General features: G+C 71.6%; 52 protein-coding genes, 1 pseudogene and 3 riboswitches (2 of these 56 running past the window's edge). Of the genes and pseudogenes, 35 read left to right on the forward strand and 18 right to left on the reverse strand.

The window, feature by feature from the left end:
* Window positions 1-488: the 5' portion of a DNA gyrase/topoisomerase IV subunit A gene (locus MQN93_RS00220; RefSeq protein ID WP_016432197.1), read on the reverse strand. Its footprint begins 1,969 nt before the window's first position; the window shows 488 of its 2,457 coding nt (coding positions 1-488); it begins with the start codon at window positions 486-488; its stop codon lies beyond the left edge, outside the window.
* A gap of 316 nt (window positions 489-804) precedes the next feature.
* On the opposite strand from MQN93_RS00220, the gene MQN93_RS00225 reads away from it, so the two are divergent.
* The 4 genes from MQN93_RS00225 (at window position 805) to MQN93_RS00240 (ending at window position 5,668) form a co-directional block, all read left to right on the forward strand.
* Window positions 805-2,199, forward strand: a complete 1,395-nt coding sequence (locus MQN93_RS00225) for a M16 family metallopeptidase (RefSeq protein WP_242707777.1) — start codon at window positions 805-807, stop codon at window positions 2,197-2,199.
* The gene (locus MQN93_RS00230; RefSeq protein WP_242707778.1) at window positions 2,196-3,584 is read left to right on the forward strand and encodes a M16 family metallopeptidase; all 1,389 of its coding nucleotides are present in this window, start codon (window positions 2,196-2,198) and stop codon (window positions 3,582-3,584) included. The genes MQN93_RS00225 and MQN93_RS00230 overlap by 4 nt, the downstream gene beginning before the upstream one ends.
* 189 nt (window positions 3,585-3,773) lie before the next feature.
* Window positions 3,774-3,936: riboswitch (cyclic di-AMP (ydaO/yuaA leader) on the forward strand.
* 12 nt (window positions 3,937-3,948) lie between these two features.
* Window positions 3,949-4,737: a M23 family metallopeptidase gene (locus tag MQN93_RS00235; RefSeq protein ID WP_016432194.1), complete on the forward strand. Its 789-nt coding sequence runs from the start codon at window positions 3,949-3,951 to the stop codon at window positions 4,735-4,737.
* A gap of 235 nt (window positions 4,738-4,972) precedes the next feature.
* Window positions 4,973-5,668 (forward strand): GntR family transcriptional regulator, encoded by a 696-nt coding sequence (locus MQN93_RS00240; RefSeq protein ID WP_016432193.1) that lies wholly within the window; start codon window positions 4,973-4,975, stop codon window positions 5,666-5,668.
* Between the two features lie 161 nt (window positions 5,669-5,829).
* Here the strand turns inward: MQN93_RS00240 and MQN93_RS00245 are convergent, their stop codons facing one another.
* On the reverse strand, window positions 5,830-6,111 hold the full coding sequence (locus MQN93_RS00245; RefSeq protein ID WP_016432192.1) for an HPr family phosphocarrier protein: 282 nt from the start codon (window positions 6,109-6,111) through the stop codon (window positions 5,830-5,832).
* Window positions 6,112-6,347: 236 nt separating this feature from the next.
* Between MQN93_RS00245 and MQN93_RS00250 the strand changes: the two genes are divergently transcribed.
* The 4 genes from MQN93_RS00250 to MQN93_RS00265 all read left to right on the forward strand — a co-directional run bounded on the left by MQN93_RS00250 (window position 6,348) and on the right by MQN93_RS00265 (window position 11,725).
* A complete protein-coding gene (locus MQN93_RS00250) occupies window positions 6,348-9,176 on the forward strand; it encodes a bifunctional acetate--CoA ligase family protein/GNAT family N-acetyltransferase (RefSeq protein ID WP_242707779.1) in 2,829 nt (942 codons plus the stop codon).
* A 77-nt stretch (window positions 9,177-9,253) separates the two neighbouring features.
* Complete coding sequence (locus MQN93_RS00255; protein WP_108007236.1) at window positions 9,254-9,841, forward strand: DUF5998 family protein; 588 nt, start codon at window positions 9,254-9,256, stop codon at window positions 9,839-9,841.
* Complete coding sequence (locus MQN93_RS00260; protein WP_242707780.1) at window positions 9,841-11,034, forward strand: alkaline phosphatase family protein; 1,194 nt, start codon at window positions 9,841-9,843, stop codon at window positions 11,032-11,034. The genes MQN93_RS00255 and MQN93_RS00260 overlap by 1 nt, the downstream gene beginning before the upstream one ends.
* 43 nt (window positions 11,035-11,077) lie before the next feature.
* Window positions 11,078-11,725, forward strand: coding sequence for a thymidine kinase (locus MQN93_RS00265; RefSeq protein ID WP_242707781.1), 648 nt, complete (start codon window positions 11,078-11,080; stop codon window positions 11,723-11,725).
* Between the two features lie 26 nt (window positions 11,726-11,751).
* Here MQN93_RS00265 and MQN93_RS00270 read toward each other — a convergent pair whose 3' ends face one another.
* A complete protein-coding gene (locus MQN93_RS00270; protein WP_016432187.1) occupies window positions 11,752-12,552 on the reverse strand; it encodes a VOC family protein in 801 nt (266 codons plus the stop codon).
* A 285-nt stretch (window positions 12,553-12,837) separates the two neighbouring features.
* On the opposite strand from MQN93_RS00270, the gene MQN93_RS00275 reads away from it, so the two are divergent.
* Entirely contained in the window at window positions 12,838-13,689 is an 852-nt protein-coding gene (locus MQN93_RS00275; RefSeq protein WP_242707782.1) for a sulfurtransferase, read from the forward strand.
* Between the two features lie 126 nt (window positions 13,690-13,815).
* Here MQN93_RS00275 and sepH read toward each other — a convergent pair whose 3' ends face one another.
* From sepH to MQN93_RS00290, 3 genes are all read right to left on the reverse strand, one after another.
* The gene (sepH, locus tag MQN93_RS00280) at window positions 13,816-14,862 is read right to left on the reverse strand and encodes a septation protein SepH (protein ID WP_242707783.1); all 1,047 of its coding nucleotides are present in this window, start codon (window positions 14,860-14,862) and stop codon (window positions 13,816-13,818) included.
* Window positions 14,863-15,264: 402 nt separating this feature from the next.
* Window positions 15,265-16,584, reverse strand: a complete 1,320-nt coding sequence (locus MQN93_RS00285) for a D-arabinono-1,4-lactone oxidase (protein WP_242707784.1) — start codon at window positions 16,582-16,584, stop codon at window positions 15,265-15,267.
* On the reverse strand, window positions 16,544-17,782 hold the full coding sequence (locus MQN93_RS00290; RefSeq protein ID WP_242707785.1) for an MFS transporter: 1,239 nt from the start codon (window positions 17,780-17,782) through the stop codon (window positions 16,544-16,546). Before MQN93_RS00290 ends, MQN93_RS00285 begins: the two co-directional genes overlap by 41 nt.
* Before the next feature lie 158 nt (window positions 17,783-17,940).
* Between MQN93_RS00290 and MQN93_RS00295 the strand changes: the two genes are divergently transcribed.
* Both MQN93_RS00295 and MQN93_RS00300 read left to right on the forward strand, forming a co-directional pair.
* Window positions 17,941-19,068, forward strand: coding sequence for a ferrochelatase (locus tag MQN93_RS00295; RefSeq protein WP_242707786.1), 1,128 nt, complete (start codon window positions 17,941-17,943; stop codon window positions 19,066-19,068).
* 8 nt (window positions 19,069-19,076) lie between these two features.
* The gene (locus MQN93_RS00300; RefSeq protein WP_242707787.1) at window positions 19,077-19,901 is read left to right on the forward strand and encodes an inositol monophosphatase family protein; all 825 of its coding nucleotides are present in this window, start codon (window positions 19,077-19,079) and stop codon (window positions 19,899-19,901) included.
* Between the two features lie 122 nt (window positions 19,902-20,023).
* Here MQN93_RS00300 and MQN93_RS00305 read toward each other — a convergent pair whose 3' ends face one another.
* Window positions 20,024-20,188: a hypothetical protein gene (locus MQN93_RS00305; protein WP_016432180.1), complete on the reverse strand. Its 165-nt coding sequence runs from the start codon at window positions 20,186-20,188 to the stop codon at window positions 20,024-20,026.
* Between the two features lie 322 nt (window positions 20,189-20,510).
* Between MQN93_RS00305 and MQN93_RS00310 the strand changes: the two genes are divergently transcribed.
* The 4 genes from MQN93_RS00310 (at window position 20,511) to MQN93_RS00325 (ending at window position 24,042) form a co-directional block, all read left to right on the forward strand.
* A complete protein-coding gene (locus MQN93_RS00310) occupies window positions 20,511-21,164 on the forward strand; it encodes a response regulator transcription factor (RefSeq protein WP_016432179.1) in 654 nt (217 codons plus the stop codon).
* Window positions 21,165-21,170: 6 nt separating this feature from the next.
* Window positions 21,171-22,412 carry a sensor histidine kinase gene (locus MQN93_RS00315; RefSeq protein WP_016432178.1) on the forward strand — a complete coding sequence of 414 codons (1,242 nt, stop codon included), beginning with the start codon at window positions 21,171-21,173 and terminating at the stop codon, window positions 22,410-22,412.
* A gap of 393 nt (window positions 22,413-22,805) precedes the next feature.
* A complete protein-coding gene (locus tag MQN93_RS00320; protein ID WP_005481602.1) occupies window positions 22,806-23,102 on the forward strand; it encodes a DUF4193 domain-containing protein in 297 nt (98 codons plus the stop codon).
* Between the two features lie 13 nt (window positions 23,103-23,115).
* Window positions 23,116-24,042 carry a hypothetical protein gene (locus MQN93_RS00325; RefSeq protein WP_242707788.1) on the forward strand — a complete coding sequence of 309 codons (927 nt, stop codon included), beginning with the start codon at window positions 23,116-23,118 and terminating at the stop codon, window positions 24,040-24,042.
* A 4-nt stretch (window positions 24,043-24,046) separates the two neighbouring features.
* Here MQN93_RS00325 and MQN93_RS00330 read toward each other — a convergent pair whose 3' ends face one another.
* Window positions 24,047-24,511, reverse strand: a complete 465-nt coding sequence (locus MQN93_RS00330; protein WP_242707789.1) for a DUF3093 domain-containing protein — start codon at window positions 24,509-24,511, stop codon at window positions 24,047-24,049.
* Between the two features lie 58 nt (window positions 24,512-24,569).
* Between MQN93_RS00330 and MQN93_RS00335 the strand changes: the two genes are divergently transcribed.
* The 9 genes from MQN93_RS00335 (at window position 24,570) to MQN93_RS00375 (ending at window position 33,173) form a co-directional block, all read left to right on the forward strand.
* Window positions 24,570-25,154 (forward strand): PaaI family thioesterase, encoded by a 585-nt coding sequence (locus tag MQN93_RS00335; protein WP_037780275.1) that lies wholly within the window; start codon window positions 24,570-24,572, stop codon window positions 25,152-25,154.
* On the forward strand, window positions 25,151-25,711 hold the full coding sequence (dut, locus tag MQN93_RS00340; RefSeq protein ID WP_016432174.1) for a dUTP diphosphatase: 561 nt from the start codon (window positions 25,151-25,153) through the stop codon (window positions 25,709-25,711). Before MQN93_RS00335 ends, dut begins: the two co-directional genes overlap by 4 nt.
* A 1-nt stretch (window position 25,712) precedes the next feature.
* Entirely contained in the window at window positions 25,713-26,465 is a 753-nt protein-coding gene (locus tag MQN93_RS00345; protein WP_016432173.1) for a DUF3710 domain-containing protein, read from the forward strand.
* A 160-nt stretch (window positions 26,466-26,625) separates the two neighbouring features.
* Entirely contained in the window at window positions 26,626-27,804 is a 1,179-nt protein-coding gene (locus MQN93_RS00350) for an alginate lyase family protein (protein WP_242707790.1), read from the forward strand.
* A gap of 71 nt (window positions 27,805-27,875) precedes the next feature.
* On the forward strand, window positions 27,876-28,568 hold the full coding sequence (locus tag MQN93_RS00355) for an ABC transporter ATP-binding protein (RefSeq protein ID WP_242707791.1): 693 nt from the start codon (window positions 27,876-27,878) through the stop codon (window positions 28,566-28,568).
* Window positions 28,569-28,694: 126 nt separating this feature from the next.
* Window positions 28,695-31,244: an ATP-binding protein gene (locus MQN93_RS00360; RefSeq protein ID WP_242707792.1), complete on the forward strand. Its 2,550-nt coding sequence runs from the start codon at window positions 28,695-28,697 to the stop codon at window positions 31,242-31,244.
* Entirely contained in the window at window positions 31,238-31,957 is a 720-nt protein-coding gene (locus MQN93_RS00365; protein ID WP_016432169.1) for a response regulator, read from the forward strand. Before MQN93_RS00360 ends, MQN93_RS00365 begins: the two co-directional genes overlap by 7 nt.
* A 46-nt stretch (window positions 31,958-32,003) precedes the next feature.
* Window positions 32,004-32,402: an OB-fold nucleic acid binding domain-containing protein gene (locus MQN93_RS00370; RefSeq protein WP_037780270.1), complete on the forward strand. Its 399-nt coding sequence runs from the start codon at window positions 32,004-32,006 to the stop codon at window positions 32,400-32,402.
* 3 nt (window positions 32,403-32,405) lie between these two features.
* A complete protein-coding gene (locus tag MQN93_RS00375; protein ID WP_016432167.1) occupies window positions 32,406-33,173 on the forward strand; it encodes a DUF3159 domain-containing protein in 768 nt (255 codons plus the stop codon).
* Between the two features lie 75 nt (window positions 33,174-33,248).
* On the opposite strand, the gene MQN93_RS00380 is transcribed toward MQN93_RS00375, so the two are convergent.
* Together MQN93_RS00380 and MQN93_RS00385 are read right to left on the reverse strand one after the other, a co-directional pair.
* Window positions 33,249-33,926, reverse strand: a complete 678-nt coding sequence (locus MQN93_RS00380) for a potassium channel family protein (protein WP_242707793.1) — start codon at window positions 33,924-33,926, stop codon at window positions 33,249-33,251.
* Window positions 33,926-34,597 carry a potassium channel family protein gene (locus tag MQN93_RS00385; RefSeq protein ID WP_016432165.1) on the reverse strand — a complete coding sequence of 224 codons (672 nt, stop codon included), beginning with the start codon at window positions 34,595-34,597 and terminating at the stop codon, window positions 33,926-33,928. Before MQN93_RS00385 ends, MQN93_RS00380 begins: the two co-directional genes overlap by 1 nt.
* A gap of 435 nt (window positions 34,598-35,032) precedes the next feature.
* Between MQN93_RS00385 and MQN93_RS00390 the strand changes: the two genes are divergently transcribed.
* From MQN93_RS00390 to MQN93_RS00410, 5 genes are all read left to right on the forward strand, one after another.
* Window positions 35,033-37,087: an APC family permease gene (locus MQN93_RS00390; RefSeq protein WP_242707794.1), complete on the forward strand. Its 2,055-nt coding sequence runs from the start codon at window positions 35,033-35,035 to the stop codon at window positions 37,085-37,087.
* Between the two features lie 124 nt (window positions 37,088-37,211).
* The gene (locus MQN93_RS00395) at window positions 37,212-38,540 is read left to right on the forward strand and encodes a class I SAM-dependent RNA methyltransferase (RefSeq protein WP_242707795.1); all 1,329 of its coding nucleotides are present in this window, start codon (window positions 37,212-37,214) and stop codon (window positions 38,538-38,540) included.
* A gap of 112 nt (window positions 38,541-38,652) precedes the next feature.
* Window positions 38,653-39,198, forward strand: a complete 546-nt coding sequence (locus MQN93_RS00400; RefSeq protein WP_242707796.1) for a hypothetical protein — start codon at window positions 38,653-38,655, stop codon at window positions 39,196-39,198.
* Window positions 39,199-39,292: 94 nt separating this feature from the next.
* Window positions 39,293-39,439: riboswitch (cobalamin riboswitch) on the forward strand.
* Between the two features lie 34 nt (window positions 39,440-39,473).
* Window positions 39,474-39,695 carry a CbtB domain-containing protein gene (locus MQN93_RS00405; protein WP_016432160.1) on the forward strand — a complete coding sequence of 74 codons (222 nt, stop codon included), beginning with the start codon at window positions 39,474-39,476 and terminating at the stop codon, window positions 39,693-39,695.
* Between the two features lie 21 nt (window positions 39,696-39,716).
* The gene (locus MQN93_RS00410) at window positions 39,717-40,478 is read left to right on the forward strand and encodes a CbtA family protein (protein WP_016432159.1); all 762 of its coding nucleotides are present in this window, start codon (window positions 39,717-39,719) and stop codon (window positions 40,476-40,478) included.
* A gap of 71 nt (window positions 40,479-40,549) precedes the next feature.
* Here MQN93_RS00410 and MQN93_RS00415 read toward each other — a convergent pair whose 3' ends face one another.
* From MQN93_RS00415 to MQN93_RS00435, 5 genes and pseudogenes are all read right to left on the reverse strand, one after another.
* Window positions 40,550-41,140 carry a histidine phosphatase family protein gene (locus MQN93_RS00415; RefSeq protein ID WP_242707797.1) on the reverse strand — a complete coding sequence of 197 codons (591 nt, stop codon included), beginning with the start codon at window positions 41,138-41,140 and terminating at the stop codon, window positions 40,550-40,552.
* 32 nt (window positions 41,141-41,172) lie between these two features.
* Window positions 41,173-43,492, reverse strand: a pseudogene (gene metE, locus MQN93_RS00420) (5-methyltetrahydropteroyltriglutamate--homocysteine S-methyltransferase).
* Between the two features lie 151 nt (window positions 43,493-43,643).
* Window positions 43,644-43,867: riboswitch (cobalamin riboswitch) on the reverse strand.
* Window positions 43,868-43,936: 69 nt separating this feature from the next.
* Window positions 43,937-46,150, reverse strand: coding sequence for a catalase/peroxidase HPI (gene katG, locus MQN93_RS00425; RefSeq protein WP_016432156.1), 2,214 nt, complete (start codon window positions 46,148-46,150; stop codon window positions 43,937-43,939).
* 21 nt (window positions 46,151-46,171) lie between these two features.
* The gene (locus MQN93_RS00430) at window positions 46,172-46,618 is read right to left on the reverse strand and encodes a Fur family transcriptional regulator (RefSeq protein WP_242707798.1); all 447 of its coding nucleotides are present in this window, start codon (window positions 46,616-46,618) and stop codon (window positions 46,172-46,174) included.
* Between the two features lie 151 nt (window positions 46,619-46,769).
* Window positions 46,770-47,438: a helix-turn-helix transcriptional regulator gene (locus MQN93_RS00435; RefSeq protein WP_242707799.1), complete on the reverse strand. Its 669-nt coding sequence runs from the start codon at window positions 47,436-47,438 to the stop codon at window positions 46,770-46,772.
* A 91-nt stretch (window positions 47,439-47,529) separates the two neighbouring features.
* On the opposite strand from MQN93_RS00435, the gene MQN93_RS00440 reads away from it, so the two are divergent.
* The 4 genes from MQN93_RS00440 to MQN93_RS00455 all read left to right on the forward strand — a co-directional run bounded on the left by MQN93_RS00440 (window position 47,530) and on the right by MQN93_RS00455 (window position 50,218).
* Window positions 47,530-48,066, forward strand: a complete 537-nt coding sequence (locus MQN93_RS00440) for a DUF2231 domain-containing protein (RefSeq protein WP_242707800.1) — start codon at window positions 47,530-47,532, stop codon at window positions 48,064-48,066.
* Window positions 48,067-48,200: 134 nt separating this feature from the next.
* Window positions 48,201-48,620, forward strand: coding sequence for a hypothetical protein (locus MQN93_RS00445; protein ID WP_242707801.1), 420 nt, complete (start codon window positions 48,201-48,203; stop codon window positions 48,618-48,620).
* Window positions 48,621-48,675: 55 nt separating this feature from the next.
* Window positions 48,676-49,632, forward strand: a complete 957-nt coding sequence (locus MQN93_RS00450; RefSeq protein WP_242707802.1) for an XdhC family protein — start codon at window positions 48,676-48,678, stop codon at window positions 49,630-49,632.
* A gap of 124 nt (window positions 49,633-49,756) precedes the next feature.
* Complete coding sequence (locus tag MQN93_RS00455; RefSeq protein WP_242707803.1) at window positions 49,757-50,218, forward strand: molybdopterin-dependent oxidoreductase; 462 nt, start codon at window positions 49,757-49,759, stop codon at window positions 50,216-50,218.
* Here the strand turns inward: MQN93_RS00455 and MQN93_RS00460 are convergent.
* A complete protein-coding gene (locus tag MQN93_RS00460; protein ID WP_242707804.1) occupies window positions 50,169-50,741 on the reverse strand; it encodes a class I SAM-dependent methyltransferase in 573 nt (190 codons plus the stop codon). The two genes, MQN93_RS00455 and MQN93_RS00460, sit on opposite strands and share 50 nt — an antisense overlap.
* A gap of 141 nt (window positions 50,742-50,882) precedes the next feature.
* On the reverse strand, window positions 50,883-51,350 hold the full coding sequence (locus tag MQN93_RS00465) for a DUF5990 family protein (protein ID WP_242707805.1): 468 nt from the start codon (window positions 51,348-51,350) through the stop codon (window positions 50,883-50,885).
* A 105-nt stretch (window positions 51,351-51,455) separates the two neighbouring features.
* On the opposite strand from MQN93_RS00465, the gene MQN93_RS00470 reads away from it, so the two are divergent.
* Window positions 51,456-52,208: a hypothetical protein gene (locus MQN93_RS00470; protein WP_242707806.1), complete on the forward strand. Its 753-nt coding sequence runs from the start codon at window positions 51,456-51,458 to the stop codon at window positions 52,206-52,208.
* Window positions 52,209-52,245: 37 nt separating this feature from the next.
* Window positions 52,246-52,980, forward strand: a complete 735-nt coding sequence (locus MQN93_RS00475) for a YcnI family protein (RefSeq protein ID WP_242707807.1) — start codon at window positions 52,246-52,248, stop codon at window positions 52,978-52,980.
* A gap of 153 nt (window positions 52,981-53,133) precedes the next feature.
* Here MQN93_RS00475 and MQN93_RS00480 read toward each other — a convergent pair whose 3' ends face one another.
* Window positions 53,134-56,211, reverse strand: the 3' portion of a protein-coding gene (locus tag MQN93_RS00480; protein WP_242707808.1) for an FAD-binding and (Fe-S)-binding domain-containing protein. The gene runs 42 nt beyond the window's last position; 3,078 of the gene's 3,120 nt are visible here — the last part of the coding sequence; its start codon lies beyond the right edge, outside the window — the gene reads right to left on this strand; it ends in the stop codon at window positions 53,134-53,136.

Below are 56,211 nucleotides of genomic sequence, written 5' to 3' on the forward strand. Positions count from 1 at the left end.
CCGTCGTAGTTGGGCGCGAAGTCGACCGTGTCCTCGTCGATCGACTCCGTCATCAGGCTGGTCGCCGCGGCCTGCCGGCACTCGGTGTACCGCATGGCGGCCGGCGGGTCGTCGTTGCCCAGCGAGCCGAAGTTGCCGTGCCCGTCGACGAGCGGCACGCGCATGGAGAAGGGCTGGGCCATGCGCACCAGGGCGTCGTAGATCGACGCGTCGCCGTGCGGGTGCAACTTACCCATGACCTCGCCGACGACGCGCGCGCACTTCACATAGCCGCGGTCGGGGCGCAGTCCCATCTCGTTCATCTGGTAGACGATGCGGCGGTGCACCGGCTTGAGGCCGTCCCGGGCGTCGGGCAGGGCTCGGGAGTAGATGACCGAGTACGCGTACTCGAGGAAGGAGCCCTGCATCTCGTCTACGACGTCGATGTCGAGGATCCGCTCCTCGTACGAGTCGTCGGGCGGCGGGGTCTTCGTGCTGCGGCGGGCCATCGCTGCCGGCTCCTCTTTTCTGGTCGCTCGCCTTCGGGTCGCGCCCCTTCGGCTCACTCTTGCCTGAAGCGTGAACGAGATCTGACGCGGACCATTGTGGACCGCGGCACTGACAACGCGGGCCGGGCCCCGGTTCGGGCGGCCCCGCCCGGCGCTCGGAAGGTCACCGGGCCGCGGCTGTCCGCAGGTTACGCGATCCGCTGTGGGCGTACGTCGTCCGGGAACTTCGCCCGCCCTCCGCACGCTTGCATACAGTGGCAGGACCGGCAGGAAAAGCGCGGTTCGAAGCACCGCATCCGCGATCGAAGGGACGTACATGCCCATGGGTCACACGGCCACAGACCAGGCAGGCACCGGGGGCCTGACAGCGACCGAGCACCGCCTGGCCAACGGCCTGCGCGTGGTGCTCTCCGAGGACCATCTGACCCCGGTCGCGGCGGTGTGCCTCTGGTACGACGTCGGCTCGCGCCACGAAGTCAAGGGGCGTACGGGCCTGGCTCACCTTTTCGAGCACCTGATGTTCCAGGGTTCGGGACAGGTCAAGGGCAACGGCCACTTCGAGCTGGTGCAGGGCGCGGGCGGCTCGCTCAACGGCACCACCAGCTTCGAGCGCACCAACTACTTCGAGACCATGCCCGCCCACCAGCTGGAGCTCGCCCTCTGGCTGGAGGCCGACCGCATGGGCTCCCTGCTCGCCGCCCTGGACGAGGAGTCCATGGAGAACCAGCGGGACGTCGTCAAGAACGAGCGCCGGCAGCGCTACGACAACGTCCCGTACGGCACGGCGTTCGAGAAGCTCACCGCCCTCACCTACCCCGAGGGCCACCCCTACCACCACACCCCCATCGGCTCGATGGCCGACCTGGACGCGGCGACCCTGGAGGACGCGCGCGCGTTCTTCCGCACGTACTACGCGCCGAACAACGCGGTCCTGTCGATCGTCGGCGACATCGACCCGGAGCAGACGCTCGCCTGGGTGGAGAAGTACTTCGGCTCCATCGCCTCGCACGACGGCAAGCCCGCGCCGCGCGACGGCTCCCTGCCGGACGTGATCGGCGAGCAGCTGCGCGAGGTCGTCGAGGAGGAGGTCCCGGCGCGCGCCCTGATGGCCGCCTACCGGCTGCCGCACGACGGCACGCGCGCGTGCGACGCGGCCGACCTCGCGCTCACCGTCCTCGGCGGCGGCGAGTCCTCCCGCCTCTACAACCGCCTCGTACGCCGCGACCGTACGGCCGTCGCGGCCGGCTTCGGACTGCTGCGGCTGGCCGGGGCGCCCTCCCTGGGCTGGCTGGACGTGAAGACCTCCGGTGACGTCGAGGTGCCGGTCATCGAGGCCGCCATCGACGAGGAGCTCGCCCGGTTCGCCGAGGAGGGCCCGACGGCGGAGGAAATGGAGCGCGCCCAGGCCCAGTTGGAGCGCGAGTGGCTGGACCGGCTCGGCACGGTCGCGGGCCGCGCCGACGAACTGTGCCGGTTCGCCGTCCTGTTCGGCGACCCGCAGCTCGCCCTGACCGCCGTCCAGCGCGTCCTTCAGGTGACGCCCGAGGAGGTCCAGGAGGTCGCCAAGGCGCGCCTGCGCCCCGACAACCGCGCGGTGCTCGTCTACGAGCCGGTCTCGCCGGAGGCCACCGAGGACGCGAACCCCCCAGAGGACCCCGAGGCCGAGGCCACGGTCGAAGCCGGCGACGACAACGAGGAGGCGGCCAAGTGACCGAGCTCGCCACGATGGAGTTCCACCCGCAGCCCCAGGCGGGCGAGGCCAGGCCCTGGGCCTTCCCGGCCCCGGAGCGCGGCGCGCTCGACAACGGCCTGACCGTTCTGCGCTGCCACCGCCCCGGCCAGCAGGTCGTCGCGGTCGAGGTGTTCCTGAACGCCCCCCTGGAGGCCGAGCCGGCCGCCGTCGAGGGCGTCGCCACGATCATGGCGCGGGCCTTCTCGGAGGGCACCGACAAGCACTCCGCCGAGGAGTTCGCCGCCGAGCTGGAGCGTTGCGGCGCCACCCTGGACGCGCACGCCGACCACCCCGGCGTACGGCTGAGCCTCGAAGTCCCCGCCTCCCGCCTCGCCAAGGCGCTCGGTCTGCTCTCCGACGCCCTCAGGGCGCCCGCCTTCGCCGACAGCGAGGTCGAGCGGCTGGTCCGCAACCGCCTGGACGAGATCCCGCACGAGCTGGCCAACCCCTCGCGGCGCGCCGCGAAGGAGCTCTCCAAGGAGCTCTTCCCGGCGACCTCGCGCATGTCGCGCCCCCGCCAGGGCACCGAGGAGACGGTCGAGAAGATCGACGCCGCGGCCGTACGCGCCTTCTACGACCGGCACGTCAGGCCCGCCACGTCCACCGCGGTCGTCGTCGGCGACCTCACCGACATCGACCTGGACGCGCTGCTCGCCGAGACCCTCGGCTCCTGGACGGGCTCCTCGGCCGAGCCCCGCCCGGTGCCGCCGGTGACCGCCGACGACACCGGACGCGTGGTGATCGTGGACCGCCCCGGCGCCGTCCAGACGCAGCTGCTGATCGGCCGTATCGGCGCCGACCGGCACGACCGTGTGTGGCCCGCGCAGGTGCTCGGCACCTACTGCCTGGGCGGCACCCTCACCTCGCGCCTGGACCGCGTCCTGCGCGAGGAGAAGGGCTACACCTACGGGGTGCGCGCGTTCGGCCAGGTCCTCAGGTCCGCCCCGGACGGCACCGGTGCCGCGATGCTCGCGATCAGCGGCTCGGTCGACACCCCCAACACGGGACCGGCGCTCGAGGACCTGTGGACGGTGCTGCGCACGCTCGCCGAGGGCGGCCTGACCGACGCCGAGCGCGACGTCGCCGTGCAGAACCTCGTCGGGGTGGCGCCGCTCAAGTACGAGACCGCGGCGGCCGTGGCGAGCACGCTGGCCGACCAGGTCGAGCAGCACCTCCCGGACGACTACCAGGCGACGCTGTACCGCCAGCTCGCCGAGACCGGCACCGTGGAGGCCACCGCGGCCGCCGTGAACGCCTTCCCGGTGGACCGCCTGGTGACGATCCTGGTCGGCGACGCCGCGCAGATCAAGGAGCCCGTGGAGGCGCTGGGCATCGGCGAAGTCACCGTGGTGTCCGCGGAGTAGGGCACGCGCGCGTAGGGGCCCTGGTGACTGATGCGTCACCAGGGCTCCCGTATGTCCGAATTGAGGGAGAGTTGCCTGTCTGCCCTGTGGCATGCGCTACAAAAGCCCTGATCCGTTTGGGAATTGAAGGCGGCCCTGCTTAGCGTCGTCCGGGCTGTTCGTCAGGCAGTGCGCCGCATCCGCGGCACCGGACAGTCATCGCCGAGTCCCCGTACGGCGCGAGCCAGGGGAGCCGGGGACCCACGCAGTCCCTGGGGTGAATCGGACGCCCGCGCGCGAGCGAGGGGGTCCGTAGGAGACCTTCCTGCTCCGAACCCGTCAGCTAACCCGGTAGGCGAGAGGGAAGGAAAGGACCAGCCAGTACATGGCGTTCATGTGCGCCACGGGGAAGCACCGTCGTCCCGGCAGGATGAAGCGCGGCACCGTCCAGGCGGCCGGCGTGGCGGCCATCGCCACCACCGGCATCGTCGGAGGCCTCGCGGCCCCCTCGTTCGCCGCTGAGAACTCCGTCGGGAACTCTGTCGAGAACTCGTTCGAGCAGACCGGACTCAACCCCGTCATCACCATCGGCAACACGATCGCCGACAAGATCGACGCCCAGGCCGAGGCCCAGAAGAAGGCAGCCGAGGAGACCGCCCGCAAAAAGGCGGCCGAGGAGGCCGCCCGGCTGAAGGCCGCCGCGAAGGCCAAGGCGGAGCGCGAGGCCAAGGAGCGCGCCGCGCGCGCGGCCGAGCGCAGGCGCCTGAACAGCTTCGTCGCACCGATCTCCGGATCGTACGTCTCGACGGGTTACAAGACCGGTGGCTCCCTGTGGTCCTCCGGCAGCCATACCGGCGTCGACTTCCACGCCGCGAGCGGCACGAGCGTCCACGCGGTCGGCGCCGGCACCGTCGTCAGCACCGGCTGGGGCGGCGCCTATGGCAACGAGATCGTCATCAAGATGCACGACGGCACGTACACCCAGTACGGCCACCTGTCGTCCATCGGCGTCTCGGTGGGCCAGACGGTCACCCCGGGGCAGCAGATAGGCCTGTCCGGCGCCACCGGCAACACCACCGGACCGCATCTGCACTTCGAGGCCCGTACGACGCCCGAGTACGGCTCGGACATCGACCCCGTCGCCTACCTGCGCTCGCACGGCGTGAACGTCTGACGCACCCGAAGCGATCTCCGCGAGGCCCCGGCTCCCGAGCCGGGGCCTTTCGATGTTTCGCCGACCCGCCGACCCGCCGACCCGCCGACCCGCTGCCCCGCCGTCCCGCCGTCTTACTGTCCAAAAAATATCCATGGATTCCGGCCCGCCGTCGGAAATTCCCGCGCCGTGCAATAGAGTCACGGAACACGCGTCAATCATCGACGTTTCGCGGGGATTAAGTCGGAGGTCGGTCATGCGTATTCCGGCGCACTCGGTGTGCACGGCGATCCGGGACGACATCGTCGCCGGTGTCCACGAGCGCGGCGGCCGGCTCACCGAGGAACTCCTCGCGCGCCGCTACGGCGTCTCGCGTGTCCCCGTGCGCGAGGCGCTGCGCACCCTGGAGGCGGAGGGGTTCGTGGTGACGCGGCGGCACGCGGGCGCGTGCGTGGCGGAACCGACCGAGCAGGAGGCCGCCGACCTGCTGGAGATGCGCATGCTGCTGGAGCCGCTCGCCGCCTCCAGGGCCGCGCAGCGGCGCACCGAGGCGCACCTGAAGGTGCTGCGCGGTCTGGTCAGACTGGGCCAGGAGCGCGCCAGAGGGGGCAGCAGCGAGGATCTGCGCTCCCTGGGCGGCTGGTTCCACGAGACGCTCACCCAGGCCTCCGGCAGCCCCGCGCTGACCTCGATGCTGACCCAGCTGCGACACAAGATCGCCTGGATGTACGCCGTGGAGGTGCCCGCCAACCCCACGGAGTCCTGGACGGAGCACGGTGCGATCGTCGACGCGGTGGCGCGCGGGGACAGCGAGCGCGCGCGGTCGGTGACGGCACTGCACACCGAGCGCTCCAGCGCGGCCCACCGGCTGCGCTTCGCCCCCGGCGCGGTCCGCGCCGACCGTGTGAGGACCTCGCAACATGCCGTAAACGTGACGGGTCTTCAGCATTAACATACGCGCCGTATACAAAGAGCAGTAATTTCGCGGGGGATTATTCTTGCTGCCCTCGATCGGAAATTCGACCGCCGTCGGCCGGGAATGCCGACGGTCCGGCACATGAAATGCGAAGGGCCCGCCCGGTAATTCGGACGAGCCCTTCAGGGGTGCCGCGGTCAGACGGTCTCGGGGAGTTCCTCCAGGCCCTCGGAGACCAGCTTGGCCAGCCGGTCCAGGGCGGCGTCCGCGCCCTCGGCGTCGGAGGCGAGGACGATCTCCTCGCCGCCCTGGGCGCCGAGGCCGAGGACGGCCAGCATGGAGGCCGCGTTGACGGGGTTGCCGTCGGCCTTGGCGATCGTCACCGGGATGCCTGCGGCCGTGGCGGCCCGGACGAAGATGGAGGCGGGGCGGGCGTGGAGACCCTCGGCCCAGCCGACGTTGACGCGGCGCTCAGCCATGTGATGCTGCCCTTCGGTGTTCAGGGTTGTCTAGACCAGTTTCCCACAACGTGAAGCATGCCCGGAGCGGGCCTGCGTCCGTCCGGGGGTGGGGTGTCGGGCCGCGGCCTCGGCCCGACGTGCGTCCTTGCCGAAGTTCCCGGCGGGCCGCTCACGGCGGACCGCCGTTTCTGCATGGACGTTTCTCCACAGACTGCCTCGCGCCGTTGCCGGACGCGAGCCGTACTCTGGGGCCCATGCAGACCTCGTCGGACCGGCACGAGTATCCCGCCCACTGGGAGGCCGACGTGGTGCTGCGCGACGGCGGCACCGCACGCATCCGCCCCATCACCGTCGATGACGCAGAGCGCCTGGTCAGCTTCTACGAGCAGGTGTCGGACGAGTCGAAGTACTACCGCTTCTTCGCGCCCTACCCGCGACTGTCCGCAAAGGACGTCCACCGCTTCACGCACCACGACTTTGTGGACCGGGTGGGACTCGCGGCCACGATCGGCGGCGAGTTCATCGCCACCGTACGCTACGACCGCGTCGGCGCCGACGGAATGCCCGCGTCCGCACCCTCCGACGAGGCCGAGGTGGCCTTCCTGGTCCAGGACGCCCACCAGGGGCGCGGCGTCGCCTCCGCCCTCCTCGAACACATCGCGGCGGTCGCCCGCGAGCGGGGCATCCGCCGCTTCACCGCCGAGGTGCTCCCCGCCAACGTCAAGATGATCAAGGTGTTCACGGACGCCGGGTACACGCAGAAGCGCAGCTTCGAGGACGGCGTCGTACGCCTGGAGTTCGACATCGAACCCACCGACCGCTCGCTCGCCGTGCAGCACGCGCGCGAACAGCGCGCCGAGGCGCGGTCCGTGCGGCGGCTGCTGATGCCCGGTTCCGTCGCCGTCGTCGGCACCGGCCGCACCCCCGGCGGCGTGGGCCGCAGCATCCTCGACAACATCCGGGACGCCGGCTTCACCGGATCGCTCCACGCCGTGAACAAGGCGCTCCCCGAGGACGTCAAGGAACTCGACGGAGTGCCCGCCTTCCGCTCGGTGCAGGACATCGACGGACCCGTCGACCTCGCGGTGGTCGCCGTGCCCGCCGAGCAGGTGCCCGAGGTCGTCACCGAGTGCGGCGAGCACGGAGTGCAGGGGCTCGTCGTCGTCTCCGCCGGGTACGCCGAGAGCGGCCCCGAAGGACGCGAGCGCCAGCGCGAACTGGTGCGGCACGCGCGCACGTACGGCATGCGGATCATCGGGCCGAACGCCTTCGGCATCATCAACAACTCGCCCGACGTCCGGCTGAACGCCTCCCTCGCCCCCGAGCTGCCCCGCCCCGGCCGCATCGGCCTGTTCGCCCAGTCCGGCGCCATCGGCATCGCGCTGCTGTCCCGGCTGCAGCGCCGCGGCGGCGGAGTCACCGGCGTCACGGGCGTCTCCACCTTCGTGTCGTCCGGCAACCGCGCGGACGTGTCCGGCAACGACGTGCTCCAGTACTGGTACGACGACCCGGACACCGACGTCGTCCTCATGTACCTGGAGTCCATCGGCAACCCGCGCAAGTTCACCCGCCTCGCCCGGCGCACCGCCGCCGCCAAGCCGCTGGTCGTGGTGCAGGGCTCCGGCTCCGCTCCGCAGGGTCACGCCGTACGGGCCACACGGCTGCCGCACGCCACGGTGTCCGCGCTGCTCAGACAGGCCGGCGTGATCCGCGTGGACACCATCACCGAACTGGTCGACGCCGGTCTGCTGCTCGCACGCCAGCCGCTGCCGACCGGCCCGCGGGTGGCGATCCTCGGGAACTCCGAGTCGCTCGGCCTGCTGACCTACGACGCCTGCCTCTCCGAGGGGCTCAGGCCGCTCAGGCCGCTGGACCTGACCACCGAGGCCTCGGCGGGCGACTTCCACGCCGCCCTGTCGCGGGCGCTCGCGGACGACTCGTGCGACGCGGTCGTGGTGACGGCGATCCCGGCCATCGGCGAGGGCTCGCCGGGCGACGCGGAGCTCGCGAAGGCGCTGCGGTCCGCGGCCGAGCAGGTGCCGGGCAAGCCGGTGCTCGTGGTCCATGTGGAGCTCGGCGGACTCGCCGAGGCGCTGTCGGCCGCGGCCGGCACCGCGCCGAAGCCGGACGCCCGGGCCTCCGGCGCCCGCCGGCTGCGCCCCTCGCAGCAGCTGCCCCCACCGGTGCAGAGCCAGGAACCCACCGCCTCCGAGGCCGCCCCCCGCCTCATCCCCGCCTACCCCGCCGCCGAGCGCGCCGTCCGCGCCCTCGCCGAGGCCGTGCACTACGCCCAGTGGCGCCGCGAGGCCGCCGAGCCCGGCAAGGTGCCCGAGTACGAGGACATCGACGAGAAGGGCGCGGCCCGCCTCATCGACGGCATGCTCGCGCGCGGTCAGGGGCTCACCCTCGGGACCGAGGAGACGCACGAACTCCTCGGGCGGTACGGCATCGCCGTGCGCAAGGCGGTCCCCGCGTTCACCCCGGACGACGCCGCGCGGGCCGCCGCGGACGTCGGCTACCCGGTCGCCCTCAAGGCCACCGCCCCGCACCTGCGCCACCGCGCCGACCTGGGCGGCGTACGGCTGGATCTCGCCGACGAGGAGCAACTGCGGCGGGCGTACACCGAGTTGACCGAGCTGTTCGGCAAGCCGGAGGAGCTGCGGCCGGTGGTGCAGCAGATGGCGCCGCGCGGTGTGGACACGGTCGTGCGCGCCGTGATCGACCCGGCGGCCGGAGCCGTGCTGTCCTTCGGGCTCGCCGGAGCCGCCTCCCAGCTGCTCGGCGACATGGCGCACCGGCTGGTTCCGGTCACCGACCGGGAGGCCGGCTCCCTCGTCCGGTCGATACGGACGGCTCCGCTGCTGTTCGGCTGGCGCGGCTCGACGCCCGTGGACACACCCGCGCTGGAGGAGCTGCTGCTGCGGGTGTCACGGCTGGTCGACGACCACCCGGAAGTGGTGGCGGTGACCCTGGAGCCGGTCGTCGTGGCGCCGCACGGCCTGACCGTCCTCGGCGCCTCCGTCCGCCTGGCGCCGCCGCCCGCCCGCGACGACCTCGGCCCGCGTACGCTTCCCGTCTACTGAGCCCTGTGGCAGGCCGTGTACACGGACAACACCTGACCGGTGCCTTACGGCCACCGCACCCCCGTAGGATGGGCGTCATGGCCAAGACCAGTACGACGACCCAGGGGCTGCGAGCGGCGATCGAGCGCAGCGGCTACTACCCGGCCCTCGTGGCCGAGGCGGTGGAGGCCGCCGTGGGCGGCGAGCCCATCCGGTCGTATCTGGTCCACCAGGAGACGACGTTCGACCAGAACGAGGTGCGGCGGCATGTGACCGTGCTCGTCCTCACCGGCAACCGCTTCATCGTCAGCCACACCGACGAGCAGGCGGCGGACGACACGTCCCCGACGCCGTACGCCACGACCTCGACGGAGTCCGTGAAGATCGGCCGGATCTCGTCGGTCGTGCTCAGCCGCGTGGTCGCCAACCCCGAGCAGTACCAGCCGGGCACGCTGCCCCGCGAGGTCGTCCTGACCATCGGCTGGGGCGCCGTCTCCCGGATCGACCTGGAGCCCGCCGCCTGCGGCGACCCCAACTGCGAGGCCGACCACGGCTACACGGGCAGCTCGACCGCGGACGACCTCAGCCTGCGCGTCAGCGAGGCCGGGGACGGCCCGGAGACGGTGCGCCAGGCGCTCGCCTTCGCCCAGTCACTCTCCGAGGCGACCGCGGACGCGACCCGCTGATGGTGCACGCCACCTCCTGGGACGCCGACCCCGAACCCCTCGCCGTCGACTCGGCGCCGCTGCCCGAGTACGGCAGCGGCTCCCTCGCCGACCTGCTGCCCACGCTGGCCGCGGGCATGGCGGTGCCGGGCATGACGGCCGCGATCACCGAGCTGACCCCCGCCGACCGCAACTGCGTCTTCCTGATCGACGGGCTCGGCTGGGAGCAGCTCAGGGCGCACCCGGACGAGGCCCCGTATCTGACCTCGCTCCTGGGCAGCTCGCGCGGCGGCACCGGGCGCCCGCTGACCACCGGCTACCCCGCGACCACCGCGACCTCCCTCGCCTCCGTCGGCACCGGCCTGCCGCCCGGCGTGCACGGCCTGCCCGGCTACACCGCGCGCAACCCCGAGACCGGCGAGCTGATGAACCAGCTGCGCTGGCAGCCGTGGACCCCGCCCGCCAAGTGGCAGCCGTACCCCACCGTCTTCCAGCTGGCCCACGACGCGGGTGTGCACGCGGCCCAGGTGTCCTCGCCCACCTTCGAGACCACGCCGCTGACCAAGGTCGCGCTCAGTGGCGGAACGTTCCACGGGCGGCTGTCCGGCGAGGAACGCATGGATCTGGCGGCCGAGCAACTGGCCGCCGCGGACCGCTCCCTGGTCTACACGTACTACTCCGAACTCGACGGCGCCGGCCATCGCCACGGCGTCGCGTCGGACACCTGGCGCGGCCAGCTCATGCACGTCGACCGGCTCGTCCAGCGCCTGGCCGAGCAACTGCCGCCGCACACCGCGCTGTACGTCACCGCCGACCACGGCATGATCGACATCCCCTTCGACGAGGACCACCGCATCGACTTCGACGCGGACTGGGAGCTCAGGGCGGGCGTCGCCCTCCTCGGCGGCGAGGGCCGGGCCCGGCATGTCTACGCCGTGCCCGGGGCCGCGAACGACGTGGTGACCTGCTGGCGCGAGGTGCTGGGCGAGCAGTTCTGGGTCGCCTCGCGCGACGAGGCGATCGCGGCGGGCTGGTTCGGACCGCAGGTCGACGAGCGGGTCCACGCGCGCATCGGCGACGTGGTCGCCGCCGCCCGCGACGACGTCCTGATCATCGCCTCCGAGCGGGAGCCGAAGGAGTCGGCGATGGTCGGCAACCACGGTTCGATGACCCCTGCCGAGCAGCTGGTCCCCCTGCTCGAAGTACGCTCCTGAAGCCGACGCACGATCCTCTTCGCCGAAAGGTGCTCAACTCGACATGCCCGAGCTGGTGTTCTTCTCCGGAACGATGGACTGCGGGAAGTCGACCCTCGCTCTGCAGATCGAGCACAACCGTTCGGCGCGGGGCCTGGCAGGCATGATCTTCACGCGGGACGACCGCGCGGGCGAGGGCAAGCTCTCCTCCCGCCTCGGCCTGGTCACGGACGCGGTGGAGGTCGAGGACGGACAGGACCTGTACGCCTACCTCGTCGACCATCTCTCACAGGGCGGCCGCGCGGACTACGTGATCGCGGACGAGGCGCAGTTCCTCGCACCGGAGCAGATCGACCAACTCGCGCGCGTGGTCGACGACCTGGGCCTGGACGTCTACGCCTTCGGCATCACGACGGACTTCCGCAGCAAGCTCTTCCCCGGCTCCCAGCGCCTGGTCGAACTGGCCGACCGGATCGAGGTCCTCCAGGTCGAGGCCCTGTGCTGGTGCGGCGCCCGCGCCACCCACAACGCCCGCACGATAGGCGGCGCCATGGTCGTGGAGGGCGCACAGGTCGTCGTGGGCGACGTCAACCAGTCCGACGACATCGGCTACGAGGTGCTGTGCCGGCGCCACCACCGGCGGCGAATGACGGCGGCGACGTCGGGCTCGGCGGCGCTGTCGCCAGACGTGCTGCCGGTGTCGCAGTCCTAGCAGCGGTCGGCGGGCCTGCGCACGGCTCAGCGCGCGCTCTCGATCAGGGAGAACCGCGCCCCCTCCGGATCGGCCACCGTCGCCACGCGCCCGTGCGCGCTGTCCTTGGGCGGCGACAGGACGTGGCCGCCCAGATCCGCCAGGCGCTCCACGGCGTCGTCCGCGTCGGCGACCTCGAAGTAGGTGATCCAGTGCGGGCCCCGGTCACGGGGACAGCTGGTGCCCACGCCGTGGATGCCGGCGACCGGGCGGCCCTCGATCAGCAGCGTCAGGTAGTCGAAGTCGGCGGAGACGACCGGCTCCTCGTCGTAGCCGAAGACCGTCTCGTAGAACTTGGCCACGCTCACCGACTCGAAGGTCACCAGTTCGTTCCAGGCGGGGGTGCCGGACACGCCCGTGAGGGCCGTGCCGCGGTGCTCGGCCGCCTGCCAGATGCCGAAGACCGCACCGGAGGGGTCCGAGCCGATCGCGAGCCGGCCGGCCTCGCCGGCGTCCAGGGGGCCCACACCGATCGTGCCGCCGCACAGCCGTACCGTCTCGGCGGTCACGTCCACGTCGTCCGAGGCGAGATACGGCGTCCAGGCGATGGGCAGATGGCGGTCCGGCGGCAGCTGTCCGATGCCGGCCACCTCGTGACCGTCGAGCAGTGCCCGGACGTACGGGCCGAGCTGCTGGGGTCCGGGCTGGAACTCCCAGCCGAACAGCGCACCGTAGAACTCCTGCGTCGTGGCCAGACCGTGCACCATCAGACTCACCCAGCAGGGCGTGCCGGGCGTGTGCCGGGCGTGACCGCCGCCCGGGCCGGCCGACTCGCGTGCCTCGGTCATCGTCACTCTCTCCTCGGCCTCTCACGGTGGCCGCGTCACGTCCGCTCTCCGGACCTCTGTGCCGATGCTCGCACCACCGGTGCTGCCGCGCGCTCCGGGCGCGCCGCCTTCTGAGGAGGATGCCCGGTGTGCGGTTTCTCATCCATTTCTGTGCGATTGCCGACGGATGTCGATCAGCTGTACAGCATGTGCCCGAACCCGTACGCCTCGTGATCGGGCCTGTCCGGCCGAGCAGAGTAGTCGGACACGAACGATGCGGCCACCCCGTGCGCAAGGATGGTGGCCATGAACGCCATCATCTCCGCTGACGAACTCGCGAGCGACCTGGCGGGGCAGCACCCGCCCGTCCTGCTCGACGTCCGCTGGCAGCTCAGTGCCGCCAAGGCGGCCGGTGAGCCGCCCTTCGACGGCCGCGCCGCATACGCCTCCGGGCACATCCCGGGTGCCGTCTACATCGACCTGGACGCGGAGCTCGCCGGCACCGCGGGCGACCGCGGCCGCCATCCGCTGCCGGACCTCGAGGTCTTCGGCGCCGCGATGCGCCGGGCGGGTGTGACGGCCGGGCGGCCCGTGGTGGCGTACGACGGCGGACAGGGCTGGGCCGCGGCCCGCGCGTGGTGGCTGCTGCGCTGGACGGGTCACCCTGATGTGCGGGTTCTCGACGGCGGCCTCGCGGCGTGGGAGGGCGCGCTCCAGACGTCCGTGCCCACACCGGCCGAGGGCGACTTCGAGCCGGTGCCGGGCGCCACGGGCCTGCTGGATGCCGACGCCGCGGCGGCGCTGGCGCGGACGGGAGTGCTCCTGGACGCGCGCGCGGGGGAGCGGTACCGCGGCGAGGTGGAGCCGATCGACCGGGTCGGCGGGCACATCCCGGGCGCGGTGTCGGCGCCCACGCACGAGAACGTGGGGAGCGACGGACGGTTTCTTCCTGCCGAGCAACTGGCCGGGCGGTTCAAGGCACTTGGCGCGGCCGGCGGTTCACAGGTCGGCGTGTACTGCGGCTCGGGCGTGTCCGGGGCGCACGAGGTGCTCGCACTGGCGGTCGCGGGCATCGAGGCGGATCTGTACGTGGGTTCGTGGTCGGAGTGGTCCTCGGACCCGACCCGGCCGGTCGCCGTGGGCCCCGACCCGCGCTGACGCCCGGCGGTCGCGAGCAGGAAAGCTGACGCACGGCGGTCGCGAATACGAAAAAGGGGCCGCACCCGGCGGGCGGGTGCGGCCCTTTCTCGTTCGCGTGCGACCGGTCAACCTTCGTACGGCGGACTACTCCTGCTTCTTCCGCCGCGTGCCGAACACGATCTCGTCCCAGCTCGGGACCGCGGCGCGGCGGCCGGGGCGGACGCCGTCGGCCTCCGCCTGGCGGTCGGTGGCGCCGACGAGACGGTCGCGGTGGCTGCTGACCGAACGGGGCATGAGGACGTCCGCGTAGGCGGAGCCGGCCGAGGCCGCGGGCGCCGGCGGTTCCTCCGCCTCGGGTTCGGCGGGGGGCTCCTCCGCGGGAGCCGCGGGCGCAGGGGTGTCCTGCGCCGGTCGCTCCGGGACCACGAGGTCGCCGCGGAAGCTCGGCACCGCCTCCAACAGGCTGGTCAGCGAGTCCCGTTCACCCGTGCTCTCCTCGGCGGGCTCGGACGCCTGCGCGGGCAGGCTCGGCCGCTCCAGGGCGCGGTCCAGCGGGCGGTCGCGCGGCAGCCGTGCGATGCGCGGCACGAACGGAAAGCTGGGCTCCGGCGCGGCCAGGTCCTCGGACTCGCCGATGAGCGACCGTGCCTCGTCGTCGACGGCCTGGACGAGCCGCCGGGGCGGGTCGTAGGTCCAGCTCGCCGAGTGCGGTTCGCCCGCGACCCGGTAGACCAGCAGGACCTCCCAGGTGCCGTCGTCGCGACGCCACGAGTCCCACTGCACGGTGTCCTTCTCGGCGCCGCGCAGCAGCAGACGCTCCTGGACGGCCTCGCCCAGCTGCGGCCCGGTGTTCTCGCCGGGGCGGCGGACGGGTGTCTTGCGGGCCCGCTCGGCCATGAACGCGCGCTCCGCGAGCACGGGGCCCTCGAAGCGGCGTACGCGGTCGACGGGGATGCCTGCGAGCTGGGCCACCTCTTCGGCGGTCGCACCGGCGCGTATACGGGCCTGGATGTCGCGGGGGCGGAGATGGCTCTCCACCTCGATCTCGATCTGGCCGAGGCGGGGGCGGTCACCGCGCACGGCGGCGCGCAGGCGTTCGTCGATCGGAAGCGTGTACTCCGTAGAGTCGGCAGCCTTCAGCACCAGCCGTGTGCCGTCATTGGAGACGGCCACGACACGCAGTTCGGGCATGGGGACCTCCCGGGTGGTGCCTGCCGACGTCACGTGCGTCGCTGCTTCCGCTAGTCGAGTGTGGCCTGCCCGGGTGCAGCCTGCCACAACCTTGCCGAGTTGCCCGGCGTGTCGGGCACGGGCCCTGGACCGCCGTTATGGCACGGTTACCTATTCGCAACGCTAAGTGACCAACTCCGTCACCCTGTGCAACTAGCCCCCTCATGGCGGTCCTTGAAGGTCGCGGACGCCCTGGCGGGAGACCGGACCCAGGGCTCGCAACAGTACTCCATTCGGGCCACGTGCGTGGATTGGCACGCCGCTCAACTTCTGGCAAGGGGCGGTCTCGGCCCGCTCGTTGAGCGGTTTCCGGGATCTTGGACGTGGCGCACTTCACGCAATAGTCAGAAACGGAACCAATGGTTACGAGCCCAACACCCGGCGCAGGTAGTCGTTCTGGAACCGCCGGTCCGGGTCGAGCCGGTCGCGCAGCGCGGTGAACTCGCCGAAGCGCGGATAGGCCCGCGAGAAGTACTCGGCGTCCCGGGTGTGCACCTTGCCCCAGTGCGGCCGGCCCTCGTGAGCGGTGAAGATCCGCTCGGCGGCGGTGAAGTACGCCTGGTACGGGGTGCCCCTGAACATGTGGACGGCGATGTAGGCGCTGTCGCGGCCCGACGCCGTGGACAGGGTGATGTCGTCGGCCGGTGCGGTGCGCACCTCCACCGGGAAGCCGACCCTCAGACCCGAGCGGTCGACCATCGCCCTCAACTCGCGCAGCGTCTCGGTCAGGGCCTCGCGCGGGACGGCGTACTCCATCTCCACGAAGCGCACCCGGCGCGGTGAGGTGAAGACCTTGTAGGGAATGTCGGTGTAGCTGCGCGCGGACAGGGCCGTGCTGGAGATCCGGGCGATCGCCGGGACGGTCGCGGGCACCGCCCGGCCGACCCACTGGGCCACCTGGAAGACGCCGTTGGACAGGAACTCGTCCTCGATCCACCCGGCCACCGGGGGCACCGGCTTCTCCGGTCCCGCGCTGCGGTTGTTCCGCTTGGTGTTGGTGTTGCCGGTGTGCGGGAACCAGTAGAACTCGAAGTGCTCGTTCTCGGCCCAGAGTTCGTCGAAGTCGGCGAGCACCTTCTCCAGCGGCATCGGCTCCTCGCGCGCGGTGAGCAGGAAGACGGGCTCCACGGCGAAGGTGATCGCGGTGACGATGCCGAGCGCGCCGAGGCCGATCCGGGCGGCCGCGAAGACCTCGGGATTCTCCTTCGCGGAGCAGGTGAGCACCGAACCGTCGGCGGTGACCAGCTCAAGTCCCCTGATCTGGGCCGCGATCGAGGCCGACTCACGGCCCGTGCCGTGCGTGCCGGTGCTGGTGGCGCCGGAGACCGTCTGCTCCATGATGTCGCCCATGTTCGTCAGCGACAGACCCTCGCGGGCCAGGGCCATGTTGAGTCTCTTGAGCGGGGTGCCGGCCTCGACCGTGACCGTCATGGCGTCCCGATCAATCTTGCGGATGCCGGTCAACAGTTGAGGACGGATCAATACACCGTCGGTCGCCGCGATGGATGTGAAGGAGTGCCCGCTTCCGACGGCCTTCACGGTCAGGCCGTCCTCCGCGGCCTTGCGCACGGCCGCGGACAGTTCCTCCACGGAGGCCGGGGCGACCTGGCGCGCCGGACGGGACGCGACCGTGCCGCCCCAGTTACGCCACGTGCCGTTCCTCGCGCTCGCTGTGCTGCCCAACGGTGCCTCCCCGTCGCATGACCGGCCTGCTGAGCCGGCGGTACCCCAGGAAACCGATCACGACCGCGACGGCCCCGGACACCACCGGAACCCCGTACCCGGCCCGCGCGCCCGCCGCGTCGATGACCCAGCCGGCCACGGAGGAGCCGAGCGCGACACCGACGGCGAGCCCGGTGCTCACCCAGGTCATGCCCTCGGTCAGTTTCGCGCGTGGTACGTGCTCTTCGATCAGGGACATCGTCGTGATCATCGTCGGCGCGATGGACAGGCCCGCCACGAACAGCGCCACGGCCAGAAGCGGCAAGTTTCCGACCAGTAGGAGGGGGATCATACTCACGCCCATCGCACACACGCCCAGCAGCCAGCGTCGGGCGGGCGCCCCCGTGAAGTGCAGCAGCCCGAAGACGACCCCCGCCACACAGGAGCCGGACGCGTACAGCGCGAGCACGACGCTCGCGGCGGCCTTGTGCCCGCGCTCGTCGGCGAAGGCCACGGTGACCACGTCGACCGCTCCGAAGATCGCGCCGGTGGCCGCGAAGGTGGCGACCAGGACCTGCAGCCCCGGGGAGCGCAGGGCCGAACCGCCGCCGTGCTTCTCGCGCGGGTGCGGCTCGGGCTCCGTGGCGCGCTGGGCGGTCAGCCAGAAGACACCGGCCGCGAGGAAGCAGGCCGCGAGAAGCGGCCCGGCCTCCGGGAACCAGGCCGTGGACAGGCCGATGGAGATGATCGGCCCGAAGATGAAGCACACCTCGTCGATCACGGACTCGAAGGAGTACGCGGTGTGCAGCTTCGGGGTGCCGCGGTACAGGGCGGCCCAGCGGGCCCGGATCATCGCGCCCAGGCTCGGCACCGAGCCGATGCCCGCGGCGCACACGAACAGGACCCAGTCCGGCCACCCGAAGTGCGCGGCGAGCAGCAGCCCGGCCGCCGCCGAGAGCGCGACCAGGGTCGCGGGCCGCAGCACCCGGCGCTGTCCGTACTGGTCCACCAGCCGGGAGATCTGCGGCCCGATCGACGCGGCGGCGAGCGCGATGGTGGCCGACAGGGCGCCCGCGAGCCCGTAGCGCCCGGTGAGCTGCGAGATCATCGTGACCACGCCGATGCCCATCATCGACAGCGGCATCCGGCCGAGGAGGCCCGCGGCGGAGAAACCCTTGGTGCCGGGGGCGGCGAACAGGGCGCGGTAGGGGCTGGGCACGGGGTCTCCGGGGGTACGGCTCGGTGAGGCGCCGACTGGGGCTCAGTAAGGTGCGAATGCAGCTGATACAGCTTACGAACGAGGTCACCCTAATGCACGCCGATATACCGTCACCCCGCGGTTTCCCGGCCGTCAGTGCCGGGTGGCAGGATCGACCCATGTCAGACGTGCTCGATGCCAGTCCCTACGACGCCCTCCTCCTGCTCTCGTTCGGCGGCCCGGAGGGCCCGGACGACGTGGTCCCGTTCCTGGAGAACGTGACGCGAGGGCGAGGCATCCCCACCGAACGCCTCAAGGAAGTCGGACAGCACTACTTCCTGTTCGGCGGGGTCAGCCCCATCAACGACCAGAACCGCGCCCTCCTGGACGCCCTCCGCAAGGACTTCGCGGAGCACGGCCTGGACCTGCCGGTCTACTGGGGCAACCGCAACTGGGCGCCCTACCTGACGGACACCCTGCGCGAGATGGTCGCCGACGGCCGCCGCCGCATCCTGGTCCTCGCCACGAGCGCCTACGCCTCCTACTCGGGCTGCCGGCAGTACCGCGAGAACCTCGCCGACTCGCTGGCCGCCCTGGAGGCCGAGGGCCTGGAACTGCCGAAGATCGACAAGCTCAGGCACTACTTCAACCACGAGGGCTTCGTGGAGCCCATGGTCGACGGCGTGCTGCAGTCCCTGGCCGACCTCCCCGAGGACGTCAGGGCCGGAGCACACCTCGCGTTCTCCACCCACTCGATCCCGACCGCGTCCGCGGACACCTCCGGACCGGTCGAGACCCACGGCGAGGGCGGGGCGTACGTCGAGCAGCACCTGGAGGTGGCCCAGCTGATCGCCGACGCCGTGCGCGAGCGCACCGGCATCGACCACCCCTGGCAGCTCGTCTACCAGTCACGCTCCGGCGCCCCGCACATCCCGTGGCTGGAGCCCGACATCTGCGACCACCTGGAGGAGCGGCAGGCCGCCGGGGCCCCGGCCGTGGTCATCGCCCCCATCGGCTTCGTCTCCGACCACATGGAGGTCCTCTACGACCTCGACACGGAGGCCAGGGCCAAGGCCGAGGAGCTGGGCCTGCCGATGCGCCGCTCGGCCACGGTCGGCGACGACCCGCGCTTCGCCGCCGCGGTCCGCGACCTCGTCCTGGAGCGCGCGGCCGTGCAGCGCGGCGAGAACGTCACGCCCTGCGCCCTGGGCACCCTCGGCGCGAGCCACCACCTCTGCCCGGTCGGCTGTTGTCCCGCCCGCGCCCCCCGCCCGGCCGCCGCGGGCGCCGACAGCCCCTACGCGTGAGGAGCGCCGTGACCGACCCGACCGACCCCCTGCACCAGGAGCTGCTCGCCCTCGCCCAGGAGGCCGCCCGCCGCGCCGGCGCGCTGCTGAGGGACGGCCGTCCGGCCGACCTCGCGGTCGCCGCGACCAAGTCGAGCCCGATCGACGTGGTCACCGAGATGGACATCGCGGCGGAGAAGCTCATCACGGACCTGATCTCCGAGCACCGCCCGGACGACGGCTTCCTCGGCGAGGAGGGCGCCTCCACCGAGGGCACGAGCGGCATCCGCTGGGTGATCGACCCCCTCGACGGCACGGTCAACTACCTCTACGGGCTGCCCACTTGGTCCGTCTCCATCGCGGCCGAGCAGGACGGCGACACGGTCGTCGGGGTGGTCGCGGCCCCGATGCGCGGCGAGACGTTTCACGCGGTCCGCGGCGGCGGGGCGCGCGCCACGGGTGCCTGGGAGGGCGAGCGCGAGCTGGCCTGCCGGCCGGCGCCGCCGCTCGCCGAGGCCCTGGTCTCGACGGGCTTCAACTACGTCAGCGAGGTCCGCAGCCACCAGGCCGAGGTCGCCCGGAAGCTGATCCCCCTGCTGCGCGACATCCGCCGCAGCGGCTCGGCCGCGGTCGACCTGTGCGACGTGGCGTCCGGCCGTCTCGACGGCTACTTTGAGCGCGGGCTCAACGCCTGGGACCTCGCGGCGGGCGACCTCATCGCCCGGGAAGCGGGCGCGCTGACGGGTGGACGCCCCGGAGAGCGCCCCGGACGCGACCTGGCGATCGCCGGTACTCCCGGCGTCTTCGAGCCCCTCCAGCGCCTCCTGGAGGACTTCGGCGCCTGGCACGACTGACCGGGTGACCTACGGCCTGCGCACCGGTGAACCGCCGGTGAACGCGGTCCCGGAACAGCACAGCGGGCCCCCGGCGCTGGATTCGCCGAGGGCCCGCTGCCGCGCTGACAGCCGATCGAACGCTACGCGCCGACCTCCACACCGTGTTCGGCGGCGAGGCGGCGCAGGTCGTCGAGCTCGCCCTGCTCGACCTCGACGAGGAAGTCGTCGCCTTCGTCGCGAGCCCGCGTCAGGTCGGACTCGGTCGTCCTTATGCGCTGCAGAAGTCCTGCGGTGAAAGCGTCCATGCTGCGCCCCCTCGTCCTGGGTCGTGGGTCGGTGGCACGGGGGTGTGCCGTTCGGAAGGGGCGATCACGTCTCGCGACAAGCGGAGTGCGCCGTGCCGCATGGTGCTGCGGCACTAGCAGAGCGTGATCGCGGGGTATGAACCGTCCTCCCCCCGCTTCCTTCCGTGGAAACCTCAACCCGACGACAAAATCTTTGATTCCCGGGACTCACACCTGGTCTTCATCCGGGCCTCATCCGCCGCCCACCCGTCTTACTGCCGACTTATGGCCGAAAAGGGCAGGATGGAGGCACACAGCCAGGACCACAGGAAGGACAAGGGACGTGCGTGTACTCGTCGTCGAGGACGAGCAGCTGCTCGCCGATGCGGTGGCCACCGGACTGCGCCGGGAGGCCATGGCCGTCGACGTCGTGTACGACGGCGCGGCCGCCCTGGAGCGCATCGGCGTCAACGACTACGACGTGGTCGTCCTCGACCGTGACCTCCCGCTCGTGCACGGCGACGACGTGTGCCGCAAGATCGTCGAACTGGGCATGCCCACGCGCGTGCTCATGCTCACGGCCTCCGGCGACGTCAGCGACCGCGTCGAGGGGCTGGAGATCGGCGCCGACGACTATCTTCCCAAGCCCTTCGCCTTCAGCGAGCTCATCGCACGCGTGCGTGCCCTCGGCCGGCGCACCAGTGTGCCGCTGCCGCCGGTCCTGGAGCGCTCCGGCATCAAGCTCGACCCCAACCGCCGCGAGGTCTTCCGCGACGGCAAGGAGGTCCAGCTCGCGCCCAAGGAGTTCGCCGTCCTGGAGGTGCTGATGCGCTCCGAGGGCGCGGTCGTCTCCGCGGAACAGCTCCTGGAGAAGGCCTGGGACGAGAACACCGACCCGTTCACGAACGTCGTGCGCGTGACCGTCATGACCCTGCGCCGCAAGCTGGGCGAGCCCCCCGTCATCGTCACCGTGCCCGGCTCCGGCTACCGGATCTGATACGCAATGGCCGCAACACCCGCTCTCCCCACCGCGCCCCCCAAGCCCACCTGGGACCCCCGCAAGCCCGAGCCGCCGTTCCCGTGGCTGCGCCCCACCATCCGTATACGGCTCACTCTGCTGTACGGCGGCATGTTCCTGATCGCCGGCATCCTGCTGCTGTCGATCATCTATCTGCTGGCGGCCCAGGCCCTGCACGAGGGCAGCGGCCAGAGCTTCCAGCTGTCGGGCACGAACCTCGACATAAGCAGCCCCACCTGCCCCAAGCTCAACCAGGCGACCAGCAACGACCAGTTCAACTCGATCCTCGCGTCGTGCGAGTCCGTCCAGCGCCAGCACGCACTGGACGACCTGCTCAGCCGCTCGCTGCTGGCCCTGCTCGGCCTCGCCGTGATCGCCTTCGCCTTCGGCTACGCGATGGCCGGCCGCGTCCTGTCGCCGCTCGGCCGGATCCTGCGTACGGCACGCGCGGTGGCGGGCTCGGACCTGTCCCGCCGTATCGAACTGGACGGCCCGGACGACGAGATCAAGGAACTGGCCGACACCTTCGACGACATGCTGGAGCGCCTCCAGCGCGCCTTCACCGCACAACAGCGCTTCGTCGGCAACGCCTCGCACGAACTGCGCACCCCGCTCGCGATCAACCGCACGCTGCTGGAGGTGCATCTCTCGGACCCGGGTGCGCCGGTGGAGCTGCAGCAGCTCGGCAAGACGCTGCTGGCCACCAACGAACGCAGCGAGCAGCTCGTCGAGGGCCTGTTGCTGCTCGCCCGCAGCGACAACCAGATCGTCGAGCGCAAGCCGGTGGACCTCGCCGAGGTCGCCGAGCAGGCGGTCGACCAGGTGCGCGCGGAGGCCGACGCCAAGGGCGTGGTGATCCGCGGGGAGCAGAAGCCCGCGATCGTCCAGGGCAACGGCGTGCTGCTGGAGCGGATCGCCCTGAACCTGGTGCAGAACGCCGTGCGGTACAACGTGCCGGACGACGGCTGGGTGGAGGTCACCACCGACGTCCAGCACGGGCAGGCGGTCCTGGTGGTGACCAACACCGGGCCCGTCGTACCGGCGTACGAGATCGACAATCTCTTCGAGCCGTTCCGGCGGCTGCGCACGGAGCGCACGGGCAGCGACAAGGGCGTCGGCCTCGGTCTGTCCATCGTCCGGTCCGTGGCCCGGGCGCACGGCGGCCACATCTCGGCACAGCCGCGTGAGGGGGGTGGACTCATGATGCGCGTGGCGCTGCCGATCTGACATCATGCCGCGGGCACACGGGGATGTTCGCTTTGCGCGGAATTTCCGGGCCGCCCGATGGGCTGTCCCGTGTGTGATCGATCACAAGGGCGATTTTCCGGCCATCTACTCTCCGTGATCATGAGGGCTTCCGGAAAGCCGGGAAAATCCGGGTTTTCGGGTCACCTGATCACGGGAAGTACAGGGTGAGATGCCTTTGAACAGCGGCATGGGGACCGTGTACGGTCCGGTTCGCCATCCAAGCCGATCACTCTTGAGGAGTCCGGTTGGGTGTCGATTGAGTAACAGACCTTGATGTGAGGCAAAATCTCCGCCTCGGGTCGGGCACAAGTCCGGCCTCTCACGCGTTACGTGCGCTGGAGACACCGCAGACACCCAGAGGGGGAGAGCGACATGGCAACGGATTACGACACTCCACGCAAGACCGACGACGACGTCGACTCGGACAGCCTTGAAGAGCTGAAGGCCAGGCGGAACGACAAGTCGACGTCCGCCGTGGACGTCGACGAGTTCGAGGCCGCCGAAGGCCTGGAGCTGCCCGGCGCGGACCTCTCCAACGAGGAGCTGGCCGTCCGGGTGCTGCCCAAGCAGCAGGACGAGTTCACCTGCATGAGCTGCTTCCTGGTGCACCACCGCAGCCAGCTGGCCCGGGAGAAGAACGGCCAGCCGATCTGCCGCGACTGCGACTGAGGACGGGTCGGCCGTGACTGGCTCGACCCCTCCTTGGAAGCGCCGCTCCCTGCCGCAGGGAGCGGACGAAGGGCCCGTTGGCGGCCCTCACGGCGCGCGTGACGACGAGCGGGGCCCATCCGATGTGACGCCCGATGACGAGGGGCGCACGGGATCGGCCTCGCTCGAACCGACGGCCGGCCGGGGTGACCGCCCGGTTGCGTCGCAGCCCCCCGCGCCCGTCGCCAGACGGCGGGCCGCGGTCATCCGCGACAAGGCCAGGGAAGGCGTCCGCAAGGGCGGCAGCGCGGCCAGGGCGGGCCTGGCGTACGTCGCCGACCGGATCATCGAGATCGCCCCGCGCGTGCCCGTACGCGACCTCGCGACGCTCCGCAGGCAGTTCCCGGGCCTGGGGCCCGAGCAGCTCGCGGACAAACTCGTGGCGGGCGCCTCCGCCGCGACCTCGACGGTCGGAGCGGGGATCGGAGCGGCGGCGATGCTGCCCGTGCCGCCCGCGATGCCCACGGAGATCGCCGCCGAGATCACCGGCGTCGCCGCGATCGAACTGAAGCTGATCGCCGAACTCCACGAGGTCTACGGCGTACGCCCGCCCGGCAACCTCAAGCAGCGCAGCACCGCGTATCTGAACTCCTGGTCGGGCGAGCGCCGGGTCGACGTGACGAAGCCGTCGACCGTGACCGCGGCGCTCAACAGCCATGCCAAGCAGCAGCTGCGCCAGCAGATCATGAAGCGCACGGTGCGCGACCTGCCGAACCTGATGCCCTTCATGGTGGGCGCGGCGGTGGGCGCGGTCATGAACCGGCGGGACACCAGAAAGCTCGCCGCCCGCATCCGCAAGGACCTGCGCGAGGTCCAGGTGCCCTGGGACGCGCTGCCCGCGCTGCCCCCGCTGGAGGAGCCCGCGGACCCGCTTCGGATCGAGGGCGGCTACGAGGGCTGAGCCCCTAGGCCGCCGCCTCCCGCGCCGCCTTCAGCGCCTCGGCCAGCCGCTCCGGCTCCCGCGTCGACAGATACAGGTACGGCGTCGGGTCCTCGGGGTCCGTGACCACCACGCGCAGCGCCCTCGGGATGTAGGCGCGCAGCAGCAGGAAGGCGCGGGTGTCGGCCTTGTGCGTGCGCCAGGCGCGCGCCTCCTCCCGGTCCAGGACCTCCGCCTCTCCCAGCGCCGTGACCGGGATCTTCGCGTCGCCCGCGATCAGCGAGCCGCCCACCACACGGATGCGGACCGAGCCGTACGAACTCGCCATGGCGGCTGCCACCGCGGTGCCGCCGACCAGACCGCCGAGCAACGGCAGGGTGCCGAAGGGCAGCAGGATCAGGGCGAAGGAGACGCCCACCAGGAAGGAGATCAGCCACCACGAGCGCGGGGCCGTGAGGCGTTCTTCGTAGGGGGTGGTGGAGAGCTGCATGGAGCCAAGCTTGACACGGTGTCCGGATCGCGCGGACGCGCGGGTAAGGTCTGCGGCTGTGAGTGGTACTTCCGCAGCTCTTCAGCCCCCCGCCGACGCGGTGAAACCCGTGCGGCACCGCGATGCTCCCGTGCCGGGTGAGCTTCTCGGTGCCCACTACGAACAGTGTTTCGGATGCGGTGGCGAGCAGGCGCACGGGCTGCATCTTCAGGCGCGGGCCGGCGAAGGTGTCAGCATCACCGCCGAGTTCACCGTCCAGCCCGCCCACCAGGGCGCTCCCGGCCTCGCGCACGGCGGGGTGCTGGCGACCGCGCTGGACGAGACCCTCGGCTCGCTGAACTGGCTGCTGCGGACCATCGCCGTGACCGGACGGCTGGAGACCGACTTCGTGCGGCCGGTGCCGGTCGGCACCACCCTGTATCTGACGGCCGAGGTGACCGCGGTGGCGGGCCGCAAGATCTACTCGACCGCCACCGGACGCCTCGACGGCCCCGACGGTCCCGTGGCCGTCCGCGCCGACGCCCTGTTCATCGAGGTGAAGGTCGACCACTTCGTCGACAACGGCCGCCCGGAGGAGATCCGCGCCGCCATGAGCGACCCCGATCAGCAAAGGCGTGCCCGCGCCTTCGAGGTGAACCCGTGAGCCGTGCCCCCCGCGAGGAACTGGACGTGCAGCTCGTGCGCGTCGACCCGGACGTACCGCTTCCGTCGTACGCGCACCCCGGTGACGCCGGTGCCGATCTGCGCACCACCGAGGCGTGCGAACTGGCGCCCGGTGAGCGGACCGTGCTGCCCACCGGGGTGTCGATCGCCCTCCCGGAGGGGTACGCGGCCTTCGTGCACCCTCGATCCGGTCTGGCCGCCCGCTGCGGTGTCGCTCTGGTGAATGCCCCGGGGACGGTTGATGCCGGGTACCGTGGGGAGATCAAGGTGATCGTGGTGAATCTCGACCCGCGCGAGGCCGTGCGGTTCGAGCGCTTCGACCGGATTGCCCAACTGGTCGTCCAGCAGGTCGAGAGGGTCCGCTTCCGTGAGGTCGCGGAGCTTCCCGATTCGGTGCGGGCCGAAGGGGGCTTCGGGTCCACCGGAGGCCATGCCGCGGTGGCCGGGACGAGCAGCACGGACGGTCAGGCCGCCGAGGGCGGCCGGGCGGGTGGGAATCGATACGCTTCGGTCGTATCCGACCGGGAAGGACAGTGACGTGTTCGGACGTCGCAATAAGAAGGGTGCCGCCGAGGACGCGGCCGGCGAGGCCGAGCAGGTCGTCGACAGCGTCGACACTGAGGCGGACGAGGAGCGCGAGCGCGTGAGGCTCGAACCCGGGCCGCGGCCCGACGGACCGTGGGACGCCACCGAGGTGCGCGATCCCGCAGAGGGTCGTGTGGACCTGGGCGGCATGTTCGTGCCCGGGGTCGACGGCATGGAGCTGCGGGTCGAGGTCGCGGGCGACGCGATCGTCGCGGCGACCGTCGTGCTGCGCGACAGCGCCATCCAGCTGCAGGCCTTCGCCGCTCCCAAGCGCGAGGGCATCTGGGGCGAGGTGCGCGAGGAGATCGGTGCGGGCATCACCCAGCAGGGTGGGATCATCGACGAGGTCGAGGGCCCGCTGGGCTGGGAGCTGCGCGCCCAGGTCCCGGTGCAACTGCCGGACGGCACGGGCGGTTTCCAGGTGGTGCGGTTCGTCGGTGTGGACGGTCCGCGCTGGTTCCTGCGCGGTGTGATCTCGGGGCAGGGCGCGGTGCAGCCGCAGGCGGCCGGTCTGCTGGAGCAGATCTTCCGGGACACGGTCGTGGTCCGCGGCGAGGGCCCGATGGCGCCCCGCGACCCGATCGTCCTCAAGCTGCCGAACGACGCCCAGATGGTCCCCGAGGGTGTCCAGCAGGAGGAGGGCTCGCGCTTCTCCGGAGGCATGGGACAGCTGCAGCGCGGACCGGAGATCACCGAGGTCCGGTAGCTCCGCCCGACGCGAAGATCAGGAGCCGCACTCCCCGGGGGTGCGGCTCTTTCATGTGCGTGACCTCTTGACGGTGCATTGGTCTGTACCTACCGTTCCGGCACGCGTCTGTTCATAAAGGCGCTTCACGTTCACATACGAGAACGGAAGGCCCCCCACTATGCGCCGTACCGCCCTCCTCGCGACCGCCTCCGCGCTTGTCGTGGGCATGCTCGCCTGGCCCAGTGCCCGGCACGCCGACGCCGCCCCCGCCGCCTTCGTCCACCCCGGAGTCACCGTCTCCCAGGCGCAGTTGGAGTTCACCCGCACCAAGGTCAATGCGGGCGCCCAGCCTTGGAAGAGCGCCTTCGACCAGATGATGGCGAGCAAGTACGCGGACCTGAACCGCACGCCGAAGCCGCGCGCGACGGTCGAGTGCGGCTCGTACTCGAACCCGAACTACGGCTGCACGGACGAGCGTGAGGACGCGATCGCCGCGTACACCGACGCGCTCGCCTGGTACATCACCCGCGACGACCGGTACGCGAAGAAGGCGATCGAGCTGATGGACGCCTGGTCCGCCGTGATCAAGGACCACACCAACAGCAACGCGCCCCTGCAGACCGGCTGGGCCGGCTCCTCCTGGCCGAAGGCCGCCGAGATCATCAAGTACACGTACACCGGGAGCTGGCCCAACTCCGGCCGCTTCGCGACCATGCTCCGCGACGTCTACCTCCCCGAGATCATCAACGGCTCCAACTCCAACGGCAACTGGGAGCTGACGATGATGGAGGCCGCCGTCGGCATCTCCGTCTTCCTGGAGGACAAGGCGTCCTACGACAAGGCCATGGCGACCTTCCGGACCCGTACGGCCGCGTATGTGTACCTCTCCTCCGACGGCGACCTGCCGAAGACGGTGCCCAGCCAGCACCTCGACACCAAGCAGAAGATCGTCAACTACTGGCAGGGGCAGTCCACCTTCGTCACCGGGCTCACCCAGGAGACCTGCCGCGACTTCACCCACACCGGATACGGCATCTCCTCGATCTCCCACGTCGCCGAGACCAGCCGGATCCAGGGCCAGGACCTCTACGGCACCGACGTCGGCGAGCGGCTGCGGCAGGCGCTCGGGTTCCAGTCCAAGTACCAGGTGGGCGCCGCCGCGCCGAGCTGGCTGTGCGGCGGGTCGCTGAAGCTGGGGCTCGGGCCGGTCACCGAGGTCGGCTACAACGCCCTGCACAACCGGCTCGGCATCGCGATGACCAACACCCAGACGCTGACCGAGCGGCAGCGCCCGGCAGGCAGCAACAACCTCTTCGTCGCCTGGGAGACCCTCACCCACGGGGACAATCCGAACTGACCGACCGTTGAAGGACCGGGCGCCCGATGGTGATACTGGCGCCCGGCCGACGGCTTGACGGGGGAGGGCGCATGAGCCAGGTGGTCACCGAGACCATGGTGCGGGTGGAGGACGTCCACAGGTCCTACGGCCAGGGCGCCGCCGCCGTGCACGCCCTGCGCGGTGTCTCCTTCGAGGTGCCGCGCGGCGAGCTCGTGGCCCTCAAGGGCCGCTCGGGATCGGGCAAGACGACGCTGCTGAACATCGTCGGCGGACTCGACACACCGGACCGGGGGCGGGTCGCCGTCGACGGCGTCGACCTCTCCGAGCTCGGCGAGGACGGGCTGCTGGCACTGCGCCGCGACCGCGTCGGCTTCGTGTTCCAGTCCTTCGGGCTGATCCCGATCCTCACGGCCGCCGAGAACGTGGGCGTGCCGATGCGGCTGCGCCGGACCGACGTGCACGAGCGCGAGGAGCGCGTCGAGCTGCTGCTCGCCCTCGTCGGCCTCGCCGACCACGCGGCACAGCGGCCCGGCGAGCTGTCCGGCGGCCAGCAGCAGCGCGTCGCCATCGCCCGCGCCCTCGCGAACAGCCCCTTGCTGCTGATCGCCGACGAGCCGACCGGCCAGCTGGACGCGGAGACCGGCCATGCCGTCATGGAGCTGCTGCGGGCCGTCGTCCACAGCGAGCAGGTCACCGCCCTCGTCGCCACCCATGACGCGACCCTGCTGGACCTGGCCGACCGGGTCCTGGAGCTGAGCGACGGGGAGATCGTCGAGCACTGATCCGCGCAGCCCGTCAGGGATGCGTCAAAGACGCCACTCACCCCGACTCTCGTCCCATTTGTCCGGAAGATTGGCCGTAAGGTCGACGCTGCGTGCGCAGCACGGAACGGGAAGACAATAGGGGCCATGGGACGCGGCAAGCTTCGGATCTACCTCGGTGCGGCACCGGGCGTCGGCAAGACGTACGCCATGCTCTCCGAGGCGCACCGGCGCGTGGAGCGGGGCACCGACTGCGTGGTGGCCTTCGTGGAGCACCACGGCCGCCCGCGCACCGAGGTCATGCTGCACGGCCTGGAGGAGATCCCGCGCAGGGAGTTGGAGTACCGGGGCAGCACGTTCACCGAGATGGACGTGGACGCCGTGCTGGCCCGCGCCCCCCAGGTGGCCCTGGTCGACGAACTCGCCCACACCAACGTCCCGGGTTCCCGCAACGCCAAGCGGTGGCAGGACGTCGAGGAACTCCTCGCGGCGGGCATCGACGTCGTGTCCACCGTCAACATCCAGCACCTGGAGTCGCTGGGCGACGTGGTCGAGGCGATCACGGGCGTACGGCAGCGGGAGACCGTTCCCGACGAGGTGGTGCGCAGGGCGGACCAGATCGAGCTGGTCGACATGTCGCCGCAGGCGCTGCGGCGGCGGATGGCGCACGGCAACATCTATCAGCCGGACAAGGTCGACGCGGCGCTGTCGAACTACTTCCGGCCCGGGAATCTCACCGCCCTGCGGGAGCTGGCGCTGCTGTGGGTGGCCGACCGGGTCGACGAGTATCTGAAGCAGTACCGCAGCGAGCACCGGGTCTCGAAGATCTGGGGCTCGCGGGAGCGGATCGTGGTCGGCCTGACCGGCGGCCCGGAGGGCCGGACGCTGATCCGGCGGGCCGCGCGGCTGGCGGAGAAGGGCGCCGGCGGCGAGGTGCTGGCCGTCTACATAGCGAGCAGCGACGGGCTCACGGCCGCCTCACCCAAGGAACTGGCCGTGCAACGCACCCTCGTCGAGGACCTCGGCGGCACCTTCCACCACGTCGTCGGCGACGACATACCGGCGGCGCTGCTCGACTTCGCGCGCGGGGCCAACGCCACCCAGATCGTGCTCGGCGTCTCCCGGCGCAAGACCTGGCAGTACGTCTTCGGGCCGGGCGTCGGCGCCACGGTCGCCCGGGAGTCGGGGCCCGACCTCGACGTCCACCTGATCAGCCACGGCCAGGCGGGCAAGGGGCGCGGGCTGCCGGTGTCCCGCGGGGCACGGCTCGGCCGCTCCCGGATCATCGCCGGCTGGGTGGTCGGCGTCGGCCTGCCCGCCGTCCTGGCGGTCCTGCTCAACACCGTCCACCTGGGCCTCGCCAACGACATGCTGCTGTTCCTGGCGGTGACGGTCGCCGCCGCCCTGCTCGGCGGACTGCTGCCCGCGCTGGCCTCGGCCGCGGTCGGCTCCCTGCTGCTGAACTACTTCTACACACCGCCCCTGCACCGCTTCACCATCGCCGACCCCAAGAACATCGTCGCCATCGCGATCTTCGTCGGCGTCGGAGCCTCCGTGGCCTCCGTCGTCGACCTCGCGGCCCGCCGCACCCACCAGGCGGCCCGGCTGCGCGCCGAGTCGGAGATCCTCTCCTACCTCGCGGGCAATGTGCTGCGCGGCGAGACCGGCCTCGAAGACCTGCTGGAACGGGTGCGCGAGACCTTCGGCATGGAGTCGGCGGCCCTGCTGGAACGGGAGAGCGACCACGACCCGTGGACCTGCGCGGGCCGCGCCGGGCTCGGACCGCCGGTGGACCGGCCGGAGGACGCCGACGTCGACGTGCCCGTCGGGGACCGGCTGGCGCTGGCGCTCACCGGGCGGGTGCTGCCCGCCGAGGACCGCCGGGTGCTGGCCGCGTTCGCCGCCCAGGCCGTCGTCGTACTGGACCGCCGGCGGCTGCAGGAGGAGGCCGACCGGGCCCGCGCGCTGGCGGAGGGCAACCGCATCCGCACCGCGCTGCTGGCCGCCGTCAGCCACGACCTGCGCACCCCGCTCGCCGGGATCAAGGCGTCGGTGTCGTCGCTGCGCTCGGACGACGTGGCCTGGTCCGAGGAGGACCGGGCGGCGCTGCTCGAAGGCATCGAGGACGGCGCGGACCGCCTCGACCACCTCGTGGGCAACCTCCTGGACATGTCCCGGCTGCAGACCGGCACGGTCACCCCGCTGATCCGCGAGGTCGACCTCGACGAGGTCGTCCCCATGGCGCTGGGCGGGGTGCCCGAGGGCAGCGTCGCGCTTGAGGTGCCCGAGACCCTGCCCATGGTCGCCGTCGACCCCGGGCTGCTGGAGCGCGCGATGGCCAACCTGGTCGAGAACGCCGTCAAGTACAGCCCGCCCGGCACGGCGGTCCTGGTCGCCGCGAGCGCCATCGCCGGCCGGGTGGAGGTACGGGTCGTCGACCGCGGTCCCGGAGTCCCCGACGAGGCCAAGGAGCGCATCTTCGAGCCCTTCCAGCGCTACGGCGACGCTCCGCGCGGAGCAGGCGTGGGCCTCGGGCTCGCCGTGGCGCGCGGCTTCACCGAGGCCATGGGCGGCACCCTCGACGCCGAGGACACCCCCGGCGGCGGCCTCACCATGGTCCTCACCCTGCGCGCTGCGGCGCCGCACGCGCGGGACCTTCTCCACCCGGCGGAACCCGAAAGGCAGGCCACATGGTGAGCCCTACCGGGGGTACCCCCCAGGCCCCCACGAGGGTGCTCGTCATCGACGACGAGCCGCAGATCGTCCGCGCCCTCGTGATCAACCTCAGGGCGCGCAAGTACGAGGTCGACGCGGCCCACGACGGCGCGAGCGCCCTTCAGCTGGCCGCGGCCCGCCACCCCGACGTCGTCGTCCTCGACCTGGGGCTGCCCGACATGGACGGCGTCGAGGTGATCAGGGGGCTGCGCGGCTGGACCCGCGTGCCGATCCTGGTGCTGTCCGCCCGGCACACCTCCGACGAGAAGGTCCAGGCGCTGGACGCCGGCGCCGACGACTACGTCACCAAGCCCTTCGGCATGGACGAGCTGCTGGCCCGGCTGCGCGCCGCGGTCCGCCGCGCCGAGCCGCTCGGCGCCGGCGAGAACGACGTGCAGACCGTGGAGACGGAGGAGTTCACCGTCGACCTGGCCGCGAAGAAGGTCAACCGGGGCGGCAGGGACGTACGGCTGACGCCCACGGAGTGGCATCTGCTGGAGGTGCTGGTGCGCAACACGGGCCGGCTGGTGAGCCAGAGGCAGCTCCTCCAGGAGGTGTGGGGTCCGTCATACGGCACCGAGACGAACTACCTGCGGGTGTACATGGCGCAACTGCGCAGGAAACTCGAGGCCGATCCGTCCCACCCGAAGCACTTCATCACCGAGCCGGGCATGGGCTACCGGTTCGAGCGCTGAGGCCGCGGGTACGTAGCCGTCAGTGCACCCCGGTACGCTTCAAGACATGAGTGCTGTTCCTCGTTCCGAAAAGCCGGTGGGCCGGTTCCGGCGCATGCTCGACCGGCTCTCCTCCTCGCAGGAGGACCTGGAGTCGGAGGAGCTGCGGGAGGACACCGAGACCACCGGCTGCACCCGCATCGGTGACTGCCACGACCGACAGATCGTGACGGTTACTGGTACCTTGCGCACGGTCACCCTGCGGCCGCGTGCGGGCGTCCCGGCCCTGGAGGCCGAGCTGTTCGACGGCTCCGCCGCGCTGGACGTGGTGTGGCTCGGGCGGCGCTCCATCGTCGGGATAGAGCCGGGGCGCAGACTGATCGCATCGGGCCGGATCTCGATGAGCCGGGGCCGCCGGGTGCTGTTCAATCCGAAATACGAACTGAGACCCCTCGGACGGGAGTAGCCGGTGACGTCGCTCGACAAGCCGACCGAAGACACTCAAGCCGACGACATGCGGACGGTGACGGAGGCCGCGCTCTTCGAGGCGTTCGGCGGAGTCCGGGGCATGGTCGAGACGGTGCTGCCCGGCCTCCTCTTCGTCACCATCTACACGATCAACAAGGACCTGCACTGGTCGGCCATCGCCGCCCTCGCGGTGTCCCTGCTGCTCGTGGTGGTCCGGCTGGTCATGCGGGACACCGTCAAGCACGCGTTCAGCGGCGTCTTCGGCGTCGGCTTCGGTGTCGTCTTCGCGATGATGACGGGCAACGCCAAGGACTTCTATCTGCCCGGCATGCTCTACACGCTGGGCCTGGCGCTGGCGTACATCGTCACCACCCTGTGCGGAGTCCCGCTGCTCGGACTGATCCTCGGGCCGGTCTTCAAGGAGAACCTCTCCTGGCGCACCCGCAACCCGGGCCGCAAGACGGCGTACTCCAAGGCCAGTTACGCCTGGGGCCTGATCCTGCTCGCCAAGTGCGCGATCCTCTTCCCGCTGTACTGGTGGGCGGACACCACCCAGCTGGGCTGGGTTCTGGTCGCCCTCAAGATCCCGCCGTTCCTGCTGGCCGTCTGGCTGACCTGGGTCTTCCTCGCGAAGGCGCCGGCGCCGATCGACGTGTTCGCGGAGATGGAGGCGGAGGAGCAGGCGGAGAAGGAGCGCAAGGCAGCCCTGGCCGCGGAGCGCGTGGAGCACGGGGACGCGGCGGGCGGCAGGCACCGCCGGGAGGCCTAGTTCTCGGCTACGACGACGAAGGGCGCCCCCGCAGGAAGAGGGGCGCCCTTCGTCGTCGTAGCGGACAAGCGGTGGCTAGCCCGTCGCGTTCTCGCGGCGCATCGACAGCAGGTCCTCCAGCTGTTCCTCCCGGGCCTGTGCGGCCACGAACAGCAGCTCGTCGCCCGGTTCCAGGGAGTCGTCGCGGGAGGGGGTCAGGACCCGGGTGCCGCGGATGATGGTGACCAAGGAGGTGTCCTCGGGCCACTCCACGTCGCCGACCTGGGTGCCGGCCAGTGCCGACTCCTCCGGCAGCGTCAGCTCCACCAGGTTCGCGTCGCCGTGGCTGAAGCGGAGCAGCCGGACCAGGTCGCCGACGCTCACCGCCTCCTCGACCAGGGCGGACATCAGACGCGGGGTGGAGACGGCGACGTCGACACCCCAGGACTCGTTGAAGAGCCACTCGTTCTTGGGGTTGTTGACGCGGGCCACGACGCGCGGGACGCCGTACTCCGTCTTGGCCAGCAGGGAGACGACCAGGTTGACCTTGTCGTCGCCGGTCGCGGCGATCACGACGTTGCAGCGCTGCAGGGCCGCCTCGTCCAGGGACGTGATCTCGCAGGCGTCGGCGAGCAGCCACTCCGCCTGCGGGACGCGCTCGACCGAGATGGCGGTCGGCGCCTTGTCGACGAGCAGGACCTCGTGGCCGTTCTCCAGCAGTTCGCCCGCGATCGAGCGACCGACCGCGCCGGCTCCGGCAATGGCGACCCTCATCAGTGACCGCCCTCCTCTTCGGGACCCTTGGCGAAGGACGCCTCGACCTTGTCGACCTCGTCGGTGCGCATCATCACGTGCACCAGGTCGCCCTCCTGCAGCACCGTCTGCGAGGTGGGCAGCACCGCCTCACCGAGCCGGGTCAGGAACGCCACGCGGACCCCCGTCTCCTCCTGCAGTCTGCTGATCTTGTGACCGACCCAGGCGGGGGAGGCGTGCACCTCGGCGAGCTGGACGCCGCCGGTGGGGTCGCGCCACAGCGGCTCGGCGCCCGAGGGGAGCAGCCGGCGCAGCATCTGGTCGGCCGTCCAGCGGACCGTTGCGACGGTGGGGATGCCGAGGCGCTGGTAGACCTCCGCACGGCGGGGGTCGTAGATGCGGGCCGCGACGTTCTCCACACCGAACATCTCGCGGGCCACGCGCGCGGAGATGATGTTCGAGTTGTCGCCGCTGGACACGGCGGCGAAGGCGCCGGCCTCTTCGATGCCGGCCTCGCGCAGGGTGTCCTGGTCGAAGCCGATGCCGGTGACCCGGCGGCCGCCGAATCCGGGGCCGAGGCGGCGGAAGGCGGTGGGGTCCTGGTCGATCACGGCGACCGTGTGCCCCTGCTGCTCCAGGGTCTGGGCCAGAGCGGAACCCACTCGTCCGCAGCCCATGATGACGATGTGCACGACCGTCCTTCCGGTGTCAAGAATCACAGCTCGGCCAGATCAGGGTCTCAGACCGACGCCCAAAGCTACACACCGGCGATAGGACGTCGGCACCCCTGTGCACGGTTGCCTCGCGGCGTGCGACGTCAGCGCCTGCTGATGCTGCGGACGCTGGCGAGGGTCAGGATTCCGAGGCCGACGAGGGCCGCCGCGGCGCCGATGAACTCTGCGTTGGCGTGCATGGAACCTCCGGGGAGCGGCACGGGCGGTGACAGCCGGGGAAGTGGGGCGGTGCTTGTCATATAGGCATGACGTTCGGTCGTCCCGCGGAATCCGCAGCGGTCCCACGCCTGTTTTCACCCGGAGGGCAGATGCGCGACGGGGCGGGGTGCCGGATCACGGCCGAGGGTGGGGGAGGTGGTTCAGCAGCCGTTCGAACGCCTACGATTACCTGTTGTGTCCAAACTGACCGACGTGCCCAAGCGGATTCTGATCGGGCGCGCTCTGCGCAGCGACCGGCTGGGTGAAACGCTCCTGCCGAAGCGCATCGCCCTCCCCGTCTTCGCTTCCGACCCGCTGTCCTCGGTGGCGTACGCGCCCGGGGAGGTGCTTCTGGTCCTTTCCGTCGCGGGTGTGTCGGCGTATCACTTCAGTCCCTGGATCGCGGTCGCGGTCGTGGTGCTGATGTTCACCGTGGTCGCCTCCTACCGGCAGAACGTGCACGCCTACCCCAGCGGTGGCGGCGACTACGAGGTGGCGACCACCAACCTCGGGCCCAAGGCGGGCCTGACCGTGGCCAGTGCCCTGCTGGTCGACTACGTCCTGACCGTGGCGGTCTCGATCGCGTCCGGCATCGAGAACCTGGGCTCGGCGATCCCGTTCGTGGTCGAGCACAAGGTGTTCTGCGCGGTCGCGGTGATCGTGCTGCTGACGCTGATGAACCTGCGCGGGGTGAAGGAGTCGGGCAAGCTCTTCGCGATCCCGACGTACGTCTTCGTCGGCGGCGTGTTCATCATGATCGCGTGGGGTGCGTTCCGTGCTCTGGTGCTCGACGACACGATGCGGGCGCCGACGGCGGGCTTCACCATCAAGGCCGAGCACCAGGGGCTTGCCGGGTTCGCGCTGGTGTTTCTGATGCTGCGGGCCTTTTCGTCGGGGTGTGCGGCGCTGACCGGTGTGGAGGCGATCTCCAACGGTGTGCCGGCCTTCCGCAAGCCCAAGTCGAAGAACGCGGCGACGACGCTGGCGGCGATGGGCCTGCTGGCGGTCACCATGTTCTGCGGCATCATCGTGCTCGCGTTGACGACCAAGGTCCGCATGGCCGAGAACCCGGCCACCGACCTGCTCAAACACGGGGTCGGGGTGGGCTCGGACTATGTGCAGAACCCGGTGATCACGCAGGTCGCCGAGGCCGTGTTCGGCAAGGGCAGCTTCTTCTTCGTGGTGCTGGCCGCGGCCACCGCGCTGGTGCTGTTCCTGGCCGCCAACACCGCCTACAACGGCTTCCCCGTCCTCGGCTCGATCCTCGCCCAGGACCGCTACCTGCCCCGCCAGCTGCACACCCGCGGCGACCGCCTCGCCTTCTCCAACGGCATCGTCCTGCTGGCCGGCGCCGCGATGCTGCTGGTGGTCATCTACGGCGCCGACTCCACCCGGCTGATCCAGCTGTACATCGTCGGCGTGTTCGTGTCCTTCACGCTCAGCCAGACCGGCATGGTCCGGCACTGGAACCGCCACCTGGCCACCGAACGGGACCCGGCCCAGCGCAGCCACATGATCCGCTCGCGCGCCATCAACACCTTCGGCGCCTTCTTCACCGGCCTGGTCCTGGTCGTCGTCCTGGTCACCAAGTTCACCCACGGCGCCTGGGTGGCGCTGCTGGGCATGTGCATCTTCTACGCGACCATGACGGCCATCCGTAAGCACTACGACCGCGTCGCCTCCGAGATCGCCGCCCCCGACGGCCCCAGCGACGACAGCGTCCGGCCCTCCCGGGTGCACTCCGTGGTCCTCATCTCCAAGATCCACCGGCCCACCCTGCGCGCCCTCGCCTACGCCAAACTGATGCGCTCCGACTCCCTGGAAGCCCTCACCGTCAACGTCGACCCGACCGAGACCAAGGCCCTGCGCCAGGAGTGGGAGCGGCGCGGCATCGACGTCCCGCTGAAGGTCCTGGACTCGCCCTACCGCGAGATCACCCGGCCGATCATCGAATACGTCAAGGGACTGCGCACCGAGTCCCCGCGCGACGCCGTCTCCGTGATCATCCCCGAATACGTGGTCGGCCACTGGTACGAGCACCTGCTGCACAACCAGAGCGCCCTCCGGCTCAAGGGCCGCCTGCTGTTCACCCCCGGCGTCATGGTCACCTCCGTGCCCTACCAGCTCGAATCCTCCGAAGCCGCCAAACTCCGCGCCCGCAGGCGCCAGGACTGGAACGCACCCGGCTCGGTGCGCCGCGGACCCGCCCAGACGGGCCGCTCCAAGGAACACACGGGCAGCCAGGGCTGACGACGCCCGCCGGTCGGGCGCTCATCGGCCGGGCGCTCGCCGGTCAACGGCCGGACGACACCCACGTAGACTGGTGGGCTGTTGTCCGGCCGTTTCGCATCCGACGTTGTGGAGTCACCCCGCCATGCAGGCAGAACCGAAGAAGTCGCTGGTGGGGGAGGAGTACGAGGTCGAGGTCGGCCCCGTCGCCCACGGCGGGCACTGCATCGCCCGTACCGCCGAGGGCCAGGTGCTCTTCGTCCGGCACGCGCTGCCCGGCGAGCGGGTCGTGGCGCGGGTGACCGAGGGCGAGGAGGGGGCCCGCTTCCTGCGCGCGGACGCCGTGCGGGTGCTGGAGGCGTCCAAGGACCGCATCGAGGCGCCCTGCCCCTACGCCGGTCCCGGCCGCTGCGGCGGCTGCGACTGGCAGCACGCCAAGCCGGGCGCGCAGCGCCGGCTGAAGGGCGAGGTCGTCGAGGAGCAGCTGCGGCGGCTCGCGGGCCTGACCCCCGAGGAGGCCGGCTGGGACGGCACCGTGATGCCGGCCGAGGGCGACAAGCTGCCCGCGGGCGAGGTGCCCGCCTGGCGCACGCGCGTGCAGTACGGGGTGGACGCCGAGGGCCGCGCCGGACTGCGCCGCCACCGCTCGCACGAGGTCGAGCCGATCGACCACTGCATGATCGCCGCCCCCGGAGTGAGCGAGCTGGGCATCGAGAAGCGCGACTGGACGGGCATGGCCTCCGTCGACGCGATCGCGGCGACCGGTTCGCAGGACCGCCAGGTGATCCTCACGCCGCAGCCGGGCGCCCGGCTGCCGATCGTGGAGCTGGACAAGCCGGTGTCGGTGATGCGGGTCGGCGAGAAGGACGGGGGCGTGCACCGGGTGCACGGCCGCCCCTTCGTCCGCGAGCGCGCCGACGGCCGCACCTACCGCGTCGGCAGCGGCGGCTTCTGGCAGGTCCACCCGAAGTCGGCCGACACCCTGGTCACCGCGGTCATGCAGGGACTGCTGCCGCGCAAGGGCGAGATGGCGCTCGACCTGTACTGCGGCGTGGGCCTGTTCGCGGGCGCGCTGGCCGACCGGCTCGGCGAGCAGGGCGCGGTGCTCGGCATCGAGTCCGGCAAGCGTGCCGTGGAGGACGCCCGGCACAACCTCGCCGGCTTCGACCGGGTCCGCATCGAGCACGGCAAGGTGGAGTCGGTCCTGCCGCGCACCGGGATCACCGAGGTCGACCTGATCGTCCTCGACCCGCCGCGCGCCGGGGCCGGCCGCAAGACCGTCGAGCACCTGTCCTCCCTCGGCGCCCGCCGGATCGCCTACGTCGCCTGCGACCCGGCGGCCCTGGCCCGCGACCTGGCGTACTTCCGGGACGGCGGCTACCGCGTGCGCACACTGCGGGCGTTCGACCTGTTCCCGATGACGCATCACGTGGAGTGCGTGGCGATTCTGGAGCCTGCGGAAAAGGGGCGCTGACCTGAGCGTCTCCTGACGTGCGGCGGCTGTGGACCGCGGCGTCCTCGGTCTCCGGGGTTTCCGTGGAGCGGGTGCGGTACCCGTGGGCGGAGGCAACCCAAGGAGGCCGCAGATGAACGCTCTTTCGCAGTCCGGTGCGACCCAAAGCCGCCCGACCACAGGCAGTGCCGATCTGAAGCTGCTCGGCATCTATCTCAACGACCACCTCGCCGGCGCCACCGCCGGAACCGCGCGAGCCGGCCGTCTGGCGCGCGTCGCCCGCGGGTCCGCGCTCGGCCGCGCGATCGAGCCCGTGGCGGCGGAGATCGCCCTGGACCGGGCGGCGCTGCTGGACATCATGCGCGATCTCGGGATTCCCGTGCGCCGTTACAAGGTGTGCGCCGGCTGGGCGGGCGAGCGGATGGGACGGCTGAAGCCCAACGGGCATCTGGTGGGCGGTTCGCCGCTCGGGACCGTGGTGGACCTGGAGGCCCTGCGGCTGGGGATCGAGGGCAAGGCGGCCGGCTGGCAGACCCTGCGCAGGCTCAGCGCGACCGACGAGCGCCTGGACGCCGCCCGGCTCGACACCCTGATCGAACGGGCCCGCCGGCAGCAGGAGACGGTCGAGGAGTGGCGCGTCCGCCAGATCGAGCAGGCCCTGGCCACGACGGCCGACTGATCCCCGGCGTGCGCGCTCGTGCGAGTTCCGTGCTCCGGCGGGGAGTTGACCCGGCCGCGAGATACATCACGCCTGGTCGCGCGGTGTTGGCCAGGTCCTCGACTCACGGTACGGTCGGTGGGATATCGACGAGGGCAGGACGGAAGCCGGTGCAAGTCCGGCACGGTCGCGCCACTGTGTGCCGTCGCTTCGCAAGAGGCGAGGGCGAGTCAGACCCGTAGTCCTCGTCCTGTGCACCATCGAAAAGGGACGCGAACTCCCGGAGAGGCACTGCCATGGCGCAGCATGTCGCGCAGCCGACAGCCACCACCCCCGCTCTTCCCGCCAAGCTCCCGATCGGCGCGATCGTCCCGTGGGCGGTCTTCTTCGGCATCCTGATGCTGGTCCTGCTCTACTTCGTCGGCGCCGAGCAGGGCGCCACGTCCGTCGTCTCCGGCTCGGACGTCCATGAGTGGGTGCACGACGCCCGCCATCTGCTCGGCTTCCCCTGCCACTGACGCGAGGAAGCCGTCCCCCTCATGAACTCCGCAACGGTAAGAAATCTGCTCGTGCGGGGCATGCTCGCCGGTCTCGCCGCCGGTGTACTCGCCCTGCTCGTCGCCTACTTCCTCGGTGAGCCGTACGTCGACAGGGCGATCGGCTTCGAGGAGGCGCACGCCCACGAACACGAGACGGAGCTCGTCTCGCGCGGTCTGCAGTCCACCGCCGGCCTCGCCACCGGTGTACTGATCTACGGCGTCGCCTTCGGCGGCATCGCCGCGCTCGCGTTCTGTTTCGCGCTCGGGCGCGTCGGCCGGTTCGGCCCGCGGGCCACCGCACTGCTGCTGTCCGGCTGTGCGCTGCTCGCGGTCTACGTCGTGCCGTTCCTGAAGTACCCGGCCAACCCGCCCGCCGTCGGCAACGCCGACACCATCGGCAAGCGGACCACCCTGTACTTCCTGATGATGGTGCTCAGTGTGCTCCTCGCGATCGCGGTGACCCTCCTGGGCAAGCGCCTCGCCCCGAAGCTGGGCAACTGGTACGCAACGGTCGTCGCGGTGGCCGCGTTCGTCCTGGTGATCGGCCTGGCGTACGCGTTCCTGCCGGTCGTCAACGAAGTGCCCGAGCACTTCCCGGCCGCCGTGCTCTGGCGGTTCCGGCTCTCCGCGCTGGCCATCCAGGTCACGCTGTGGACCGGCTTCGGCCTCGCCTTCGGCGAGTTGGCGGAACGGGTGCTGAACCCCAGGCCCGCGAGGTCGGCCACGCCTTCGGCGGTCACCGCGGTCGGCAGCCGGCCGTGACCTGAACCGGAGCGAACGCAAGGGCCCGCGGATTCGTTCCGCGGGCCCTTGCGCGTCCGGTGGCAGGCGTGTCAGTCGGCGTCCTGCCGTGCCTGTAGTGGATTGCCCAGCCGCAGGTTCCAGCGGCCGGTCCTGCCGCTGATCTCCGTCGCCGTCAGCGGCGGCACGTCCGCGCGCCAGAAGGACGCCGCCGGCGCCCCCAGCGCATGGACCACCGCGGCCCGTACGACGTCCGGCTCGACCACCGCGAGCGTGCGGCCGTCCGTCCGCGACGCGGCGTCCAGCCAGCGACCGACGCGCAGGCACAGGTCCCGGACCGACTCCCCGCCGTGCGGCGCGGAGTCCGGGTCGGTCAACCACCGGGCCACCGCCTCCGGTTCGGACCCGGCGACCTCGTCGAGGGTGAGACCTTCCCAGCGGCCCGTACGCAATCCCGCCAGTTCCGCCGGGGGTTCGCCCGCGGCGAGTCCGAGCTCCGTCGCGGTCTCGCGGCAGCGCACGCCGGGGGAGACGACGACGCGCTCGGCCGGGGGCAGTTTCCCGGCCGCCGCGCGGGCCCGTGCCGCGCCGCCCTCGTCGAGCGACCCGGTGCCGTCGTAGAAACGGGCCTGGCGCAGCGACGTGCTCATGGCGGGTGAGATGAGGGTGACGCGGCTGGTCACGTTGCTCCTGCCGTCGGGGTCGGGGACCTGCCCTACAACTGTGCCAACTGTGCCCGCACCGTCCGCGCGGCCGTGACGAGGTTCTCCAGGGACGCCCTGGTCTCGGGCCAACCGCGGGTCTTCAGGCCGCAGTCGGGGTTGACCCACAGCCGTTCGGCGGGGATCGCCTCAAGACCGGTGCGCAGCAGCGCGGCGGCCTCCTCGGCGCTCGGCACGCGCGGCGAGTGGATGTCGTAGACGCCGGGCCCGGCCTCGCGCGGGTAGCCGTGGGCGGCGAGTTCGCGGGCCACCTGCATATGGGAGCGGGCCGCCTCCAGGCTGATGACATCGGCGTCGAGGTCATCGATGGCCCGGACGATGTCACCGAACTCGGCGTAGCACATGTGCGTGTGGATCTGCGTGTCCGGACGGACGCCGGCGGTGCTCAGCCGGAACGCCTCGGTCGCCCAGGCCAGATACGCCGGGCGGTCGGCGGCCCGCAGCGGCAGCGTCTCGCGCAGCGCCGGCTCGTCCACCTGGATCACCGAAGTCCCGGCCGCCTCAAGGTCGGTGACCTCGTCGCGCAGGGCCAGTGCGACCTGCCGGGCGGTGTCGGCGAGCGGCTGGTCGTCGCGCACGAAGGACCAGGCGAGCATGGTCACCGGACCGGTCAGCATGCCCTTGACCGGGCGCGAGGTGAGCGACTGGGCGTACGTCGTCCAGCGCACCGTCATCGGCTCGGGGCGGGAGATGTCGCCCGCGAGGATCGGCGGGCGGACGTACCGGGTGCCGTAGGACTGGACCCAGCCGTGCTGGGTGGCCAGGTATCCCGTCAGCTGCTCGGCGAAGTACTGGACCATGTCGTTGCGTTCGGGCTCGCCGTGCACCAGGACGTCGAGGCCGGCCTTCTCCTGGAAGGAGATCACCTCCTGGATCTCCGCCCTGATGCGCTCCTCGTAGTCGGCCGCGTCGATCCGGCCCGCCCTCAAGTCCGCGCGGGCGGTGCGCAGTTCACCGGTCTGCGGGAAGGAGCCGATGGTCGTGGTCGGCAGCAGCGGCAGACCGAGGAGGGCGCGCTGCGCGGCGGCGCGTTCGCGGTACGGCTGGGAGCGGCGGGGTGTCGGCCTCGGTGACCGCGGCGGCGCGGGCGCGCACGGCGGGGTCGCGGGTGATGGGGGAGGCGGCGCGGCCTGCCAGGGCGGCGCCGTTCGCGGCCAGTTCGGCGGTGATGGCGTCGGTGCCCCGGCTCAACCCCTTGGCCAGGGTGACGATCTCGGCGGTCTTCTGCCGTGCGAAGGAGAGCCAGCGCAGGATCTGCGGGTCGATGTCGCGCTCGGCGGCGGCGTCGAGGGGGACGTGCAGCAGGGAGCAGGAGGCCGCGACGTCGACCCGGTCGGCGAGTCCGAACAGGGTGCCGAGGGTGCCGAGGGACTGCGCGAGGTCGTTGACCCAGACATTGCGGCCGTCGACGACGCCGGCCACCAGGCGCTTGCCGGGCAGTCCGCCGACGGCGGCCACGGCGTCCAGATTGGCCGCGGCGGCCCCGGTGAAGTCCAGGGCGAGTCCTTCGACGGGGGCCTTGGCCAGGACGGGCAGGGCGTCCCCGAGGCGGTCGAAGTAGGAGGCGACCAGCAGCCTGGGCCGGTCGCCGAGGCCGCCGAGGTCGCGGTAGGCGCGGGCGGCGGCGTCGAGTTCGGCCGGGGTGCGGTCCTGGACGAGGGCGGGCTCGTCGAGCTGCACCCATGCGGCACCCGCGGCGCGCAGATCGGCGAGGACCTCGGCGTACACCGGCAGCAGCCGGTCCAGCAGGGTGAGCGGGTCGAAGTCCGCGGGCACGCCCGGCGCGGGCTTCGACAGCAGCAGATAGGTGACGGGACCGACCAGCACGGGGCGGGCGGCGAGCCCGAGGGCGCGCGCCTCCCCGAGCTCGGCCAACTGCTTGACGGGGTTGGCCGCGAAGACCGTGTCCGGGCCCAACTCCGGCACCAGATAGTGGTAGTTGGTGTCGAACCACTTGGTCATCTCCAGCGGCGCGACGTCCTGGGTGCCGCGGGCCATCGCGAAGTACCCGTCCAGGGCGTCAGCTCGGACGGCGGCGCGGTGGCGGGCGGGGATCGCGCCGACCATGACGGTGGTGTCCAGGACGTGGTCGTAGTACGAGAAGTCGCCGGTCGGCACCTCGTCGATGCCTGCCTCGGCGAGCGAACGCCAGGTGGCGGCGCGCAGTCGGGCGGCCGTGTCGTGGAGGGCGTCGGCGTCGATGCGGCCCTTCCAGTAGCCCTCGACGGCCTTCTTCAGTTCCCGGCCGGGGCCCTGCCGGGGATGGCCGTACACGGTGGCCCCTGCTGCCGCGGCTGCGGACTTTGCTGTCACGGAGATCTCCTTCGCGAGATGAATCCCTGAGGTCCCGGACGACGGGACAAGGACGCGAAGGGTGACGCACCGGACGGCGACGGTCCTGGACCGTCCGTTCGGTGTGTGCGCCGACCCGCCCTCGAGGTCACCGGGACTCCGCGCACGACGGTTCGCACACGGGCAGTTGGCAGGTCTTCGGACTCGCGGGCACGCCCTCCTGACCGGAGGACACCTACTGGCCGTCGCTTCCCGGGCCCCGTACGTCGGGCCCAGTGCGTATGACGGCGGTCGTTCCCGCTCACCGCTGCGGGGCAGTCCCGGAATTCCACCGGGTTCCCTCTTGCGACGCATCCCGCCTGGCGGACGGGGCGAACCAGCTGCACCGGCCAGCCTACCCGGCCACGCCAAAACGCGGCCGGGGCCGGCCCGCGAACGGACCGGCCCCGGCGGGGTGTCGGTGGATCAGACCAGGTCGAAGCGGTCCAGGTTGCTCACCTTGACCCACGCGGCGACGAAGTCCTTCACGAACTTCTCCTTCGCGTCGTCGCTCGCGTAGACCTCGGCGAGCGCGCGGAGTTCGGAGTTCGAGCCGAAGACCAGGTCGGCACGGGTGCCGGTCCACTTGACCGCGCCCGAGGCGTCACGGCCCTCGAACGTGGTCTGGTCCTCGGAGGTGGACTTCCACGTCGTGCTCATGTCGAGCAGGTTGACGAAGAAGTCGTTGGTCAGCCTGCCCGGGGTCTCGGTGAGGACACCGTGCGTCGAGCCGCCGTGGTTGGCGCCGAGGACGCGCAGGCCGCCGACGAGGACGGTCATCTCGGGCGCGCTCAGGGTGAGCAGGTTCGCCTTGTCGAGCAGCAGGTACTCGGCCGGCAGGCGGTTGCCCTTGCCCAGGTAGTTGCGGAAGCCGTCCGCGGTGGGCTCCAGCGCGGCGAAGGACTCCGCGTCGGTGTGCTCCTCCGTGGCGTCCACCCGGCCCGGCGTGAAGGGCACGTCCACGGCGACACCGGCGTCCTTGGCGGCCTTCTCGACCGCGGCGGCACCGCCGAGGACGATCAGGTCGGCGAGGGAGACCTTCTTGGCACCGGAGTTGAACTCGCCCTGGATGCCTTCGAGGACGCGCAGGACCTGGGCGAGCTCGTCCGGGTCGTTGACCTCCCAGCCGCGCTGCGGCTCGAGGCGGATGCGCGCGCCGTTGGCACCGCCGCGCTTGTCGCTGCCGCGGAACGTCGAGGCCGACGCCCACGCGGTGGAGACGAGCTGCGAGACGGACAGCCCCGACTCGAGCAGCTTGACCTTGAGCGCCGCGATGTCGGCGGCGTCGATGGCCTCGCCCTCGGCCTGCGGCAGCGGGTCCTGCCACAGCAGCGTCTCCGCGGGGACCTCCGGGCCGAGGTACAGCGACTTCGGGCCCAGGTCACGGTGGGTCAGCTTGTACCAGGCGCGGGCGAAGGCGTCCGCGAACTGGTCCGGGTTCTCGTGGAAGCGCTTGGAGATCTCGCCGTAGATCGGGTCGAAGCGCAGCGAGAGGTCCGTGGTGAGCATCGTGGGCCGACGCTTCTTCGACGGGTCGTGGGCGTCCGGGATGATCTCCTGGGAGTCCTTGGCCACCCACTGGTGGGCGCCGGCGGGGCTCTGGGTCAGCTCCCACTCGTAGCCGAAGAGGATGTCGAAGAAGTCGTTGCTCCACTGGGTGGGCTTGGTGGTCCAGGTGACCTCGAGACCGGAGGTGATGGCGTCGCCGCCCTTGCCGGTGCCGTGGGTGGACTTCCAGCCCAGGCCCTGCTGCTCCATGGCGGCGGCCTCGGGGTCGTTGCCGACCGCGTCGGCCGGGCCCGCGCCGTGGGTCTTGCCGAAGGTGTGGCCACCGGCGATGAGGGCGACGGTCTCCTCGTCGTTCATCGCCATGCGGCGGAACGTCTCGCGGATGTCGCGGGCCGCGGCCAGCGGGTCCGGGTTGCCGTTCGGGCCCTCGGGGTTGACGTAGATGAGGCCCATCTGGACGGCGCCGAGCGGGTTCTCCAGCTCACGGTCGCCGGTGTAGCGCTGGTCGTCGAGCCAGGTCGTCTCGGGACCCCAGTACACGTCCTCGTCGGCCTCCCAGACGTCCGCGCGGCCGCCGCCGAAGCCGAACGTCTTGAAGCCCATCGTCTCCAGCGCGACGTTGCCCGTGAGGATCATGAGGTCGGCCCAGGAGATGGACTGGCCGTACTTCTTCTTGACCGGCCACAGCAGACGCCGGGCCTTGTCGAGGTTGCCGTTGTCCGGCCAGCTGTTCAGCGGCGCGAAGCGCTGCTGGCCGCGGCCGGCACCGCCGCGGCCGTCGCTGATGCGGTAGGTGCCGGCGCTGTGCCAGGCCATACGGATCATCAGCGGGCCGTAGTTGCCGAAGTCGGCGGGCCACCAGTCCTGCGAGGTGGTCAGCACCTCGGCGATGTCCCGTTTCACGGCGTCCAGGTCGAGAGCCTGGAACGCCTCGGCGTAGTCGAACTCCTCACCGAGAGGGTTCGCGACCACCGGGTCCTTGGCGAGGATCTTCAGGTTGAGCCGCTCGGGCCACCACTGGCGGTTGCCGCCACCCTGGGTCGGGTGCGGGGCACGCTCGTGCGCGACCGGGCAGCCACCGGTGCCCTCAGCCTTGGGGTCGGTGACGATTGCGTCGGGGTTCTCAGACATGGAAGTCCTTCCCTGGGTGGATCATTCAGCTGTACTGCGGGCTTCGGTGGAGCAGGAGGGGCACAGGCCCCAGTAGATGACCTCGGCCTCGTCGACCGCGAAGCCACGGTCGTCGGACGCGGTCAGACAGGGGGCGTGGCCGACCGCGCAGTCGACGTCGACCACGACGCCGCACGACCGGCAGACGAGGTGGTGGTGGTTGTCGCCGACCCGCCCCTCGAACCGGGCCGGGCTGCCCGGTGGCTCGATACGGCGTACGAGACCGGCCGTGGTGAGCGCGTGCAGCGCCTCGTAGACGGCCTGCAGCGATATGTGGCCGACACGGTCGCGCACTCCTGACGCGATCGCCTCGACGTCGAGGTGGTCGCCGTCACGGACGGTTTCCAGCAGTGCGACGCGGGCGGCCGTGACCCGCAGGCCGGCACCGCGCAGCTCGTCGGCGGTGTTCGGGGGCTGGGACGCGGTCATGGTGACCAACCTAGCGGCACAAACACGAAGAGTTCAAGAAAACGAACTGTACAGGTTTTGGCTCGCCGCGCTGAACGGCGGATGAAGGGCGGCTACGGCCTCTGACGTGCGCCATCGCCAGGCCGGGCGGGGTCCGCCCGCGTGTCCCGGTTCACTCGCCCGTGTGCAGCTCTACGCAGCAGGCGTCGTCGTGCGCGGTCAGCACGGCCGTCGTCCCGGGATGGCCGGAGGCGGCGAGATAGCCGCACAGGAAGGCGTGGTTCATGCCGCAGATCAGCTCCGGTGCCTGAGCCGCGACCGGATGGAACGGGCAGTTGTGCAGCACCGTGCGGCCGGCTCCCGCGTCGGCGGGCTCGAAACCGAGCGATTCCAGGGTGGACATGACGTCGTCGTCGCGGGCCCCGGCGCCCAGCGCCTCGCCCCTCGCCCGGGCCACGCGCAACGACGCCTCCCGGGCGTCCTCGCCGGGCTTCTGGGCCGTCAGCACCTCCGTCAGCAGTGCGGCCAGCAGATCGTGGCGGCGCGGCGGGAGGCTCACGGACAGGGACCGGGCACTGGGCTCGTACACCTTCGGGGCGCGGCCCACCCGGCGCGGGCCGCGGCCGCCGTGCCGGGCTTCGAGCAGACCCGAGGCGACGAGCTTGTCGAGGTGGAAGGCCGCGAGCTTGCGGGAGATCCCGACCGCCGCCGACGCCTCCTCCCGGGTCACCGGCCGCCTGGCCCGCCGTACGAATTCGAGCAGTTGGCGCCGTGACTCGTCGCCGAGGACGGCGAGCGCCGCGATCGGATCGGGGCCGGAGGTCTCGGAACCGGAGGTCACGGTGTCACCGTAACTCCGACCCGGGCGCTTGACCCTCGCGGCGAATAAGACTAACAATCGTTGGTGAAATACCTCACAGGCGAGGTGGCCCATGACGGTCGACGGTGATCTGCGGCAGGCGAAGCAGCCGGTCAGCGGCGCGCTGGCGGGGCCGTACGGCCATCCCTTCCATCCGATGCTGGTCACCGTGCCGATCGGGGCCTGGGTGTGCAGCCTGGTCTTCGACATCGCCTCGAAGACCGTCGACCGGCCGGGTTTCCTGACCCACGGCTCGGCCTGGCTGATCGCGATCGGTGTGCTCGGCGCGCTCGCCGCGGCCGGTGTCGGCTTCCTCGACCTGTTCGCCATTCCCACCGGGACGCCGGCGTTCCGCACCGGTCTGGTGCACATGACCCTGAACCTCGCCGTGACCGCCGCGTACGCGGCCGGTTTCGCCTGGCGCCAGGGCGGCGGCTACGCGGGAGGGCAGAGCGTCGGCAACGGGCAGCTGGCGCTCTCCGACGCCGCCCTGGCCCTCCTCGGCGTCTCCGGTTACCTCGGCGGCAAGCTCGCCTACCGCTACGGCGTGCGGGTGGCCGCCGAGTCCGTCCAGGCCGAGGGCTATCGCGGCAGCCGTACGACGACCTGACCGGAACCAGGCGACCTGACCGGAACCAGGCGACCTGACCGGAACCAGGCGACCTGACCGAACCAGGCGACCTGACCGAACCACACGACCGCACCGAACCAGACGACCCGATCGGAACCTCTGGAGGCCGACCCATGGACATCGCCGCTCTCGTCGCCTGGATCGTCACCGCTCTCGGCGGAGCCGTCCTGCTCGCCCGCTGGCTCGGCGGCGGGGGACTGCGCCGGCAGGGGGCGGGGACCACGCGCTTCCCGGCCCCCGTCGTCTTCGGTCACTTCCTGCTGGCCGCGGCCGGGCTGGTGGTCTGGATCGTCTACCTCGCCGCCGACCGGGACGCCCTGGCGTGGACCGGCCTCGTACTGCTCGTCGTCGTCGCCCTGCTCGGCTTCACCCTGTTCGCCCGCTGGATCCCCGTACGGCGCACGACCCCGGGGGACGCGGAGTCCACCCCCGCCGAGCGGCATCTGCCGGTCCCGGTCGTCGCCGCCCACGGGCTGCTCGGCGCCACCACGCTCGTACTCGTGTTGCTCGCGGTCCTCGGGGTCGGCAGCTGACGGCATGCCCGGGCGCGCAGTTCCCGGCGCCCCCTCGGGCGCTTAGGGTCGGAACATGAGGGAACTGGCGGACACGGCACGGCAGTGGGCGGCAGGCGGTCGCGGTACGGCGGTCCTCGCGCGGCCCGTCACCGAGCGGGGCTTCGGGCCACGGCACCCGGCCGACGCCCTGCTCATCGACGCGGACGGGACCTGTCACGGCACCCTCTACCAGGGCGCCTTCGACCGGGAGCTGGCCGAGGAGGCCGCCAGGCTCGCACCCGGGCACACCGCCCGCGTGTGCCCGGTGTCCGTCCACGACGACGGGGTGATCCAGGCAGGGCTGACCTGCGGCGGACAGGCCGAGATCCTGCTGCAGCCGCTGCTCGCCGTCCCGCCCCGCTGGTGGCAGCTGCTCGCCGCGGGCGCCGACGCCGCCCTGATCACCTGGCTCGACGAGCGGCGCGTCCACGCCGTCAGCACCGTGGTGACCAGGGGCCCCGGGCCGGACGACACGGACCTGCCGCCGCAGGCCACCGCACGCGCCCGTGAACTGCTCGCCCGTCATCGCGCGGGGCGCGAGGTGCAGGCCACCGACGCCGGGCTCGTCCTCATCGAGGCCTGTCCCTGCGTCCCCCACCTCGTGATCGTGGGCGGCGGTGAACTCGCCGGGCTGCTCGTCTCCCAGGCCGGTCTGCTGGGCTGGCGGGCCACGGTCACACCGGCCGCGAAGGACGCCGCCGAACTGCTCGCCGAGCGCCCCGCGGCCGCCTGCCTGGTCATGCTCAGCCATGACCCCGACGTCGACGTGCCCACGCTCCGTACGGCGCTGACCGCGGACATCGCCTACGTGGGCGCACTGGGGTCGCGCCACACGCAGGAGCGTCGCGCCGCCGGACTGGTCGAGGCGGGCCTCGGCGAGGAGCAGCTCGCACGCATCCACGGCCCGATCGGCCTCGACATCGGCGCCCGTACCCCGGCGGAGACCGCGATGGCCATCTGCGCGGAGGTCCTGACCTCGCTGGCGCGCTGACAGCACATGCAAGGTGATGATCGGCTGCCACATGGCAAAAGCGCGGCTGTACGCACATTTTGGCGCGCAAGTGCGTTTGCTGTGAGTGGCCTTCCGGGTACGGTCCTGCGGGAGGTGGTAGCCCGTGAGCCAGACCCTGACGCCGCCGGTCGCCGAGCTCGCCCTCAGCGGTGATCTCGCCCGCCCCGCCCGGCTGACCGTGCCCGATCTGCTCGGCTGGCCGCAGCACGAGGTGCGGGTCGCCTTCGAGTGCCGCACCAGCGGCGTCCAGCACCACACCTTCGCCGGGCCGCTTCTCTACGACGTGCTGTCCGACGCGGGGCCCGGCTTCGACCCCGACCGGCGCAAGGACCGGCTGCGCTTCCTGATCGCGGTCACCGGCACGGACGGCCACCACGCCCTGCTGTCCTGGGCCGAGATCGACCCCGACTTCGCGTATGCGCCGGTGCTGCTGGCCACGAGCATCGACGGCACCCCGCTCGACCTGGCCGGCTCCCAGCTGGTGCTGCCCCAGGACCGGTGCGGGGCCCGCTACATCAGCGGGATCCGGGCGATCCGGGTCGACGGGCGGTACGCGCGCCCGTGACCCGCGGTCTGGCCTGGGTGACCCGCCACAGCCTGTGCGGCAACTCGCCCTCCTCGAAGGCCTCCAGGCCGTGCATGCGCCACCCCTTGGCCAGGTCGTGGATCAGGTCCGCGTCGAAGAAGTGCACGACGCGGCCGCCGTGTTCGTAGATGTGGTCGCCGTGGGAGATCCCGGTGCCGTGATGGGCGTCGCCGGTGTGGCGGACCGTGTAGACGAGCAGACCGCCGGGACACAGCACACGGCCCAACTCGTCCACCGCCGCCCGGATCTCCTTCGTCGACAGCGCCATGCACAGCAGCAGGTGCGCGTACACGGCGTCCACCGAGTCGTCGGGCAGCGGCAGGGGCTCGCGTACGTCGTGAACTGCGCGCACGGTGAAACCCTCGCGGGCGAGGAACAGCGCGTCCTCGCCGTCCCCGGTGCCGAGTGCGAGGACGGTACGGGCGCCGGCCGCGCGGAAGACGCCCGCTGCGTACCGCGCGTGCGGAGAGTGCTGTGCGTGCTGCTGGTGGCGATCGTGCATGGCTGCCTCGCCGTTCCGGGGAGATCTCGGCGCTCTGCCCGTCGTCCATCATCGCGGCCATGAGGCGGTGCGCCGAGAGGTGCGGGCCGGGCGTCGGTGTCGCGCACGCGGGAACTGCTGTCGGGTCGGGCGCGCCGGCCGTCACCCCTGTGCAGCGGCCCCGGCCGTCCAGGTGATGCGCGGCGGCACCACCCGTGCGCACAGCGGGTGGCCACGGCCGTCGGTCAGGCCGAGATGTCCGACCAACAGCCCGGTGCGGACGGCGGTTTGGAGCACGTCGGTGGGTACCGCGTCGAGCATCAGCTTGGCCCGGCGGAACATGCCGAAGGCACCGGATGCGTCCACCGAGCCCCACGACAGATAGACGAAGCGGTTTCCGGGACGCCCTTGAACACAGGGACCCCTGACGTCCGTACCGGTGACCGTGCACTCAAGTGTCCAGCTCGCACGGGCGGCGTCGCCGGGCTGCGGGTCGACCAGTTCGGCCGGCCGGTTCCGGCGCTGCACGGCCACATGGATGTTCGTGTACGACGGGATGCCGTCGTCGGGCCCGCACGCGCGTCCGGGCAGGTCCACACCGTCGATACGGATGCGCACTGCGGACGTCATCCCCTCACCGCCTCGGCCGCCGACTCTGTGGATCCCCAGTGTGCACCTGTGGGGCGGGGCATCCGCCGGGAGGGGCGGTCCGCGGGCGTGGCAGGATCGGGCGCCATGACAGCGGCCCCTTCGGTACGCGCGCTGCGCGCGGCGGTGTTCGCCGCGCTGTGCGTGCTGCTCGCCGCCGGGGGACACGCCCTCGCGACCGGGGCGGCGCCGCCCGTCTGGCTGCAGGCCGCCGGGTTCGTACCGGTCTTCGGGGCCGGGTGTCTGCTGGGCGGCCGGGAGCGGTCACTGCCCGCCATCGGCGCGGGAACGCTCACGGCCCAGGGCGGGTTGCACCTGGGCTTCGACGCTGTAGGCCCGCACAGCGGTGCGCTAATGGGGGCCATGAACGGGATGCATGGGGCGTACGGGGCGCACGGGATGCACGAGGTGGCCGCCGCGCACGGCACGCGCGCCATGCACGGGATGGCCGCCGTGCACGGGATGCCCGCCACGCACGCAACGGTCGCCACGCACGCGATGGCTGCCATGCACGCGATGGCCGCCATGCCCGGCATGCGCATGACCCACCCCCACGCCCTGACACCGCACGCCACGCTCGCCCATCTCGCGGCGGCCGTGGTGCTGACGTGGTGGCTGCGGCGCGGGGAGGCCGCGGTGTGGTCGTTGCTGCGCCGGGCCGTCGGGCTCGTGCCCGGTCTTGTGGCGTGGTGGCGGGTGTGCACCGGGGCGTGGCGGGTGCCGGACGCGCCGGGTCCCGTATGCGCGGGTGCCGAGGGGGCGTGGCCGCTGCGGCGGTTGCTGCTGAGGCACGCGGTGCAGCGGCGCGGTCCGCCGTGCGGGATGTCGTACGCGAACTGACCGACATCCCTCTTCCAGTACGGAGATCCACCCAGCCATGTCCATCGCACACACCGTCCTCGGTCGCGCCGGGGCCGTCACCGCCCTTGCCGCGGCCGGAGTTCTGGCCGCCGCGGGCATCGCCTCCGCGCATGTCACCGTCCACCCCGAGACCTATGCGAAGGGCGCCACGGACGGCGTCCTGACCTTCCGTGTCCCCAACGAGGAGGACACGGCCGGCACGACCAAGGTGCAGGTCTTCCTGCCCACCGACCACCCCGTCCTCGGTGTGCTCGTCTCGCCGCCGCAGGACGGCTGGACGGCGAAGGTCACGAACACCAAGCTGAAGACGCCGGTCAAGACCGACGACGGCACCATCACCGACGCCGTCTCCGAGATCACGTGGACCGGCGGCAGGATCGGTCCCGGGCAGTACCAGGACTTCAACGTCGCCTTCGGTCAACTGCCCGACGACACCGGCCGGTTGACCTTCAAGACGCTGCAGACCTACTCCGACGGCAAGACCGTCCGCTGGATCGAGGAGGCGGCGAAGGGCGACGAGGAGCCGGAGAACCCGGCACCGGTCCTCACGCTGACCGCGAAGCCGGCCGGGGACGACAGCACCCCGGCCACCTCGACGAAGGAGTCCAAGGCGACCGGCAACACCGAGTCAGCCTCCTCCGACGGCACCGCCCGAGGCCTCGGCATCACCGGCCTCGTCGCGGGCGTACTGGGCCTCGCGGCAGCGACCTACGCACTCCTACGCAACGGCCGCCCCGGAAAGGCCTCCTGACCGCGGCAGCGTTCACCTCCGCAGCCCGCGTATCACCCCCGCCGCGACGACGGCCGCGCCGAGCCCGGCCCCGGCCAGGGTTGGGGCCCGGGTGCGTCGGCCCGGCGGGGTGGGGCGTACGCCCGGGGTCCGTGGCGTAGACCGCGGCAGCGTTCACCTCCGCAGCCCACGTGCCACCCCCGCCGCGACGACGGCCGCGCTCAGCCCGGCCCCGGTCAGGGCCAGTGTCCTGGCGCGTCGGTCCGGTGGGGTGGGGCGTACGTCCGGGCCTGTGGCGTAGGCGCTGCCCTGTGTGCCGCGGGGGAGGCCCGAGGCCAGTAGCTCGGCCAGGTGGACTCCCTCGTGGCCGCCGCTGTCGAACTCGTGGACCTGGGTGCGGCAGCTGAAGCCGTCGGCGAGGAGGACGGTGGCCGCGTCCTCCTCGCGCAGCCGGGGGAGCAGCACCCGCTCCGCGCAGGCCTCGCTGACCTCCAGGTGGCCGCGCTCGAAGCCGAAGTTCCCGGCCAGGCCGCAGCAGCCGGACTCCAGTTGCTCGGCGTCGACGCCGGCCCGCCTGAGCAGCTCCTGATCGGCGTTCCAGCCGAGCACCGCGTGCTGGTGGCAGTGCACCTGGGCCAGCGCCCGCGCCGAACGGTCCGGCACCTGCGGCGGCTCGTAGCCGGGGGAGTGCTCGGTGAGCAGCTCCGCGAGCGTCACCGTCTGCTCGGACAGCCGGCGCACATCGCGGTCGCCGGGGAAGAGTTCGCCCATGTCCGAGCGGAACACGGTGGTGCAGCTCGGTTCGAGCCCCACCACCAGGCCGCCCGCCCGCACATGCCCGGCGAGATGGCGCACGGTACGGCTCAACACCCGCTCCGCGACGTCCAGTTGCCCGGTGGAGATCCAGGTCAGCCCGCAGCACAGCGGCTCCTGCGGCAGCTCGACCCGCCAGCCCGCGTGCTCAAGGACCTCCACGGCCGCGCGTCCGACGTGCGGGTGGAAGACGTTGGTGAAGGTGTCCGGCCACAGCAGGACGCTGCCGCGCCACCCGTCGCCGTAGGTCTCCCGGCGTCCGGCGAACCACTGCTGCAGCGTCTGCCGGGCGAACAGCGGCACCTCCCGGTCCTCGACCCCCGCGAGCGCCCGGGCCGCCCGCGACAGCGGCGGGGTGTGGGTGAGGGCGTTGACGAGCGGGCCGAGGCGCAGGCGGCCGACGGCCTGGGCGAGAAGCGGCAGCCAGCCCATGGAGTAGTCGGAGCGGGGCCTGCGCCAGGGCCGTCCCTCGTAGTGGTGGGAGAGGAACTCCGCCTTGTAGGTGGCCATGTCGACATCGGCCGGGCAGTCCTTCTTGCACCCCTTGCAGGCCAGGCACAGATCGAGCGCGTCGCGCACCGCCTCGGACCGCCAGCCGTCCTGGACGGCGCTGTCCCCGTGCCCGTCGAGCATCTCGAACAGCAGCCGCGCCCGCCCGCGCGTGGAGTGCTCCTCCTCGCGCGTCACCTGGTACGAGGGGCACATCACCGAACCGCCGTCCGTGGTGAGCTGCCGGCACTTGCCCACGCCCACGCACCGGTTGGCGGCCTCGGCGAACGAACCCCCGTCGTCCGGGAACGCGAAATGCAGGTCACGCGGTGCGTACGGGGCCCAGTCGCCGCCCAGGCGAAGGTGCTCGTCCAGCCGGTACGGCGCCACGACCTTCCCCGGGTTCATCCGGTCCAGCGGATCGAAGACCGCCTTCAACCGCCCGAAGGCCTCGACGATTTCGTCCCCGAACATCCGCGGCAGCAGCTCCCCGCGGCTCTGCCCGTCCCCGTGCTCCCCGGAGAACGACCCGCCGAACTCCGCGACCAGGTCCGCCGCCCGCTCCATGAACCGCCGGTAGGCCGCCACCCCGTCGGCCGAGTACAGGTCGAAGGGGATACGGGTGTGCACACAGCCCTGCCCGAAGTGGCCGTAGAGACTGGGCCCGGTGTCGTCGAGATACCCGAACTCCTCGTAGAGCGCGGTCAGGCGGCGCAGATAGCCGCCGAGCCGGTCCGGTGCCACCGCCGAGTCCTCCCAGCCCTCGAAGGTGTCGGCGTGCTGCGGGATGTGCGCGGTGGCGCCGAGCCCGGCCTCGCGCACCTGCCACAACTCGTCCTCGTGGGCGAGGTCGTCGAGGAAGGCGACCTCGGCGTCGTGCTCGGACTCGTCGAGGCCCTGGAGCATCCGGTGTGCCCGCTCCTCGCACTCCTCGACGGTGTCCGCGCCGAACTGCACCATCAAGAAGGCGTTCCCCTCGGGCAGTTGGGCCCGCGCCTTCGGATTGAGCCCCTTGATCCGCTCGTCCGTGAGCAGCCGCGCGTCGAGACCCTCCAGCGCGATCGGCTCGTACGGCAGGATCGCCGGTACGGCGTCGGCGGCCACCGCGATCTCGGGGAACCCGAGGACGACGAGCGTGCGCTCCTTCACCACGGGCACCAGCTCCAGCTCCGCCCGCAACACCGTGACCAGCGTCGACTCGCTGCCGACGAGCAGCCCCGCGACGTCGAAGCCGTGTTCCGGCAGCAGCGAGTCCAGGTTGTAGCCGGAGACCCGGCGCGGGATGTCCGGGTAGCGGCGGCGCACCTCGTCGCCGTAGCGGTCCCGCAGGGCGCGCAACTGCCGGTAGAGCGCGGCCCGCAGATCGCCCTGCCGCTCGATCCCGGCGTACTCCTCGTCACTGGTCTCGCCGCACCAGAAGCGGGTGCCGTCGTAGAGCAGCACCTCCAGGCGGGCGATGTTGTCGACGACCTTGCCGTGCGCCTGCGCGGTGGCGCCGCAGGAGTTGTTGCCGATCATGCCGCCGATGCAGCAGTTGGCGTGCGTGGCGGGTTCGGGGCCGTAGCGCAGACCGAGGGGCGCGAGCTGCCGGTTGAGTTCGTCGAGGACGATGCCGGGCTGGACGACACAGGTGCGGGCCTGTTCGTCCACGGACTCGATGCGGTGGCAGTACTTCGACCAGTCGATCACCACGCCCGCGTTCGTGCACTGCCCGGCCAGGCTGGTCCCGCCGCCGCGCGAGAGCACGGGCGCGTGGTGCTCGCGCGCCACGGCCACCGCCTCCGCGGCCGCTTCGGGGGTGCGGGGCACGACCACGCCGATCGGGGTCTGGCGGAAGTTGGAGGCGTCGGTGGAGTACGCGGCCCGGCTCCCGGCGTCGAAGCGGATCTCGCCGTCGACCCGCTCGCGCAGCGCGGCCTCCAGCCGCGCCACGTCCACCGGGGGCGCGGC

This window comes from Streptomyces spinosisporus (genome assembly GCF_022698145.1).
GTDB classification, from domain to species: Bacteria; Actinomycetota; Actinomycetes; order Streptomycetales; family Streptomycetaceae; genus Streptomyces; species Streptomyces spinosisporus.

Coding starts and splice junctions, on each gene's coding strand:
- MQN93_RS00225 (WP_242707777.1), top strand. CDS start 805: ATGCCCATGGGTCACACGGCCACAGACCAGGCAGGCACCGGGGGCCTG.
- MQN93_RS00235 (WP_016432194.1), top strand. CDS start 3,949: ATGGCGTTCATGTGCGCCACGGGGAAGCACCGTCGTCCCGGCAGGATG.
- MQN93_RS00240 (WP_016432193.1), top strand. CDS start 4,973: ATGCGTATTCCGGCGCACTCGGTGTGCACGGCGATCCGGGACGACATC.
- MQN93_RS00245 (WP_016432192.1), bottom strand. CDS start 6,111: ATGGCTGAGCGCCGCGTCAACGTCGGCTGGGCCGAGGGTCTCCACGCC.
- MQN93_RS00250 (WP_242707779.1), top strand. CDS start 6,348: ATGCAGACCTCGTCGGACCGGCACGAGTATCCCGCCCACTGGGAGGCC.
- MQN93_RS00255 (WP_108007236.1), top strand. CDS start 9,254: ATGGCCAAGACCAGTACGACGACCCAGGGGCTGCGAGCGGCGATCGAG.
- MQN93_RS00260 (WP_242707780.1), top strand. CDS start 9,841: ATGGTGCACGCCACCTCCTGGGACGCCGACCCCGAACCCCTCGCCGTC.
- MQN93_RS00265 (WP_242707781.1), top strand. CDS start 11,078: ATGCCCGAGCTGGTGTTCTTCTCCGGAACGATGGACTGCGGGAAGTCG.
- MQN93_RS00270 (WP_016432187.1), bottom strand. CDS start 12,552: ATGACCGAGGCACGCGAGTCGGCCGGCCCGGGCGGCGGTCACGCCCGG.
- MQN93_RS00275 (WP_242707782.1), top strand. CDS start 12,838: ATGAACGCCATCATCTCCGCTGACGAACTCGCGAGCGACCTGGCGGGG.
- sepH (WP_242707783.1), bottom strand. CDS start 14,862: ATGCCCGAACTGCGTGTCGTGGCCGTCTCCAATGACGGCACACGGCTG.
- MQN93_RS00295 (WP_242707786.1), top strand. CDS start 17,941: ATGTCAGACGTGCTCGATGCCAGTCCCTACGACGCCCTCCTCCTGCTC.
- MQN93_RS00305 (WP_016432180.1), bottom strand. CDS start 20,188: ATGGACGCTTTCACCGCAGGACTTCTGCAGCGCATAAGGACGACCGAG.
- MQN93_RS00315 (WP_016432178.1), top strand. CDS start 21,171: ATGGCCGCAACACCCGCTCTCCCCACCGCGCCCCCCAAGCCCACCTGG.
- MQN93_RS00320 (WP_005481602.1), top strand. CDS start 22,806: ATGGCAACGGATTACGACACTCCACGCAAGACCGACGACGACGTCGAC.
- MQN93_RS00330 (WP_242707789.1), bottom strand. CDS start 24,511: ATGCAGCTCTCCACCACCCCCTACGAAGAACGCCTCACGGCCCCGCGC.
- MQN93_RS00350 (WP_242707790.1), top strand. CDS start 26,626: ATGCGCCGTACCGCCCTCCTCGCGACCGCCTCCGCGCTTGTCGTGGGC.
- MQN93_RS00355 (WP_242707791.1), top strand. CDS start 27,876: ATGAGCCAGGTGGTCACCGAGACCATGGTGCGGGTGGAGGACGTCCAC.
- MQN93_RS00360 (WP_242707792.1), top strand. CDS start 28,695: ATGGGACGCGGCAAGCTTCGGATCTACCTCGGTGCGGCACCGGGCGTC.
- MQN93_RS00365 (WP_016432169.1), top strand. CDS start 31,238: ATGGTGAGCCCTACCGGGGGTACCCCCCAGGCCCCCACGAGGGTGCTC.
- MQN93_RS00370 (WP_037780270.1), top strand. CDS start 32,004: ATGAGTGCTGTTCCTCGTTCCGAAAAGCCGGTGGGCCGGTTCCGGCGC.
- MQN93_RS00380 (WP_242707793.1), bottom strand. CDS start 33,926: ATGAGGGTCGCCATTGCCGGAGCCGGCGCGGTCGGTCGCTCGATCGCG.
- MQN93_RS00395 (WP_242707795.1), top strand. CDS start 37,212: ATGCAGGCAGAACCGAAGAAGTCGCTGGTGGGGGAGGAGTACGAGGTC.
- MQN93_RS00400 (WP_242707796.1), top strand. CDS start 38,653: ATGAACGCTCTTTCGCAGTCCGGTGCGACCCAAAGCCGCCCGACCACA.
- MQN93_RS00405 (WP_016432160.1), top strand. CDS start 39,474: ATGGCGCAGCATGTCGCGCAGCCGACAGCCACCACCCCCGCTCTTCCC.
- MQN93_RS00410 (WP_016432159.1), top strand. CDS start 39,717: ATGAACTCCGCAACGGTAAGAAATCTGCTCGTGCGGGGCATGCTCGCC.
- katG (WP_016432156.1), bottom strand. CDS start 46,150: ATGTCTGAGAACCCCGACGCAATCGTCACCGACCCCAAGGCTGAGGGC.
- MQN93_RS00430 (WP_242707798.1), bottom strand. CDS start 46,618: ATGACCGCGTCCCAGCCCCCGAACACCGCCGACGAGCTGCGCGGTGCC.
- MQN93_RS00440 (WP_242707800.1), top strand. CDS start 47,530: ATGACGGTCGACGGTGATCTGCGGCAGGCGAAGCAGCCGGTCAGCGGC.
- MQN93_RS00445 (WP_242707801.1), top strand. CDS start 48,201: ATGGACATCGCCGCTCTCGTCGCCTGGATCGTCACCGCTCTCGGCGGA.
- MQN93_RS00450 (WP_242707802.1), top strand. CDS start 48,676: ATGAGGGAACTGGCGGACACGGCACGGCAGTGGGCGGCAGGCGGTCGC.
- MQN93_RS00460 (WP_242707804.1), bottom strand. CDS start 50,741: ATGCACGATCGCCACCAGCAGCACGCACAGCACTCTCCGCACGCGCGG.
- MQN93_RS00465 (WP_242707805.1), bottom strand. CDS start 51,350: ATGACGTCCGCAGTGCGCATCCGTATCGACGGTGTGGACCTGCCCGGA.
- MQN93_RS00470 (WP_242707806.1), top strand. CDS start 51,456: ATGACAGCGGCCCCTTCGGTACGCGCGCTGCGCGCGGCGGTGTTCGCC.
- MQN93_RS00475 (WP_242707807.1), top strand. CDS start 52,246: ATGTCCATCGCACACACCGTCCTCGGTCGCGCCGGGGCCGTCACCGCC.